Source organism: Shinella sp. GW835-FHT14H05 (genome assembly GCF_058793575.1).
Map to the genome: position 1 here is coordinate 54,849 of NZ_JBXAFY010000009.1, position 54,271 is coordinate 109,119.

55 protein-coding genes, 1 tRNA gene and 1 riboswitch (1 of these 57 running past the window's edge) are annotated in these 54,271 nt (G+C 63.9%); of the genes, 29 read left to right on the forward strand and 27 right to left on the reverse strand.

Features of this window, described 5'->3' with window-relative positions; all coding sequences use genetic code 11:
- A protein-coding gene (locus tag AC1Q6Z_RS23740; RefSeq protein WP_492649516.1) for a TonB-dependent receptor domain-containing protein crosses the window boundary here: on the forward strand, positions 1-404 show its 3' portion. 1,714 nt of this gene lie to the left of the window's left edge; only the last 404 of its 2,118 coding nucleotides appear in the window; its start codon lies off the left edge, out of view; the stop codon is at positions 402-404.
- On the opposite strand, the gene AC1Q6Z_RS23745 is transcribed toward AC1Q6Z_RS23740, so the two are convergent.
- From AC1Q6Z_RS23745 to AC1Q6Z_RS23765, 5 genes are all read right to left on the reverse strand, one after another.
- Positions 401-817: an NUDIX hydrolase gene (locus AC1Q6Z_RS23745; protein WP_492649517.1), complete on the reverse strand. Its 417-nt coding sequence runs from the start codon at positions 815-817 to the stop codon at positions 401-403. The genes AC1Q6Z_RS23740 and AC1Q6Z_RS23745 overlap by 4 nt on opposite strands.
- Before the next feature lie 9 nt (positions 818-826).
- Complete coding sequence (locus AC1Q6Z_RS23750) at positions 827-2,350, reverse strand: DEAD/DEAH box helicase (protein ID WP_492649518.1); 1,524 nt, start codon at positions 2,348-2,350, stop codon at positions 827-829.
- 193 nt (positions 2,351-2,543) lie between these two features.
- Positions 2,544-3,833, reverse strand: coding sequence for a M23 family metallopeptidase (locus tag AC1Q6Z_RS23755; RefSeq protein WP_492649519.1), 1,290 nt, complete (start codon positions 3,831-3,833; stop codon positions 2,544-2,546).
- Between the two features lie 97 nt (positions 3,834-3,930).
- Positions 3,931-4,758, reverse strand: a complete 828-nt coding sequence (locus tag AC1Q6Z_RS23760; protein ID WP_492649520.1) for a ferritin-like domain-containing protein — start codon at positions 4,756-4,758, stop codon at positions 3,931-3,933.
- A gap of 20 nt (positions 4,759-4,778) precedes the next feature.
- A complete protein-coding gene (locus AC1Q6Z_RS23765) occupies positions 4,779-5,246 on the reverse strand; it encodes a peroxiredoxin (RefSeq protein WP_492649521.1) in 468 nt (155 codons plus the stop codon).
- Positions 5,247-5,395: 149 nt separating this feature from the next.
- Between AC1Q6Z_RS23765 and AC1Q6Z_RS23770 the strand changes: the two genes are divergently transcribed.
- Positions 5,396-8,788 (forward strand): YhdP family protein, encoded by a 3,393-nt coding sequence (locus AC1Q6Z_RS23770; protein WP_492649522.1) that lies wholly within the window; start codon positions 5,396-5,398, stop codon positions 8,786-8,788.
- Positions 8,789-8,835: 47 nt separating this feature from the next.
- Here AC1Q6Z_RS23770 and tyrS read toward each other — a convergent pair whose 3' ends face one another.
- On the reverse strand, positions 8,836-10,089 hold the full coding sequence (tyrS, locus tag AC1Q6Z_RS23775; RefSeq protein ID WP_256115753.1) for a tyrosine--tRNA ligase: 1,254 nt from the start codon (positions 10,087-10,089) through the stop codon (positions 8,836-8,838).
- Positions 10,090-10,221: 132 nt separating this feature from the next.
- Here tyrS and AC1Q6Z_RS23780 point away from each other — a divergent pair, with 132 nt between their 5' ends.
- Positions 10,222-11,355, forward strand: a complete 1,134-nt coding sequence (locus tag AC1Q6Z_RS23780) for an anhydro-N-acetylmuramic acid kinase (protein ID WP_492649523.1) — start codon at positions 10,222-10,224, stop codon at positions 11,353-11,355.
- 94 nt (positions 11,356-11,449) lie between these two features.
- On the forward strand, positions 11,450-12,628 hold the full coding sequence (locus AC1Q6Z_RS23785; RefSeq protein ID WP_492649524.1) for a GGDEF domain-containing protein: 1,179 nt from the start codon (positions 11,450-11,452) through the stop codon (positions 12,626-12,628).
- Positions 12,629-12,686: 58 nt separating this feature from the next.
- Here AC1Q6Z_RS23785 and AC1Q6Z_RS23790 read toward each other — a convergent pair whose 3' ends face one another.
- Positions 12,687-13,364, reverse strand: coding sequence for an alpha/beta hydrolase (locus tag AC1Q6Z_RS23790; RefSeq protein ID WP_256115757.1), 678 nt, complete (start codon positions 13,362-13,364; stop codon positions 12,687-12,689).
- A 212-nt stretch (positions 13,365-13,576) separates the two neighbouring features.
- Here AC1Q6Z_RS23790 and AC1Q6Z_RS23795 point away from each other — a divergent pair, with 212 nt between their 5' ends.
- The 10 genes from AC1Q6Z_RS23795 to AC1Q6Z_RS23840 all read left to right on the forward strand — a co-directional run bounded on the left by AC1Q6Z_RS23795 (position 13,577) and on the right by AC1Q6Z_RS23840 (position 23,223).
- Complete coding sequence (locus AC1Q6Z_RS23795) at positions 13,577-14,734, forward strand: cysteine desulfurase family protein (RefSeq protein ID WP_492649525.1); 1,158 nt, start codon at positions 13,577-13,579, stop codon at positions 14,732-14,734.
- Between the two features lie 139 nt (positions 14,735-14,873).
- On the forward strand, positions 14,874-16,343 hold the full coding sequence (gene sufB / locus AC1Q6Z_RS23800; protein WP_256115759.1) for a Fe-S cluster assembly protein SufB: 1,470 nt from the start codon (positions 14,874-14,876) through the stop codon (positions 16,341-16,343).
- A gap of 113 nt (positions 16,344-16,456) precedes the next feature.
- Positions 16,457-16,618: a hypothetical protein gene (locus AC1Q6Z_RS23805; protein WP_256115760.1), complete on the forward strand. Its 162-nt coding sequence runs from the start codon at positions 16,457-16,459 to the stop codon at positions 16,616-16,618.
- Positions 16,619-16,666: 48 nt separating this feature from the next.
- Positions 16,667-17,422, forward strand: coding sequence for a Fe-S cluster assembly ATPase SufC (gene sufC, locus AC1Q6Z_RS23810; protein WP_256115762.1), 756 nt, complete (start codon positions 16,667-16,669; stop codon positions 17,420-17,422).
- A gap of 21 nt (positions 17,423-17,443) precedes the next feature.
- Entirely contained in the window at positions 17,444-18,718 is a 1,275-nt protein-coding gene (gene sufD / locus AC1Q6Z_RS23815; RefSeq protein ID WP_492649526.1) for a Fe-S cluster assembly protein SufD, read from the forward strand.
- Between the two features lie 15 nt (positions 18,719-18,733).
- A complete protein-coding gene (locus tag AC1Q6Z_RS23820; protein WP_435265493.1) occupies positions 18,734-19,975 on the forward strand; it encodes a cysteine desulfurase in 1,242 nt (413 codons plus the stop codon).
- Positions 19,976-19,987: 12 nt separating this feature from the next.
- Entirely contained in the window at positions 19,988-20,368 is a 381-nt protein-coding gene (locus AC1Q6Z_RS23825; protein ID WP_256115767.1) for an SUF system Fe-S cluster assembly protein, read from the forward strand.
- 78 nt (positions 20,369-20,446) lie between these two features.
- The gene (gene sufA / locus AC1Q6Z_RS23830; RefSeq protein WP_319321513.1) at positions 20,447-20,839 is read left to right on the forward strand and encodes a Fe-S cluster assembly scaffold SufA; all 393 of its coding nucleotides are present in this window, start codon (positions 20,447-20,449) and stop codon (positions 20,837-20,839) included.
- A gap of 127 nt (positions 20,840-20,966) precedes the next feature.
- Positions 20,967-22,832: a PAS domain-containing sensor histidine kinase gene (locus tag AC1Q6Z_RS23835; RefSeq protein ID WP_492649527.1), complete on the forward strand. Its 1,866-nt coding sequence runs from the start codon at positions 20,967-20,969 to the stop codon at positions 22,830-22,832.
- Complete coding sequence (locus AC1Q6Z_RS23840; protein ID WP_256115770.1) at positions 22,816-23,223, forward strand: response regulator; 408 nt, start codon at positions 22,816-22,818, stop codon at positions 23,221-23,223. The genes AC1Q6Z_RS23835 and AC1Q6Z_RS23840 overlap by 17 nt, the downstream gene beginning before the upstream one ends.
- A gap of 73 nt (positions 23,224-23,296) precedes the next feature.
- On the opposite strand, the gene gcvP is transcribed toward AC1Q6Z_RS23840, so the two are convergent.
- From gcvP to AC1Q6Z_RS23860, 4 genes are all read right to left on the reverse strand, one after another.
- Entirely contained in the window at positions 23,297-26,158 is a 2,862-nt protein-coding gene (gene gcvP, locus AC1Q6Z_RS23845; RefSeq protein ID WP_492649528.1) for an aminomethyl-transferring glycine dehydrogenase, read from the reverse strand.
- Positions 26,158-26,520 carry a glycine cleavage system protein GcvH gene (gene gcvH / locus AC1Q6Z_RS23850; protein WP_256115774.1) on the reverse strand — a complete coding sequence of 121 codons (363 nt, stop codon included), beginning with the start codon at positions 26,518-26,520 and terminating at the stop codon, positions 26,158-26,160. Before gcvH ends, gcvP begins: the two co-directional genes overlap by 1 nt.
- A gap of 16 nt (positions 26,521-26,536) precedes the next feature.
- On the reverse strand, positions 26,537-27,706 hold the full coding sequence (gcvT, locus tag AC1Q6Z_RS23855) for a glycine cleavage system aminomethyltransferase GcvT (protein ID WP_492649529.1): 1,170 nt from the start codon (positions 27,704-27,706) through the stop codon (positions 26,537-26,539).
- A 127-nt stretch (positions 27,707-27,833) separates the two neighbouring features.
- Positions 27,834-27,935, reverse strand: a riboswitch (glycine riboswitch).
- Positions 27,936-28,085: 150 nt separating this feature from the next.
- Positions 28,086-28,373, reverse strand: coding sequence for a hypothetical protein (locus AC1Q6Z_RS23860; protein ID WP_439616847.1), 288 nt, complete (start codon positions 28,371-28,373; stop codon positions 28,086-28,088).
- A 267-nt stretch (positions 28,374-28,640) separates the two neighbouring features.
- Between AC1Q6Z_RS23860 and AC1Q6Z_RS23865 the strand changes: the two genes are divergently transcribed.
- The 7 genes from AC1Q6Z_RS23865 to AC1Q6Z_RS23895 all read left to right on the forward strand — a co-directional run bounded on the left by AC1Q6Z_RS23865 (position 28,641) and on the right by AC1Q6Z_RS23895 (position 34,128).
- Positions 28,641-28,877 (forward strand): Lrp/AsnC ligand binding domain-containing protein, encoded by a 237-nt coding sequence (locus AC1Q6Z_RS23865; RefSeq protein ID WP_256115778.1) that lies wholly within the window; start codon positions 28,641-28,643, stop codon positions 28,875-28,877.
- A 57-nt stretch (positions 28,878-28,934) separates the two neighbouring features.
- A complete protein-coding gene (locus AC1Q6Z_RS23870; protein ID WP_492649530.1) occupies positions 28,935-29,927 on the forward strand; it encodes an RluA family pseudouridine synthase in 993 nt (330 codons plus the stop codon).
- On the forward strand, positions 29,927-30,592 hold the full coding sequence (locus AC1Q6Z_RS23875) for an HAD-IA family hydrolase (protein WP_492649531.1): 666 nt from the start codon (positions 29,927-29,929) through the stop codon (positions 30,590-30,592). The genes AC1Q6Z_RS23870 and AC1Q6Z_RS23875 overlap by 1 nt, the downstream gene beginning before the upstream one ends.
- Complete coding sequence (locus AC1Q6Z_RS23880) at positions 30,585-31,370, forward strand: ATP12 family chaperone protein (RefSeq protein WP_492649532.1); 786 nt, start codon at positions 30,585-30,587, stop codon at positions 31,368-31,370. The genes AC1Q6Z_RS23875 and AC1Q6Z_RS23880 overlap by 8 nt, the downstream gene beginning before the upstream one ends.
- Before the next feature lie 71 nt (positions 31,371-31,441).
- Positions 31,442-32,098 carry a hypothetical protein gene (locus tag AC1Q6Z_RS23885; protein ID WP_492649533.1) on the forward strand — a complete coding sequence of 219 codons (657 nt, stop codon included), beginning with the start codon at positions 31,442-31,444 and terminating at the stop codon, positions 32,096-32,098.
- Positions 32,099-32,187: 89 nt separating this feature from the next.
- Positions 32,188-33,720: an acyl-CoA carboxylase subunit beta gene (locus tag AC1Q6Z_RS23890; RefSeq protein ID WP_492649534.1), complete on the forward strand. Its 1,533-nt coding sequence runs from the start codon at positions 32,188-32,190 to the stop codon at positions 33,718-33,720.
- 24 nt (positions 33,721-33,744) lie between these two features.
- Positions 33,745-34,128 (forward strand): DoxX family protein, encoded by a 384-nt coding sequence (locus AC1Q6Z_RS23895; protein WP_492649535.1) that lies wholly within the window; start codon positions 33,745-33,747, stop codon positions 34,126-34,128.
- Here the strand turns inward: AC1Q6Z_RS23895 and AC1Q6Z_RS23900 are convergent.
- From AC1Q6Z_RS23900 to AC1Q6Z_RS23925, 6 genes are all read right to left on the reverse strand, one after another.
- Positions 34,125-34,439, reverse strand: a complete 315-nt coding sequence (locus AC1Q6Z_RS23900; protein WP_435265503.1) for a DMT family transporter — start codon at positions 34,437-34,439, stop codon at positions 34,125-34,127. The two genes, AC1Q6Z_RS23895 and AC1Q6Z_RS23900, sit on opposite strands and share 4 nt — an antisense overlap.
- A gap of 160 nt (positions 34,440-34,599) precedes the next feature.
- Positions 34,600-35,433, reverse strand: coding sequence for an S-formylglutathione hydrolase (fghA, locus tag AC1Q6Z_RS23905; protein ID WP_492649536.1), 834 nt, complete (start codon positions 35,431-35,433; stop codon positions 34,600-34,602).
- Between the two features lie 18 nt (positions 35,434-35,451).
- Positions 35,452-36,108 carry a DUF1345 domain-containing protein gene (locus AC1Q6Z_RS23910; RefSeq protein WP_492649537.1) on the reverse strand — a complete coding sequence of 219 codons (657 nt, stop codon included), beginning with the start codon at positions 36,106-36,108 and terminating at the stop codon, positions 35,452-35,454.
- Complete coding sequence (locus AC1Q6Z_RS23915; RefSeq protein ID WP_492649538.1) at positions 36,105-36,584, reverse strand: YaiI/YqxD family protein; 480 nt, start codon at positions 36,582-36,584, stop codon at positions 36,105-36,107. Before AC1Q6Z_RS23915 ends, AC1Q6Z_RS23910 begins: the two co-directional genes overlap by 4 nt.
- A gap of 109 nt (positions 36,585-36,693) precedes the next feature.
- Positions 36,694-37,821 (reverse strand): S-(hydroxymethyl)glutathione dehydrogenase/class III alcohol dehydrogenase, encoded by a 1,128-nt coding sequence (locus AC1Q6Z_RS23920; protein ID WP_439616839.1) that lies wholly within the window; start codon positions 37,819-37,821, stop codon positions 36,694-36,696.
- An 84-nt stretch (positions 37,822-37,905) separates the two neighbouring features.
- Positions 37,906-38,310, reverse strand: coding sequence for a helix-turn-helix domain-containing protein (locus AC1Q6Z_RS23925; protein WP_435268391.1), 405 nt, complete (start codon positions 38,308-38,310; stop codon positions 37,906-37,908).
- Positions 38,311-38,475: 165 nt separating this feature from the next.
- Between AC1Q6Z_RS23925 and AC1Q6Z_RS23930 the strand changes: the two genes are divergently transcribed.
- From AC1Q6Z_RS23930 to AC1Q6Z_RS23940, 3 genes are all read left to right on the forward strand, one after another.
- Entirely contained in the window at positions 38,476-39,426 is a 951-nt protein-coding gene (locus AC1Q6Z_RS23930; RefSeq protein ID WP_492649539.1) for a DMT family transporter, read from the forward strand.
- A 62-nt stretch (positions 39,427-39,488) separates the two neighbouring features.
- Positions 39,489-41,441: an acetyl-CoA carboxylase biotin carboxylase subunit gene (locus AC1Q6Z_RS23935; RefSeq protein ID WP_492649540.1), complete on the forward strand. Its 1,953-nt coding sequence runs from the start codon at positions 39,489-39,491 to the stop codon at positions 41,439-41,441.
- 75 nt (positions 41,442-41,516) lie between these two features.
- On the forward strand, positions 41,517-42,761 hold the full coding sequence (locus tag AC1Q6Z_RS23940; protein ID WP_492649541.1) for a zinc metalloprotease: 1,245 nt from the start codon (positions 41,517-41,519) through the stop codon (positions 42,759-42,761).
- Here the strand turns inward: AC1Q6Z_RS23940 and lipB are convergent.
- The gene (gene lipB, locus AC1Q6Z_RS23945; RefSeq protein ID WP_492649542.1) at positions 42,734-43,480 is read right to left on the reverse strand and encodes a lipoyl(octanoyl) transferase LipB; all 747 of its coding nucleotides are present in this window, start codon (positions 43,478-43,480) and stop codon (positions 42,734-42,736) included. The genes AC1Q6Z_RS23940 and lipB overlap by 28 nt on opposite strands.
- Before the next feature lie 195 nt (positions 43,481-43,675).
- Here lipB and AC1Q6Z_RS23950 point away from each other — a divergent pair.
- A tRNA-Leu gene (locus tag AC1Q6Z_RS23950) sits at positions 43,676-43,760 on the forward strand.
- A gap of 66 nt (positions 43,761-43,826) precedes the next feature.
- Here the strand turns inward: AC1Q6Z_RS23950 and AC1Q6Z_RS23955 are convergent.
- The 4 genes from AC1Q6Z_RS23955 to AC1Q6Z_RS23970 form a co-directional block, all read right to left on the reverse strand.
- The gene (locus AC1Q6Z_RS23955) at positions 43,827-44,114 is read right to left on the reverse strand and encodes a hypothetical protein (RefSeq protein ID WP_256115795.1); all 288 of its coding nucleotides are present in this window, start codon (positions 44,112-44,114) and stop codon (positions 43,827-43,829) included.
- Complete coding sequence (locus AC1Q6Z_RS23960; RefSeq protein WP_435268397.1) at positions 44,095-44,265, reverse strand: hypothetical protein; 171 nt, start codon at positions 44,263-44,265, stop codon at positions 44,095-44,097. The genes AC1Q6Z_RS23955 and AC1Q6Z_RS23960 overlap by 20 nt, the downstream gene beginning before the upstream one ends.
- A 2-nt stretch (positions 44,266-44,267) precedes the next feature.
- Entirely contained in the window at positions 44,268-44,645 is a 378-nt protein-coding gene (locus tag AC1Q6Z_RS23965; protein WP_492649543.1) for a hypothetical protein, read from the reverse strand.
- 172 nt (positions 44,646-44,817) lie between these two features.
- Positions 44,818-45,312, reverse strand: a complete 495-nt coding sequence (locus AC1Q6Z_RS23970; protein WP_492649544.1) for a peptide deformylase — start codon at positions 45,310-45,312, stop codon at positions 44,818-44,820.
- Between the two features lie 301 nt (positions 45,313-45,613).
- Between AC1Q6Z_RS23970 and mgtE the strand changes: the two genes are divergently transcribed.
- Complete coding sequence (gene mgtE / locus AC1Q6Z_RS23975) at positions 45,614-47,044, forward strand: magnesium transporter (protein ID WP_435268400.1); 1,431 nt, start codon at positions 45,614-45,616, stop codon at positions 47,042-47,044.
- Between the two features lie 63 nt (positions 47,045-47,107).
- The gene (locus AC1Q6Z_RS23980; protein WP_256115801.1) at positions 47,108-47,494 is read left to right on the forward strand and encodes a MerR family transcriptional regulator; all 387 of its coding nucleotides are present in this window, start codon (positions 47,108-47,110) and stop codon (positions 47,492-47,494) included.
- Between the two features lie 7 nt (positions 47,495-47,501).
- Here AC1Q6Z_RS23980 and AC1Q6Z_RS23985 read toward each other — a convergent pair whose 3' ends face one another.
- The 3 genes from AC1Q6Z_RS23985 to AC1Q6Z_RS23995 form a co-directional block, all read right to left on the reverse strand.
- Positions 47,502-47,975, reverse strand: a complete 474-nt coding sequence (locus tag AC1Q6Z_RS23985) for a methyltransferase family protein (protein WP_492649545.1) — start codon at positions 47,973-47,975, stop codon at positions 47,502-47,504.
- A 4-nt stretch (positions 47,976-47,979) separates the two neighbouring features.
- Entirely contained in the window at positions 47,980-49,017 is a 1,038-nt protein-coding gene (locus AC1Q6Z_RS23990; protein WP_492649546.1) for an acetyltransferase domain-containing protein, read from the reverse strand.
- Positions 49,018-49,095: 78 nt separating this feature from the next.
- Positions 49,096-49,785: a DUF599 domain-containing protein gene (locus tag AC1Q6Z_RS23995; protein WP_256115804.1), complete on the reverse strand. Its 690-nt coding sequence runs from the start codon at positions 49,783-49,785 to the stop codon at positions 49,096-49,098.
- Between the two features lie 564 nt (positions 49,786-50,349).
- On the opposite strand from AC1Q6Z_RS23995, the gene AC1Q6Z_RS24000 reads away from it, so the two are divergent.
- Both AC1Q6Z_RS24000 and AC1Q6Z_RS24005 read left to right on the forward strand, forming a co-directional pair.
- Positions 50,350-51,750: an L-serine ammonia-lyase gene (locus AC1Q6Z_RS24000; RefSeq protein WP_492649547.1), complete on the forward strand. Its 1,401-nt coding sequence runs from the start codon at positions 50,350-50,352 to the stop codon at positions 51,748-51,750.
- Between the two features lie 76 nt (positions 51,751-51,826).
- On the forward strand, positions 51,827-52,264 hold the full coding sequence (locus AC1Q6Z_RS24005; protein WP_492649548.1) for a DUF1489 family protein: 438 nt from the start codon (positions 51,827-51,829) through the stop codon (positions 52,262-52,264).
- Positions 52,265-52,277: 13 nt separating this feature from the next.
- On the opposite strand, the gene AC1Q6Z_RS24010 is transcribed toward AC1Q6Z_RS24005, so the two are convergent.
- On the reverse strand, positions 52,278-52,550 hold the full coding sequence (locus tag AC1Q6Z_RS24010) for a hypothetical protein (protein ID WP_256116179.1): 273 nt from the start codon (positions 52,548-52,550) through the stop codon (positions 52,278-52,280).
- 170 nt (positions 52,551-52,720) lie between these two features.
- Positions 52,721-54,187: a D-alanyl-D-alanine carboxypeptidase gene (locus AC1Q6Z_RS24015; RefSeq protein ID WP_256115807.1), complete on the reverse strand. Its 1,467-nt coding sequence runs from the start codon at positions 54,185-54,187 to the stop codon at positions 52,721-52,723.
- Between the last annotated feature and the right edge of the window lie 84 nt (positions 54,188-54,271).

Consider the following 54,271-nt stretch of genomic DNA (forward strand, 5'->3'; position numbering starts at 1 on the left):
ATTATGCCGGCTTCTCGTTGACGCTTGCCGATACCAACCAGCCGGAGGGTGCCGCTGCCGGCGTCGGCGGCGATACGGGCCGGCTGCCGGACGACTTTGCGACGATCGACCTCGGCGTGCGCTTCCTGGACGAAGCGCTCACCGTCGGCGGGCGCATGCGTTATGTCGGCAAGAGCAAGCAGGCCTATATCAACCAGGAGATGGCCTTCGATCTCGACGCCTATACGCTGTTCGACGCGCATGCCTCCTGGCAGATCAACGAGAACGCCAAGGTGTTCGTCAATATCGAGAACGTCTTTGACGAGAGTTACATGAAGGCGAATGCCGGCCTGATGGACAGCTACGGCGGCGTCAAGAACGGCCGCGGCCGCACCTTCATCATCGGCGCGACGGCGCGGTTCTAAATCTGGCTGCGTAGCGCCTTCACCGCATCTGCGGCGAAGCGCGAAAGCGGCGAGGGCAGGGCGTCGAGCGCGAACCAGCCGAATTCCGGCAGTTTCTCCGGCTCCATGATGCGCGGCTCGCCGGCAAAGTCCTCCGTCACATAGATGAGCGAAAGCCAGTGCTGGCGCTCTTCCGCGATGATTTGTTCGGAAATGCAGAGAAGCTCGACGGCGCCGATCGTCAGCCCCGATTCTTCCTCCGCCTCGCGCCGGGCGGAATCGACGGCGCGTTCCATATGGTCGACCTTGCCGCCGACGATGTTCCATGAGCCGGCTTCGGGCGCGCGCAGGCGCCGGTAGAGCAGGAGCTTGCCCTCACGCAAAATGGCCAGGCCGCAACCGAGGCCTGGCACATCGATGCCTGGAATGGACATGCTAGGAGATCAGGCCTTGCCGGCGATCAGCATGAAGGCGGGGATCTCGTCGCCGAAGCCGAGCGGCGTCGGGCCGTCATCGTCGTCACGGCGGTAGCGGTTGCGACGATCACGGTTGTCGTCGTTGGCCGGACGCGGGGCGGCATGGTTCGCGGCCCGCGGGTTGCTGCGAGCGGGAGTCTGCGGCCGCCCTTCAGTCTTGCGTTCAGCTTTCACGGCTTCCACCTTCTCTTCGGTCTCGCTGGTCTCAATGCCGGGCGCGGGGCGTGCCTCGGGGCGTGTCTCGGTCACGCGGGCTTCGCCCTTGCGGCCACGGGAGCGGTCGCGATCACGACCGCCACGTTCGCGGCCGCCACGCGAGCGCTGTTCACGCTCCTCGCCTTCGGCCTGCGGCGGCAGGGCATCGAGGCCGCCGTTCAGCCATTCGACCTTGCGGTCAATCAGCTTCTCGATGGCGTCGACGAACTTTCCGTCGCGCTTGGATACCAGGGTGAAAGCGGCGCCCGAGCGGCCGGCACGGCCGGTGCGGCCGATGCGATGGACATAGTCCTCGGCATGGATCGGGACGTCGAAGTTGAAGACGTGGCTCACATCCGGAATGTCGAGGCCGCGGGCCGCAACGTCGGATGCCACGAGGAGGGTAAGCTTGTTTTCCTTGAAATTGGCCAGCATCGTGGTGCGCGAGCGCTGGTCCATGTCGCCGTGCAGCGCGCCGACGGAGAAGCCGTGGCGGTCGAGCGAACGGAAGAGGTCGGCAACGTCGACCTTGCGATTGCAGAAGATGATGGCGTTCTTCAGGTCTTCCTGGGCGCGGATGAGGTCGCGCAGCGTCGCGCGCTTCTCGTAATCCTTGCTGTGCGTGGCGACGAGGCGCTGCGTCACGGTCGTTGCAGTCGAGGAGCGGACCGAGACTTCGACGCGCTCCGGGTTCTGCAGGAAGCGGTCGGCCAGCTTCTGGATTTCCGGCGGCATGGTGGCCGAGAAGAACAGCGTCTGGCGCGTGAAGGGGATCAGCTTGGCGATGCGCTCGATATCCGGGATGAAGCCCATGTCGAGCATGCGATCGGCTTCGTCGATGACGAGGATTTCGACGCCCGTCATCAGGAGCTTGCCGCGCTCGCAATGGTCGAGCAGGCGGCCGGGCGTGCAGATCAGGACGTCCGCGCCGCGTTCCAGCTTGCGGTCCTGTTCGTCGAAGGAGACACCGCCGATGAGCAGCGCGACGTTCAGCTTGTGGTTCTTGCCGTATTTCTCGAAGTTTTCCGCAACCTGGGCTGCGAGTTCGCGCGTCGGCTCCAGAATGAGCGTGCGGGGCATGCGTGCCCGGGCTCGGCCTTTTTCGAGAAGCGTCAGCATCGGCAGAACGAAAGAGGCAGTCTTGCCGGTGCCCGTCTGGGCGATGCCGAGGATGTCGCGCCGTGCCAGAGCCGGCGGAATGGCGCCCGCCTGGATGGGAGTCGGGATCGTATAGCCCGAATCCGTGACGGCAGACAGGACTTTCGGGCTCAGGCCAAGATCAGCAAAAGTGGTCAAAGGGAAAACTATTTCCGTTCCGGTTCTTGCGAACGCAATGGGTTTCAGCGGTCGACGCGCCGCTAGGATGCAGCGCAGATATGCCGAAAGTGCCGGAAAGTCAAGGAAATCAGCGAATTTGGTGAATCACCGAGCAATTTGAACTGTGTGGCGGATGCTTTTGCCGTCCGCAGGCCCTCGGCCTTGCGTTACGTCAATCCATATAGGTGGTCAACTTCATGCCCGCGGTGAGGAAGCGCATGGGGTCTATGGCCTTGCCGTCGCGGCGCACTTCATAGTGCAGGTGCGGGCCTGTGGAGCGGCCCGTCGTGCCGGAAAGGCCGACCGGATCGGCCTCGTCCACATGGTCGCCGACCTTGACGAGAACGCGGGAAAGGTGGGCGTAGCGGGTCGTCAGGCCGTCGCCATGGTCGATTTCCACCATGTTGCCGTAACCGCCGTTGCGGCCGGCGACGACGACCGTGCCGGCACCGGTGGCGTGGATTTCCGTGCCGGTGCGGGCACGAAAATCGATGCCGGCATGCAGCGCCAGCCGGCCAAGGAACGGATCGGTGCGGTTGCCGAAGCGGCTGGTGATGCTGCTTTGGGGCGAGGGGTTGCCGAAGGGCAGTTTCCGGGCGGTGCGGCGGGCGCTAGCGAGGCGTTCGAGCGCATCGTCGAGGTCGTTTATGGATTCTTCGAACGGATCCGTGAAGGCGACGGGCTCGACGAACGGGCCGCCGATCGCGAGATCCGAATCGGTAGCCGGCTTCTCGGCCGTTTCTTCTGCGACGTCGAAACCGGTGCGGCGCAGGATGGTCTGGATGGCGTCGGCGGTTTCAGAAGCCCCGGCGGTCAGGGACTGGATGCGGTTGATCTGCTCGTGTTCCAGATCCTTCAGCGAGAGCGTGACCTTGGAAAACAGGCGGTCGGCACGGTCGGCAACCGATTCGCTGGTAGCGGCATAGGCGAGCTGCGTCGTCTTCAGCGGTGAGGAGCCCGCGCCGCCCATGATCGCATCGATGGCGCCGGCGGCGTCCGCCCGGCGACCGTCGATCACCGGTGTGTCTTCGGTGAGGGGAGCGGTTGCCTCCACGCCGCTGCTTTCGGCGCGGTTCAAAAGCGCGTCGAGCTTGCCGTGACGGGCGGAAAGGGCCGATTGCTGCTGCATCAGCTTCTCCACCTTCTCCTCCACGACCTGCTGGTCGAGGAGCTGGCGGCTCGTGACGCGGTCGACCTGCGCACGAAGGGCGGAAATGCGGTCCTCGTAGTCATGCTGCATGCGGGCCTGGCGCGCCATGGTGGCGCCGATCAGGTCGTCGCGCAGTACGAGATAGGAGGTGGCGGCGAGGTAGCCGATGGTGAACATGCCGGCAAAACAGAACGTGACGGCGGCCATCCAGGGACGGATGGTCATGTGGCGGATCTTGTCGCCGCTCGCAAAGATCACGACATGCTGCTTCGCGCGCTTTCCGAAGATGCGGTTTTCAGGACGCTCCGCCACAGTTGATACCCCCGACCGGTTGTGCTGGTCTCGTGCGGGGAATTACACATTGTTAGGGTTAATAAAGCCTTTCCCGGCGGCGTTCTGGCGCCAAATATCAGCTCTGGCTGACAGAAACGAGCGAGCGGTAGAACGACGGCGTGAGGCCGGCCTCGGCACGCGCCACATCGTTGAACGGCGGCTTCAGCGGCCCGCGGAAATTGGTGCGCACCAGTTCCGTGAAGGTGGCCGACGGGTCCTTCTTCTCGCGGGCGCAGAGGAAGCGGAACCATTTCGCGCCGACCGCCACATGGCCCTTTTCGTCGTTGTAGATGATGTCGAGAATGTCGGCGCTCGCGTCGTCGCCGGTCTCGCGCATCTTGGCCTGGAGCGTCGGCGTCACATCGAGGCCGCGCGCTTCGAGGATCAGCGGCACCACGGCGAGGCGGGCCGTCAGGTCGTTGCGCGTGTCGTGCGCGGCCTGCCACAGCCCGTCATGCGCCGGCAGGTCGCCATAATCCGCGCCAAGATCGCGCAGGCGATCGCGGATGAGGCGGAAATGTTTCGCCTCCTCGAAGGCCACCTGCATCCAGCCGTCGAAGAAGGAATGCGGCACGCGCTCGGTGGTGAAGCGGGCGACGATGTCGAGCGCGAGATCCACGGCGTTGAGCTCGATATGGGCGAGCGCATGGAGCAGCGCGATGCGGCCCTTCTCGGTGTGCAGCGAGCGCTTCTTCATGTGCTTGGGCGGAATGAGCTCCGGCTTTTCCGGCCGGCCGGGTCGCGAAGGCAGCACCGGATCGCGCGGCGAGCGCATCGAAAGCGTGCGGGCGAACCAGCGGCGCGCCGTCTCCTGCGCGAGCTCCGTCTTCAGGTCTAGATCGGCGGCAGAGATTGCCGCCGTGGTGCCGCCGCGAAGACTTTCGATATGCGGAAGTTTTATCATTCCAATGCCTTATGCGGGGTTTAAAGTTTTCTGGCGGCGTCGAGCACGGCCGCGACATGATCCTTGACCTTCACCTTCGGCCAGATTTCCGCAATCCTGCCTTCGGCATCGACGAGCACGGTCGTGCGTTCGACGCCCATATAGGTGCGGCCATACATGCTCTTTTCCTTCCACACGCCATAGGCTTGCAGCGTCTCCAGGCCTTCGTCGGAGGCGAGCGGCACGTCGAGTTCGTGTTTCTTGACGAACTTGTCGTGCTTCTTCACAGGGTCCGGCGAAAGGCCGACGAGGGCGACGCCGGCGGCCTCGAAATCCGCCTTGGCGGCGGTAAAATCCTTCGCTTCCGTCGTGCAGGCTTCCGTGTCATCTTTCGGATAGAAGAACAGCACGACGGGCCGGCCGCGCAATGCGGAGAGCGAAATGCTGCCGCCGCCGTCACGCGGGAGGGTGAAGTCCGGGGCCGCAGCGCCTGGGACGAGTTCTGCCATGGGATTTCCTTTCTTTGGCCGGCTTTTTGAGTCAAGGACCCGGCCTCCCGCATATATAGTGGCAGACAGAATCGTCCAACGGCCACTGGACGATGCGCACCGATTCCGTGGGATAGGGTGCGCGCAGGGGCAAAGGAAACAAGCGCGAGATGGGAGATATCCGCGGCGAGAGAGTCGTGTTCCGCAAGCAGGACATCGTTCCGCTGCATGAATTGCCGTCCGCACAGGCGCACGAACCCATCGTCCTGCATGCGGCGCAGGCCAGCCGCACGGGCATCGCCTGCCGCATCGTCGCCGCGACCGTCGCCCTCGTCCTGTTTCTCGGCGCCGTGCTCATCGGCCTGGTCGAGACCGGTCTTTTCGACAGCACCTTGAATGCCCGCGCCGTCGCCGCCCTCAACCAGGCGCTCGGACCCCGTTACCGCGCGTCGGTCGATCACACCGTGTTGCGCCTTGCCGGCTTCAACGGGTTTGCGCTGAAGGCGGAAAACGTCCGCATCATCGAACTGCAATCGGACAAGGAACTGGCGACGACCGACTCGATCGGCATCGTGCTCGATCCGCTGGGGCTCGCCTCCGGCCGCCTTGCCGTCTCGCGGCTCGATGTCGACGGCGTCATGTTCAATGCGGCGCTGCTGCCGAAGAGCAAGCCGCTCGATCTCGCGGCGCTGCGCATTTCCGACGTGCCGGACTATCTCGAAACCACCTTCGAACGGCTCGACGGCGTCAACCGCCTGATCGACGCCAACGGCATGCAGACCGTCAGCATTTCCGACCTCGGTGCGACATTCCAGGGGCCGGACGGCAAGCCGATCACGCTCGCCATCGCCAGCCTGCAATTCACCCGCGACGGCGACGGCACCATGTCGATCGACGGTCATTTTTCGCTGGACGGTTCGGAAGGCGAGATCGACCTCACCGCCTCGGGCACGGAAGGGGCCATCCGCACGCTGGACGGCTCGATCCGCAATGTGGCGCTGGCAAAATTCCTGCTCGGCAACGACGTCAACGGCAATGTGCATGCCGGCATCGACACGACGGCGGATGTCTCGGTCAATTCCGTGCGCGAGATCGCCGGCACGAAACCGGTGCTCGGGCTGACCATCAACGTCGCCGCCGGTGCGGTCTATGGCGATGGCATTGCGGCGGAGCTGCGCCCTTCCACCCTCAAGGCCGTCTATAATTTCGACAAGGGATCGATCGAGCTTGCCTCGCCGGATGCAAGCGTCGGCCAGTCGCATTTCCCCTTCACCGGCGGCCTCATCGATCTCGACCGCGTCTCCGACCGGGCGGACAAGGGCTTTGCCATCGATCTCGTCTTCAGCAACGCGATCAGCCGCCCGGTCGATTCCACCGAGGCGCCGATCCGCTTCGACGCCAAGGTCAACGGCTACTATCTGCCGAAGACGAAGAACCTGCTGTTCGAGCAGATGGCCGTTTCCAGCGAGAAGGGCAATGTCGCGGGCTCCCTTGCCATGCGCTTCAGCGATCGTGCGCCGGAAGTCAGCTTCGTGATGATCGCCAGCGAGCTGGAATCGGCGGCCGTCAAGCAGTTCTGGCCGTTCTGGATGGCCAAGACCGCGCGCAGCTGGGTGATCAAGAACATCTTCGGCGGCACCGTCACCAATGGCCGCATCGAATTCTACCTCGCCGAAGGCCGCGAGCGTCTGCCGGGCGTGCCCATGCATCTCGGTCCGGACGAGCTGAAGATCGACTTCGACATCGAGGGCGCGCGCATGAACGTGGCGGGCGAGATCCCGCCCTTGCGCGATACGTCCGGGAAGTTCCGCCTGCGGGGCCCGCGCACCGAAATTCAGATCACTGGCGGTGCTGCCTATTTTCCGTCCGGCCGCTCGGTTGCGCTCAAGGGCGGCACCTTTGTGCTGCCGGACAACTATACCAAGCCGCTGATGGCCGATATGGACATCGACGTCGCCGGCAATGTCGATGCGATTGCGGAACTCGTGACCTACCGGCCGATCCGCGCGCTGCCGGCGACCGGTTTTGCGCCGGATGATTTCAGCGGGCAGGTCGAGGCGAAGGTGAAGGCGCATTTCGGCGTCATCTCCTCGCACAATCCGCCGCCGCCGGAATGGACGGCCGCACTCACGCTTAACGACGTGGATGTCGCCAAGCCGATTGCCGGGCGCGAGGTCACCGGCCTTCACGGCCTGCTGGCGATCGATCCCAAGCAGGCCGACCTGAAGGCCAAGGCCGATATCGACGGCGTGACGCTCGATCTCGAACTGCTCGAGCCCGTCGGCAAGACGAGCACCATCAAGCGCAAGACGATCCTGTCCGGCACGCTCGACAACAAGGACCGGCGCAAGCTGCTGCCCGGCCTGGAGGATGTGCTGGATGGCGCTATCGCCATGCGGATGGAGCAGGACGGCGACGGGCCGCGCCAGGTGGAGGCGGATGTGGGCGCTGCCGCGGTCTCCATTCCCTGGATCGGATGGACCAAGGGTGCGGGCATCGGCGGCAAGGTCACGCTGACGGCGGACACCAGGGAGGGCGTCACCCGGGTTTCCGATTTCCGCTTTGCCGGCGACGGTTTCAATGTCGCGGGCGATCTCACCTTTCGTGGGGCAAGACTGGACGCGGCAAACTTTTCAACTGTCCGCCTTTCGGCCGATGATCGGTTCCGGCTGAAGCTGGAGCGCGGCAAATCCGGCTATTCCGTCGTGGCGGATGGCGAGGCGGCCGATGTGCGCTCCGTGCTGGCGCGCCTGAAGAACGCCGGCAGCGGTGAAGGCGGCGGCGACAAGCAGGGCATCACCGTGCAGGCCAACCTGTCGCGGGCCGTCGGTTTCAACGGCGAAAGCCTCTCCAATGTCAGCCTGCGCTATGCCACGACCGGCAGCCGCATTTCCGGTGTCGACCTTTCGGCGGTGACGGCTGGCGGCGCGCCCGTGGTGGCGCAGCTTGCCCGCAACGGCGGCTCGGACGCCATCCAGCTCACCAGCGGCGATGCCGGCGCGGTGGCGCGCTTCGCCGATGTTTACAGCCACATGCGCGGCGGCCTGCTGAACGTCCGCCTGCGGGAAACCTCCAACAGCGGCTGGCGCGGCTCCGTCGACATCCGCAATTTCTCGCTCGTCGGCGAAGAGCGCCTGCGCTCGCTCGTGTCTACGCCGGCCGGCGAGGACGGGCGCAGCCTCAACCAGGCGGTGCGCCGCGAAATCGACGTCAGCGCCGTACGCTTCTCCCGCGGTTTTGCGCAGGTGCGCACCGGCGGCGGCTCGCTCAGCCTGGAAAACGGCGTGGTGCGCGGCGAGGCGGTGGGCGCGACCTTCCAGGGCACCGTGCGCGACGCCAACGGCCGCATCGACATGACCGGCACCTTCATGCCCGCCTATGGCCTCAACCGGCTCTTCGCCGAATTGCCGCTGATCGGCATCATCCTCGGCAACGGCAACGACCGCGGCCTGATCGGCATCACCTTCAAGCTGGCCGGTCCCTTCGACAAGCCGAAACTGACCATCAACCCGCTGTCGATCATCGCGCCCGGCGTCTTCCGCAACATCTTTGAGTTCCAATGAAAAAGGCCGCCCGAAGGCGGCCTTGATCTGGGGCGCTGCGCGGCCGATCAGGCCGGGCGGATGAGGATGTGCTTCTTCTTGCCAAGCGACAGTTTTACGACGCCATCGTCGGAGACGTCCGAAGTGCCGATCATGCGGCGCTCGTCGGACACTGCGGCATCGTTGATGCGCACCGCGCCGCCCTGGACGTGGCGGCGGGCTTCCCCGTTTGAGGTGGCGAGGCCGGCCTTGACGATGAGGTTCAGGAGGCCGATGCCGGCTGTGAGTTCACTCGCGGTGACGTCGATCGTCGGCAGGTTTTCGGCGATTGCGCCTTCCTCGAAAGTCTTGCGCGCGGTTTCGGCGGCCTGTTCGGCGGCCTCGCGGCCATGCAGCATCGCGGTGACTTCCGTGGCGAGGATCTTCTTCACCTCGTTGATTTCGGCACCGCCAAGGGCTGAAAGGCGGGCGATCTCGTCCATCGGCAGCGTCGTGTAGAGCTTAAGGAAGCGCGAGACGTCGGCGTCTTCCGTGTTGCGCCAGTATTGCCAGAAATCGTAGGCCGAGAGCATGTCCGGGTTGAGCCAGACGGCGCCGGAGAGCGACTTGCCCATCTTGGCGCCGGACGCGGTCGTCAGCAGCGGCGAGGTCATCGCGTAGAGCTGCGGCGTGCCCATGCGGTGGCCGAGGTCGATGCCGTTGATGATGTTGCCCCACTGGTCGGAGCCGCCCATCTGCAGGCGCACGTCGTAGCGCTTGTTCAGTTCGACGAAATCGTAGGCCTGCAGGATCATGTAGTTGAATTCGAGAAAGGACAGCGACTGTTCGCGGTCGAGGCGCGTCTTCACGCTGTCGAAGGAGAGCATGCGGTTGACGGAAAAATGGCGGCCGACGTCGCGCAGGAATTCCAGGTAGTTGATGCCGAGCAGCCAGTCGGCATTGTTGATCATCAGCGCGTCCTTCGGACCATCACCATAAGTCAGGTAGCTCGAAAAGACCTTCTTGATGCTGGCGATATTGCTGTTGATCGTTTCCGGCGTCATCAGCTGGCGCGCATCGTCCTTGAAGGACGGGTCGCCGACCATGCCGGTGCCGCCGCCCATCAGCGAGATCGGCCGGTGGCCGGTCTTCTGGAACCAGTGCAGCAGCATGATCTGGATGAGGCCGCCGGCATGCAGGCTCGGCGCCGTCGGGTCGAAGCCGATATAGGCGGTCACGGTTTCCTTGGCGAGAAGGTCGTCGAGGCCGGTTTCATCGGAGATCTGGTGGATGAAACCGCGCTCTTTCAGCGTGCGAAGGAAATCTGACTTGAATTCGGACATGGCCTGTCTCTCTCGGCGGGAATGCTATGGACGGGATGTTTTTTGGCCGGATGCAATTTTCCGGCAGACCGCCGGGCGTTTATCACTGTTTCACCGCATAATCACTCCAAAAGTGATTCTGGAGCGCACGAGATGACGGCACTGCGGACGGCAATCGGTCTGATGAGCGGCACGAGCCTGGACGGCATCGATGTCGCGCTGCTGCTCACGGATGGCGAGGCCGTCGTCGAGCGCGGGCCATCCATGGGGCGCCCCTACGATGCCGCCTTCCGCCGCCGCCTGCAAGGTGCCTTGGAGACCGCCAAGGCGATCGACAGACGCGAAGAGCGGCCGGGTGACCTTACGGAAATCGAGCGCGAGCTCACGCTGCGCCATGCCGAGGCCGTCAACGCCTTCCTCGCCGAAAACGACCTGAAGGCCGCCGATATCGACGTCATCGGCTTCCACGGCCAGACCGTGCTGCACCGGCCGGATGCGGGCGTGACGGTACAGCTCGGCGATGGCGGGCTTCTGGCACGCGAGACGGGCATCGCCGTGGTCTATGACATGCGGGCGAACGACATGGCGCATGGCGGGCAGGGCGCGCCGCTCATTCCCGTCTATCACGCAGCACTCGCCGCCGGCCTTTCCCGCTCCACCGGCCGGGCGGTCGTCTTCGTCAATATCGGCGGCATTTCCAACATCACCTTCATCGGCAGCGGCGGCGAGATCGTCGCCTTCGACAGCGGGCCCGGCAATACGCTGATCGACCAATGGGTCGAGGCCCATGCCGGCATTCCCTACGACCAGGGCGGCATGATCGCTTCAGAGGGCCGGGTCGATCCCGACCTCGCCAATCGCTACCTCAGCCACGCCTTCTTCACCGACCCGGTGCGTCGTTCCCTCGACCGCAACGATTTTCGCCCACCGGAGGGCGCGGATGCCAGCCTTGAAGACGGTGCGCGCACGCTGGCCCATGTCACGGCGGCGGCCATCCTGCGCTCCGCCCGCCACCTGCCGGAGCGGCCGAAACTCTACGTCGTCTGCGGCGGCGGCCGGCTGAACCGGGTGATCATGGGCGATCTCGCAGCCCTTGCCGAGGTCGAAGGGGCGGAGGTGGTCGTGGCCGAGGCGGTCAATCTCAACGGCGACAGCATGGAGGCGGAGGCCTGGGCCTATCTCGCCGTGCGCTCTCTCCGCGGCCTGCCGCTCACCTTCCCGGGCACGACCGGCGTCAAGGCCCCCGTCAGCGGCGGCGTATTGCAGAAACCGACCCTTGAAGATTAACGCTTTTTTGGCGGCGGCCTCTTAGCATCGTGGTGGACCATTCCGCGTTTTCCGCACGGGATGCCTATCCAATGTGTCTTGCGTAAGGTGACCGATGAGTGGCGCGGGCTTCCTGATGGCGGCGAACTTTTTCATCGCGCAATGTTTCTGCTTTTTCTTTCTCGCGGTTTCCGTCAGGAGCCGCAATCGCATTGCCGCGCGATGGTTTGCCGGCACCTTTGCCGTCTCGTCGCTTTCCATTGTTTTCGAGTTTCTTCTTGCCAATTTTCCCCCACCGAGGCTCTGGACGGTCCTGGCCTTCGCATCAATACTCGGCGGAGCGTTCATGCTTCGGGTCGGCATCGGTCATCTTTACGGCTTGCAGGCCAATCGTAGGCATCTGGCCGCGCTCTTTTCCGGCTTCGTGATTTTTAACTACGTGATCTACGATCTGCCGCGTGGAACGCTGGTCCATGCTTTCACGTATCAGGCACCGCTGGCTATCGCGGTCGCCTTGAGCGCCTGGGCCGTGTCGCGCGCACGCGCCAATGCCTTCGTTGACCGGATGCTCATCGTTCTGTTGGTCATGACAAGCGTACATTTTCCGCTGAAGGCCGCAATTGCGGTCCATGCCGGGTCCGGCAGCGTGGCCAGTGACTACCTTTCCAGCCGGTTCGCGCTGTACTCGCAAAGCATCGGAGCCGTTCTCATCGTCACCATCGGCCTCGTTCTGTTGTGTGTGCTGGTGCTGGAAATCATGGCGGACGAAAAGGCCAATGCGGAAGTCGATGTTCTCTCCGGCGTCCTGAACCGTCGCGGCTTCGACAATCGCGTCGATGCGTTGATCGTAAGGCAAGGGCCGCATAGCATCGTTCTTTGCGACCTCGACCGCTTCAAGTCGGTAAACGATACCTATGGGCACCAGGGCGGCGACGCCGTGATCCGCGCATTCGGGGAGATGCTCAAGGCGGCGGCACCGACGGGCGCCCTCGTCGCGCGCATCGGCGGAGAGGAGTTCGTGATTTTTCTGCCGCTCACCGGCAAGGATGCGGCCCTTCTCTTCGCGCATGCTCTCCGGGCCGCAAGGGCGGTGTCGCCGGTTCCCGGCCTGCCGGAGGCGCTTCGCGTCACTTCAAGCTTCGGTGTCGCGGAAATCGGCCCAAATGAGCCGCTGCGCTTCGCCATGCGCCGCGCCGACGACGCGCTCTACGCCGCCAAGAATGCCGGGCGCGATTGCGTGCGCGAGGCGGAGTCGCCGGCCGTGGTGCTCGAAGTTTTCAAGCTGGCAAATTGAAGGCAAGAAAAAAGCCCGGTGGCGGACCATCGGGCTTGGTATTCACGTTTTCGGCCGCTCAGCGGATGCGCTTGGCGGCCGGTTCCGGCGTCAGTTCGCCGGCGAGGCGGCGGTCGAGGTAATCCTCGCATTCCGCCATCAGGGTTTCCGTCTGGCTGTTGAAGAAGTGGTTGGCGCCCGGCACCAGGCGGTGCGTGATCAGGATGCCCTTCTGCGTCTTCAGCTTTTCGACGAGACCGTTGACGTCCTTTTCCGGTGCCACCTTGTCCGCATCACCGTTGATGATGAGGCCGGACGACGGGCAGGGGGCGAGGAACGAGAAGTCGTAGATGTTCGGCTGTGGGGCGATCGACATGAAACCTTCGATCTCCGGGCGTCGCATTAGGAGCTGCATGCCGATCCAGGCGCCAAAGGAATAGCCGGCAACCCAGCAGCTTTTCGAATCGGGATGCAGGCTCTGCACCCAGTCGAGCGCGGAAGCCGCATCCGACAGTTCGCCCGCGCCATGGTCGAATTCGCCCTGGCTGCGGCCGATGCCGCGAAAATTGAAGCGCAGCGTCGTAAAGCCGCGCTTCTGGAACATGTAGAAGAGCTGGTAGACGATCTGGTTGTTCATCGTGCCGCCGAACTGCGGGTGCGGATGCAACACGATGGCGATGGGGGCGTTCTTCTGCTTGGACGGCTGGTAACGGCCTTCGAGGCGACCGGCGGGTCCGTTGAAGATGATTTCGGGCATTCTCACTCCGGCAAGTTCGGATTCCAAAACGGATTCTTGTCAACTGAAGTCTTGACGAAACCAGTCAGCTTTTCTAGAACCTAGTTTAGAACCATTCGAAACTGTATGGGCGCATCGGGCGCCGTGAGATTGGTGTCATAAGGCAAGCCCGACGGAAATTTCAAGAAAAATGCACGCCGCTTTGTGAGATGCCCGGCGGGTACGGATAAAGAATGACGAAGACAGAGCGCACATATCTGGACTGGAACGCCACCGCGCCGCTTTCGGCTGCGGCGCGCGAGGCCGTTCTTGCCGCGCTTGATACGGTCGGCAATCCGTCCTCCGTGCACGGCGAGGGCCGGGCGCTACGCATGCTGGTGGAAGCCGCGCGCCGCGACGTCGCCGCCCTGGTCCATGCCGCCCCGGCGCATGTGATCTTCACGAGCGGTGCGACGGAGGCCGCGAACCTCGTCCTGACGCCCCATTACCGCATGGGTCGCACGCCGCTTGCCATCGGTCATCTCTACCATTCGGAGATCGAACATCCGGCGATCCGCGAAGGCGGACGGTTTTCGCGCGAGAAGCTGACATCCATTCCGGTGACGCCGGCCGGTCTGGTCGACCTCGCCGCGCTGGAAACGCTTCTTCAGGGCCACGACAAGGCAAAGGGCCTGCCGATGGTCGCCGTAATGCTCGTGAACAACGAGACGGGCATCGTTCAGCCGGTGAAATCGGCGGCCGAAATCGTGCACCGCCATGGCGGGCTGTTCGTCGTCGATGCAGTGCAGGCCGCCGGCCGTATCCCGGTCGATATCGAGGCGCTGGATGCGGACTTTTTGATCCTCTCCTCGCACAAGCTCGGCGGCCCGAAGGGCGCCGGCGCGCTCGTCTCGCGCGGTGAGGTGCTGATGCCGGTGCCGCTGATCCGCGGCGGCGGGCAGGAAAAGGGGCATCGCTCCGGCACGGAAAACCCGGCAGCCCTTGCCGGCTTTGCCGCGGCGGCGCGTGCTGCCGCTGCCGATTTTGCGGAGCGCAACGCCCGGATCGCCGGCCTGCGCGATGCGCTGGAGGCCGGCATGCGCATGGCGACCAACGACGTCATCATCCACGGCGCGGATATCGAGCGTGTCGCCAACACCTCGTTCTTCAGCCTGCCGGGCCTGAAGTCGGAAACGGGGCAGATCGCCTTCGATCTCGAAGGCATTGCGCTTTCCGCCGGTTCCGCCTGCTCCTCCGGCAAAGTCGGGCAGAGCCATGTGCTGACGGCCATGGGTTTCGATGCGGCCCTTGGCGCCTTGCGTGTGTCGCTGGGGTCAGGCTCTACGCAGGCGGATGTGGACCGCTTTCTTGCGGCCTTCTCGCGTGTCGTCTCACGACGGCGCGCGGCCTGAGGGGAATCTTGCGGAAACTCAAGTTTTCGCTTGCCAAAAGGTGGGAAAGTCCGCCTTTGGCGCCTACATAAGCGGCGGGAGGTCCCGCCAGACGTTGACAAACTGCCGGACCTTGTATCCGGCAAGATTGGAGAACGATATGCCTGCGGTGCAGGAAACGATCGATCAGGTCCGTCAGATAGACGTAGACCAGTACAAATACGGTTTCGAGACGACGATCGAAATGGAGAAGGCTCCGAAGGGGCTTTCCGAGGAGATCATCCGCTTCATCTCGGCCAAGAAGGGCGAGCCCGACTGGATGCTTGAATGGCGTCTTGCGGCCTATCAGCGCTGGCTGACGCTCGAAGAGCCGACCTGGGCGCGCGTCGAATATCCCAAGATCGACTTCAACGACCTCTATTATTATGCCGCTCCGAAGAACCAGAGCGGCCCGAAGTCCATCGACGAAGTCGATCCCGAACTTCTGAAAATGTACGAGAAGCTTGGCATTCCGCTGCGCGAGCAGGAAATCCTGGCCGGCGTGCAGACCTCGAAGATCGCCGTCGATGCCGTGTTCGATTCGGTCTCGGTCGTCACCACCTTCAAGGAAGAGCTGAAGAAGGCCGGCGTGATCTTCATGTCGATCTCGGAAGCCATCCGCGAATATCCCGATCTCGTGAAGAAGTATCTCGGCACCGTCGTGCCGACGTCCGACAATTTCTACGCGACGCTGAACTCGGCCGTCTTCACCGACGGCTCCTTCGTCTTCGTGCCGAAGGGCGTCCGTTGCCCGATGGAACTGTCGACCTACTTCCGCATCAACGAGAAGAACACGGGCCAGTTCGAGCGCACGCTGATCATCGCGGAAGAGGGCGCCTACGTCTCCTACCTCGAAGGCTGCACCGCGCCGCAGCGCGACGAAAACCAGCTGCATGCTGCCGTCGTCGAGCTCGTTGCGCTGGATGATGCCGAGATCAAATATTCCACCGTCCAGAACTGGTATCCGGGCGACAAGGACGGCAAGGGCGGCATCTACAACTTCGTCACCAAGCGCGGCGATTGCCGGGGCAAGAATTCCAAGATTTCGTGGACGCAGGTCGAGACCGGCTCCGCCATCACCTGGAAGTACCCGTCCTGCATCCTGCGCGGCGATGGTTCGCGCGGCGAGTTCTACTCGATCGCGGTGTCGAACGGCCACCAGCAGATCGACAGCGGCACCAAGATGATCCATCTCGGCAAGAACACGTCGAGCCGCATCGTCTCGAAGGGCATTTCGGCCGGCTTCTCCAACAACACCTATCGCGGCCAGGTTTCGGCCCACCGCAAGGCGGAGAACGCGCGCAACTTCACCCAGTGCGATTCGCTCCTGATCGGCGACAAGTGCGGCGCGCATACGGTGCCCTATATCGAGGCGAAGAACGCGACCGCGCAGTTCGAGCACGAGGCGACCACCTCGAAGATCTCCGAAGACCAGCTGTTCTATTGCCTCCAGCGCGGCATCCCGACCGAGGCGGCGATCGCGCTGATCGTCAACGGCTTCGTCAAGGAAGTCATCCAGGAACTGCCGATGGAATTCGCCGTCGAGGCGCAGAAGCTGATCGGGATCTCGCTGGAAGGCTCGGTCGGCTGACCGGGTAAGGAATATCCCGGCGGATTTCCGCCGGGCGGCCGGACAGGTCTTCGATGAAGTTCCCGCGTGATCCGTTATATTAGACGGTGCGGTTCTCATCGGGAGAAGACGACATGGATCCGGTCAATCTGACGTATTATGCCGTGGTTTGCGGTGGACTGGCAGCGTATGCGCCCAATGTTCGGAATTTGGCGGTGCGCACGGTAGTGGGGCTTGGCCTCGGCGGTTTTTCCGCCATGATGCTTCCGGTGGTCCATTTTTTCCTCGGCTTCTGAAACCAAGACGGGAGCGTTTGAGCGCTCCGAACGCAGGACCGAGAAACCATGCTTGAAATCAAGAATCTGCACGCCCGCATCGCCGAAGACGGCACCGAGATCATCCGCGGCCTGAACCTCACCGTGAAGGCCGGCGAAGTCGCCGCCATCATGGGTCCGAACGGCTCCGGCAAGTCGACGCTCTCCTATATCCTCGCCGGCCGCGAAGACTACGAAGTCACCGAGGGCGAGATCCTCTACAATGGCGAGAGCATCCTGGAACTCGACCCGTCCGAGCGCGCCGCCAAGGGCATCTTCCTGGCCTTCCAGTACCCGGTCGAAATCCCGGGCGTCGCCACCATGCAGTTCCTCAAGGTCGCGATGAACGAGCAGCGCAAGGCGCGCGGCGAGGCGGAACTGACGACGCCGGACTTCATGCGCCGCGTCAAGGAATCGGCCGCCGAGCTGAAGATCGCGCCGGAAATGCTGCGCCGTCCGCTGAATGTCGGTTTCTCCGGCGGTGAGAAGAAGCGCGCGGAAATCCTGCAGATGTCGCTGCTGGAACCGAAGCTGTGCATCCTCGACGAGACGGATTCCGGCCTCGACATCGACGCGCTGAAGATCGTCGCAGACGGCGTCAACGCGCTGCGTTCGCCCGACCGCGCCGTCGTCGTCATCACGCATTACCAGCGCCTGCTCGACTACATCGTGCCGGATACGGTCCACGTCCTCTACAAGGGCCAGGTCATCAAGTCCGGCGACAAGACGCTGGCGCATGAGCTGGAAGCAAACGGCTATGCCGACATCATCGATGCTGCTGCCTGAGCACGGTGAAGGAGTGATCTCATGAACATGCAGACAGGCATGAAGCTGTCCGTCGCCGAAACGGCGCTCTGCGAAGCCTACGACCACGCGATCGGCGAACTGCCGGGCGATGGCGCCGTGCTCGCGGCCCGCGACGTGCTGATCAGCGACTTCAAGGACGCCGGCCTTCCGACGCGCCGCGTCGAGGCCTGGCACTATACGGACCTCAAGGCGCTGCTGCGCGCCGTACCGGCCTTCGATCCCGCGGCATCTGCCGCCAGGGTTGGCCCGCTGGTCGAGGGCTCGACGGTGCTTTCGGTCGTCAACGGCGTTGCCGATAGCCGCGCTTCGGCCGACGGCGTGACGCTGCGCACCTTCGCCGATGCGCTCGCCGACGGCACCGCCGCGGAGGGCCTCACCGCCCGCGACAGCGACGACACGATCGGCCGCATCAACGGCGCCTTCGTGCGCGATGGTTTCGTGCTCGATTTCCCGGCCGGGACCGAGCTTGAGGCGCCGCTCGAAATCCAGGCGATCCAGAATGCCGGCCAGACGCACACGCGCTTCCCGGCAACCTTCGGCGCCAACACCAAGGCGACCGTCATCGAGCGCTACCTGGCCGTCAGCGACAACGCGGCCCTGGTGACCTCGGTCAGCGACATTTCGCTTGCCGACGGCGCGGAAATCACCTGGATCATCTTCCAGGGCCAGGGTCTTGCCGATACCCATCTTGGTCAGATCCGCATCACGCTCGGCACCGATGCCAAGCTGCGCCTCTATGTGATCAATGCCGGCGGCAAGCTCGTTCGGCAGGAAATCCACGTCGTGGTGGCGGGTGAGGGCTCGGACCTCATCCTGCGCGGCATCAACCTGCTCGGCGGCGAGACGCACAATGACGTGACCTTCACGGTCGGGCATAACGTGCCGAACACCACGTCGACGGAAGTCATCCGCAACGTGATCTTCGATCGCGCCCGCGGCGTCTTCCAGGGTCAGATCCGCGTGGCGCCCGATGCGCAGAAGACCGACGCGAAGATGTCGTGCAACACGCTGCTCCTGTCGGATGAAGCGGATTTCTCGGCCAAGCCGGAGCTCGAAATCTTCGCCGACGACGTGCAGTGCGGCCATGGCGCGACCGTCATCGATATCGACCACGTTCAGCTCTTCTACCTGATGGCCCGCGGCATTCCGGAGAACAAGGCGCGCGCCATGCTGGTCAACGCCTTCGTCGCCGAGATCGTCGAGGAGCTGGAAGACGAGCCGCTGGTCGAGGCGCTGGAAGGCGTCATCGCCGCCTGGCTCGAGAAGCACGCCTAGTAAAGGACGGACGAGATGGAACACGCTTTGCCCACTGCAGGCTATGACGTCGAGGCGATCCGCAAGGATTTCCCGATCCTGTCGAAGACGGTCTATGGCAAGCCGCTGGTCTATCTCGACAACGGCGCCTCGGCGCAGAAGCCGCAGTCGGTGATCGACGCGATTTCGCATGCCTATTCGAACGAATATGCAAACGTGCATCGCGGCCTGCATTTCCTGTCCAACGCGGCGACGGACGCCTACGAGGCGGCGCGCGAAAAGGTGCGCCGTTTCCTGAATGCTTCCTCGGTCGACGAGATCATCTTCACGAAATCCTCGACCGAGGCGATCAACACGGTCGCCTACGGCTACGGCATGCCGAAGATCGGCGAGGGCGACGAGATCGTGCTGTCGATCATGGAGCACCACTCCAACATCGTGCCGTGGCATTTCATCCGCGAACGGCAGGGCGCCAAGCTGGTCTGGGCGCCGGTGGACGATGCGGGTGCGTTCCACATCGAAGATTTCGAAAAATGCCTGACGGAGCGCACCAAGCTCATCGCCATCACGCATATGTCGAATGCGCTCGGCACCATCGTACCCGTCAAGGAAATCTGCCGCATCGCCCGCGAACGCGGCATTCCGGTGCTGGTCGATGGCTCGCAGGGCGCCGTGCACATGCCGGTGGACGTTCGCGACATCGATTGCGACTGGTACGTGATGACCGGCCACAAGCTCTACGGCCCCTCCGGCATCGGCGTGCTCTATGGCAAGATGGATCGCCTCAAGGAGATGCGTCCCTTCCAGGGCGGCGGCGAGATGATCGTCGACGTGACGGAAGACATCGTCACCTACAACGACCCGCCGCACCGTTTCGAGGCCGGCACGCCGCCGATCGTGCAGGCGATCGGCCTCGGCCATGCGCTCGACTATATGGAAAAGATCGGCCGCGCCGCCATTTCGACCCATGAGGCGGATCTGCGTGACTATGCCCATGAGCGGCTCTCGGCGATCAACTCGCTCAAGATCTTCGGCACGGCGCCCGGCAAGGGCTCGATCTTCTCCTTCGAGCTGGAAGGCATCCACGCGCATGACGTCTCGATGGTCATCGACCGGGCGGGTGTGGCGGTGCGTGCCGGCACCCATTGTGCGCAGCCGCTCTTGAAACGCTTCGGCGTCACCTCCACATGCCGTGCATCGTTCGGCCTGTACAATACGCGCGCCGAGGTGGATGCTCTCGCCGATGCGCTTGATCATGCCCGCAAGTTTTTTGCCTGAGGAGGTGGACCCATGTCCCTCGACGCAACGGAAGACAAGATCGACGTCCGCGACGGCATCGTGCATTCGGCAATCCCCGCCGACGAACTGGCGCGCCTCAGCGACGACGTCATTTCCGCGCTGAAGACGGTCTATGACCCGGAAATCCCGGCCGATATCTTCGAACTCGGCCTGATCTACAAGATCGACATCGAAGACGACCGCATGGTCAAGATCGACATGACGCTGACGGCGCCCGGCTGCCCCGTGGCCGGTGAGATGCCCGGCTGGGTCGAGAATGCCGTCGGCGCGGTCGAGGGCGTGTCCGGCGTCGAGGTCCGAATGACCTTCGATCCGCCGTGGACGCCGGACCGCATGTCGGAAGAGGCTCAGGTCGCTGTGGGTTGGTATTGATCCTTTAATGCGGGGTCACTAGATTTAGATTCGGAAACCGCCGGGCCTTGAACCCGGTCGGCGAAGGAGAAGCGGCCCATGGCCTTTGCAGTTATGAAGCTCACCGATGCGGCGGCAGACCGCGTCAAGGCGATCGTCGACAATGCCGGCGCTGACGCCAGGGGCATCCGCGTCGGTATCAAGAAGGGCGGTTGCGCGGGCATGGAATATTCCATCGACCTCGTGACCGAAGCAAACGCCAAGGACGACCTGATCGAGCGCAACGGTGCGCGCGTCTGGGTCGCGCCGGAAGCCGTGCTCTATCTGCTCGGCACCGAGATGGATTTCGAGGTGACGACGCTGCGCTCCGGCTTCACCTTCCACAACCCGAACCAGACGTCCGCCTGCGGCTGCGGCGAATCGGTCGAGTTGAAGCCCGCCGATCTTGCGGCCCTTGCTGCCGCCGGCCAGCCCACGGTGCGCGCCGGCTGAACCCGGAATGCCGGGGTCGCAGGACTGCAAAACCTCACGACTTTCCTTCGCCGCCGGATTTGCCTAGTCTCCGACGCGCGGCACCCGGATCGGGTGCCGGCGGATCGCCAGGGAGGGGACGCGCGCGATGACCGGCTTTGCCGCGGCACTTTACCAGAACCTGCCCTTTCCGGCCCTGATCGTCGATGCAGAGGCGCGCGTCGTCTCGTTCAATGAGGCGGCTGCGCGCACTTTCGGCTGGAATCGCGATGGCCGGAAGCCCGCTGAATCGGCCGTCATCGACGGACCGGCTCCGGCCGCGATCCTCGCCCGCTACGCGTCTGCCGGGCGCGAGAATGCACACGCCTTTTCCTTCCGTCACGACAACGGCTCGCTCTTCGATGCGACCGCGCATGTGATCGCCGTGCCGGACGAGGGCACCGGCGCCTGTTACGCGCTTCTCCTTCGCAGCCTGCTCTCCGGCGGCAGCCATGGCGAACAGATCCTGCTCGGCCAGCGCTTCGATGCGGCGCTCGACACCATGCCGGAAGGTTTTGCCGTCTTCGACCAGGAGGAGCGGCTGATGATGTTCAACCGGACCTTCAAGGAGCGCTGCGGCCCCGCCAAGGAGAATGTGCGGGTGGGCGCGAGCCTCGAAAGCATCATTCGCGCCAATATCAGGGCAGGCGTCTATACGAATATCGAGGAGGGCACGCCCGAGGCTGAGATGCTGGTGGAAGAACGTCTGCTCGATCACCGCACGCCCGATTCGGGCGGCGCGGTCTTCGCCTATGGCGGCGACCGGTGGATGCGCTCGGAAAGCCACGTCACGGAAACCGGCGATATCGTCGCGCTGCGCGTCGACGTCACGGACCTCAAGCGCGCCGAGGCGGCGCTGGAGGAGAAGCGCCGCGACTATCTCTCGCTGTTGCAGATCCTGCCGGACATGATCCTGCGCTTCGACAAGAAGCTCATGGTGCGTTTTGCCAATGACAAATATGCCAGCCATGTCGGCTCGACGACCGATGCCCTGATCGGCCGCTATCTGCCGGACGTCGCCTGCGCGCCGGAGCAGACGGCCGAGCTGATGAACATCGCGAACTATACGCCCGAGCAACCCATCAAGACGCTGGAAATCTGCATCGACAACCATGACGGCCACGAGATGTGGATGCACTGGACGGCGGTCGCGAGTTTCGACGGGGAAAGCGTCAGCGAGGTCGTCAGCGTCGGCCGCGACATTACCGAGGCGAAGCGCCAGCAGCAGCAGGTGGAGGCGCAGACGAACGAGCTGCGCCGCAAGAACGAGGCGCTGGACCAGTTCACCGCCACGGTCTCGCATGACCTGAAGGCGCCGCTGCGCCACCTCTCCATGTTCGCCGAGATGATTTCGGAAGACCTGCACCGCGGCGAATTTGCCGAACTGCAGCACTATGCCGATCATGTGCGCAAGAGCGCCGTGCGCATGCGCCGCATCATCGACAGCCTGCTCGAATTCTCGCAGATCGCCTATCGCATTACCGCGCCCAAGCCAGTTGCGCTCTCCGATGTGGTGCGCGATGCGCTGGTGCTGCTGGAAGGCCATGTGCAGGAAAGCGGCGGCAGGATCGAGGTCGCGGCCCTGCCGGACATCCAGGGCGATCCGGAGCTTCTGAAGCGGCTGGCGCAGAACCTCATCGGCAATGCGCTGAAATATTGCCGGCCCGGCGAGGCGCCCGTCGTTCGCGTCTATAGCCGGGACAATGACGGCGCCATCGATTTCGTCGTGGAGGATGACGGCATCGGCATCGATCCGCAGCATGTGGGGCGGATTTTTGAGGTTTTTCAACGGCTTCACCGCGATGAATCGGTCTACCAGGGCACCGGCGTCGGTCTCGCGCTGGCGCGCCGGATCGTCGAGAGCCACAATGGCGTGATAGCGCTTGACACGAGCTATGCTCCGGGCGCACGCTTCATCGTGACGTTTCCACATCCGGTGAAATCAAGGGGGAACGATCGTGGCAAGCCTGCTTAGGAAGCTGATCGTCGTCGATGACGACCCCGTGGATGTGCGCTTCGTGATGCGCGCCTTCAGCGATGCCGGCAGCCCCATCGAGATCACCCATGTCGCCGATGCGGAAGTCGCCAGCGACCGGCTTGCGACGGAAGCCTTCGATTATATCCTGCTCGACATCAACATGCCCGGCACCAACGGCATGGACCTGCTCAAGCGGCTGCGCGGGCGCACGCGCACGGCGGTGACGCCGGTGATCATGCTGTCCTCCTCCTCGAACACCTCCGACGTCAACAGCGCCTACGAAAACGGCGCCAATGCCTATGCGGTCAAACCCTCGACGCTCAGCGGCTACCGCGATTTCGCGGAAGGTTTTACCCGCTTCTGGGTGGACGTCGCCGTCTCGCCCTGAGCCTTTCCCTCCCTGCCCGAAATGAAAAAGCCCCGGCCGATGGATCGGCCGGGGCTCAAAATTCGTGCCGTGATTACTCGGCCGCCTGTGCGTAGTCCTCAAGCGGCGGGCAGGAGCAGACGAGGTTGCGGTCGCCGTAGACATTGTCGACGCGGTTGACCGGCGACCAGTATTTGTCGACGCGGAAGGCGCCCGGCGGGTAGCAGGCCTGTTCGCGCGAATAGGGGCGGTCCCATTCGCCGACGAGGTCTTCCACCGTGTGCGGGGCGTTCTTCAGCGGGTTGTTGACCCGGTCCATCTTGCCTTCCTCGATGGCGCGGGCTTCCTCGCGGATCGACAGCATCGCATCACAGAAGCGGTCAATCTCGGCCTTGGTCTCCGACTCGGTCGGCTCGATCATCAGCGTGCCTGCGACCGGCCAGCTCATGGTCGGCGCGTGGAAGCCGCTGTCGATGAGGCGCTTGGCGACGTCGTCGACGGTGATGCCCGCACTGTCGACGAGCGGGCGCGTGTCGATGATGCATTCATGCGCCACGCGGCCCTTGGCGGACTTGTAGAGCACGTCATAGGCGCCTTTCAGGCGCGCTGCGATGTAGTTGGCGTTGAGGATCGCCACCTTCGTCGCCTGCGTTAGGCCGGCACCACCCATCATCAGGCAGTAGCTCCAGGAGATCGGCAGGATGGAGGCCGAGCCGAAGGGCGCCGCCGACACCGCACCGGCCTCGCCGGTCGTCGGGTTCGCCGGCAGGTAGGGCGCCAGATGCGCCTTGACGCCGATCGGCCCCATGCCGGGACCGCCGCCGCCATGCGGGATGCAGAAGGTCTTGTGCAGGTTGAGGTGGCTGACGTCGCCGCCGATGTCGCCGGGACGGGCCAGCCCCACCATGGCGTTCATGTTGGCACCATCGATATAGACCTGGCCGCCGTGCTTGTGCACGATCTCGCAGATCTCGCGCACGTTCTCTTCAAAGACGCCGTGCGTGGAGGGGTACGTGATCATGCAGCAGGACAGGTTGTCCGCATGCTGCTCGGCCTTCGCGCGAAAATCCTCCATGTCGATGTCGCCATTGTCGGACACTTTCACGACGACGACCTTCATGCCGACCATCTGGGCCGACGCCGGGTTGGTGCCGTGCGCGGACGTCGGGATGAGGCACACATCGCGGTGCGTGTCACCATTGGCGAGGTGATAGGCGCGGATCGTCAGGAGGCCCGCATATTCGCCTTGCGCGCCGGAATTCGGCTGCATGGAAACGGCGTCGTAGCCGGTAATGTCGCAGAGTTTCTGCGACAGGTCCTCGATCAGGTAGCGGTAGCCCTGCGCCTGGTCGGCGGGCACGAAGGGATGGATCTCCGCAAATTCCGGCCAGGTGATCGGCAGCATTTCCGCCGTCGCGTTCAGCTTCATCGTGCAGGAGCCGAGCGGGATCATCGAACGGTCGAGCGCGAGGTCACGGTCTGAAAGCCGGCGGATGTAGCGGGTCATCTCGCTTTCGGCCCGGTTCATGTGGAAGATCGGGTGCGTCAGGTATTCGCTGGTGCGCAGCAGGTCTTCCGGCAGGCGATAATCCGGCTCGAACTCCGCCACCTCGAAATCACCGCCGAAGGCGCGCCAGACGGCTTCCAGCGTGACGGGGCGCGAGCGCTCGTCGAGGCTGATGCCGATGCGGTCGTCACCGATCTTGCGAAGGTTCACCTCCTCGGCGACGGCGGTCTTCAGGATGATGCCCTGGAGTTTGCCGACATGCACGGTGATCGTGTCGAAGAAGACTTCCGGTTCAACGGTATAGCCGAGTTTTTCCAGGCCCATGGCGAGGCGCACGGTCTTCTGGTGCACGTTCTGCGAGATCGCCTTCAGGCCCTGCGGACCATGGAAGACGGCATACATCGAGGCCATGACGGCGAGCAGCACCTGCGCGGTGCAGATGTTCGACGTCGCCTTTTCGCGGCGGATGTGCTGCTCGCGGGTCTGGAGCGACAGGCGGTAGGCGCGGTTGCCGCGCGCATCGATGGAGACGCCAACGAGGCGGCCGGGCATGGAGCGCTTGTAGGCGTCCTTGACGGCCATATAGGCCGCATGCGGCCCGCCATAGCCGACCGGCACGCCGAAACGCTGGGTGCAGCCGATGGCGATATCCGCGTCCATGTCGCCGGGCGACTTCAGGAGCGCCAGCGCCAGCGGATCGGCCGCCATGACGGCGATCGCGCCGGTCTGGTGCAGGCGGGCGATCAGGCCGGTGAAATCGCGCACATGGCCGTAGGTGCCGGGATACTGGAAGATCGCGCCGAAGACGTTGACGGGATCGAGATCGGTGAAGGGATCGCCGACGATGATCTGCCAGCCGAGCGGCTCGGAGCGGGTCTTCAAAAGCGCGATCGTCTGCGGGTGGCAGTTCTCGTCGACGAAGAAGGCGTTCGCCTTGGATTTCGCCACGCGCTGCGCCATGGCCATGGCTTCGGCGGCGGCCGTCGCCTCATCGAGCAGCGAGGCGTTCGCCACGTCGAGGCCGGTCAGGTCGCAGACCATGGTCTGGTAGTTGATCAGCGCTTCCAGGCGCCCCTGGCTGATTTCTGGCTGGTAGGGCGTATAGGCCGTGTACCAGGCCGGGTTTTCCAGGATGTTGCGCTGGATGACCGGCGGCGTGATCGTGCCGTAATAACCCTGGCCGATCAGCGAGACGAGCTTCTTGTTGCGGTTGGCGGTCTCGCGCAGCTTGTCGAGTGCCTCGCGCTCGGTCATCGCCGCGCCCCATTCGAGCGGCTTTTCCTGGCGGATCGATTTCGGCACGGTGTCGTCGATCAACGCATCGAGGGTGGGATAGCCGATGGCCGCCAGCATCGCTTCCATCTCCTTCGGCGAGGGGCCGATATGGCGACGGTTGGCGAAGTCGTAGGGCTGGTAATCGGTAAAGGCGAAATCCTTGGGAAGAGACATCAGCCGACAAGCTCCTTGTAGGCGGCTTCGTCCAGCAGGCCGTCGGCATCTGCCGCATTGGCGAGTTTCAGCTTGAAGAACCAGCCGGCGCCCTGCGGGTCGCTGTTGACGAGGGAGGGGTCGGCAACGATCGCCTCGTTGACTTCGACGATTTCCCCGTCAAGTGGACAATAGACGTCGGAGGCCGCCTTGACGCTCTCGACGGTGGCCGCATCGCCGCCCTTTTCGAAGGTGGAGCCGACCTCGGGCAGTTCGACGAAGACGAGGTCGCCGAGCTGTTCGGCGGCATGCGTGGTGATGCCCACGGTCGCAACGCCGGCTTCGATCTTCAGCCACTCGTGTTCTTCGGTAAATTTCAGCATGGACGAACCTTTCTGGTCAGCGTTTGAAGGTGTTCTTGACGAAGGGCAGGGCCGATACGGTGATCGGCAGAAATTTTCCGCGCACACCGGCATAAAGCTGGGTGCCGGGGGCGGACGCGGCCTTGGTGACGTAGCCCATGGCAACGGGGCCATCGGCGTTCGGGCCGAAGCCGCCGGAGGTGACGGTGCCCACGACGTCTTCGCCCTCGGCATCGGTGGCAAGCACGGCGCCGCCGCGCACGGGCGCACGACCTTCCGGCTTGAGGCCGACGCGACGGCGGTCCGTGCCGTTTTCGAGCTGGTCGAGGATGACATCGGCACCCGGGAAACCGCCGGCACGCTCGCCGCCCTTGCGGCGGACCTTCTGCATGGCCCATTCGAGTGCCGCTTCCACCGGCGTCGTCCCGGTGTCGATATCGTTGCCGTAGAGGCAGAGCCCGGCTTCGAGGCGAAGAGAATCGCGCGCTCCAAGGCCGATCGGCAGCACGTCCGGATGGTCGAGCAGGCGGCGACAGACGGCTTCGGCGAGGTTTGCCGGAATGGAGATTTCGAACCCGTCCTCGCCGGTATAGCCGGAGCGCGAGACGATGCAGTCGGCGTCGTGCAGGTCGCAGGCGCGCACGTCCATGAAGCGCATCGAGGAGATATCGGCCCAGAGCTCGGCGAGCACGGACTCGGCATGCGGCCCTTGGAGCGCCACCAGCGCGCGGTCGTCATGCAGCGTCAGCTCGCAGGTATCGCCGATCTTCGCCTGCATATGGGCGAAATCCGCCTCCTTGCAGGCCGCGTTGACGACGACGTAGAAATGGTCGCCGCGGTTGGCGATCATCAGGTCATCGAGAATGCCGCCATCGTCATTGGTGAAAAGCGCATAGCGCTGGCGGCCTTCGCCGAGGCCGAGCACATCGACCGGCACCAGCGTTTCGAGCGCGCGCGCGGCATCCGCATTGTCGCCCGAGCGGGCGCGCACCGTGACCTGACCCATATGGGAAACGTCGAAAAGGCCGGCCGCCGCGCGGGTGTGGAGATGTTCCTTCATCACGCCCGCCGCATATTGCACCGGCATTTCATAGCCGGCGAACGGCACCATGCGGGCGCCGAGCGACAGGTTCAGCGCATGAAGCGGGGTTTTCTTGAGGTCTGACGATACGTCCAAAAGGCGCCCTCCCAGTCTTTGGGCGCCCATGATTCTTCCGGGCGCCGGCTCACAATCCAGGCGCACCTGCGCCGTTCTCCTGAGCCCCCTCTGTCCCTTCGCCTGAGATTGTTATCCCTTCGGCGAGCGTTTTCACGCTTCTCTCCAGAGTTCCGACGGCACCTTGCTGGTCCTTTTGCCTGAGAGTTTCCGGGGCGGTTGCTCCTTCGGCACCGGTCTTACCTAGTAAAAGGCGACCGGTTTCTCCCAGCGAGGTCGGCCCCAGATAACGACCTTGCCTGCGCTTTGGCAAGAGCGCTGCGTCGCTGCCGAGCAATTTTTTGTCGTAGGGGGAAAGGAGCAAAGAAAAGGCCCCCGGGGCGGGGGCCTTCAAGACGATTGGAGGACGGCTGATTTTTCTTAGGGAGGATCAGACGGTTTCCGGCAGCGGGGGCGATCCGTTTTCGCCATAGAGGCGCTGCGCCTCGGCGACGGTCACCTGCGGCGTGCTGCCGGGCGCAGTGATGAGCGCCAGCGCGAGCGCCGGCGGATGAATGACGTTGAGCACGGCGAGCACACGGGCATCGCCGCGGATCTTGGCGTCTTCGCTCCAATGGTGGATGCGCTCCTCGAACAGCGTGTTCGCACGCACCTGCGGTCGCATTCCCTGCGAGGCATAGGCGGCGGTGGCGGGCGAGACTGTCACGATCTGAGTCATGGCGTTCAACGGGGTTGGTTTGAGTTGGTGCAATTTATCAGTTGCGCCTTTCCTGCATGTAAAACTTCATGGTTGTATTTTCATCGAATTTTAACAGTCTGTGCGACTTTCGGTCGGCCTTGCCATCGGCGGGGCAATTCCGCCATAACAGGCGCAGAATGCCGCCGGAATCGGGCGGACAAAGCGGTTTCAGCAAAAGTGTGAAGCGGTTTTGCGTCCCGAACTGCGTCAAGACAAAATCATGCCGCCAATGGCGCGGGAGGACCGATGAAGCCGATTTTCGTGCAATTGCAATGCGCTCCGGGCAAGACCTACGAGGTCGCGGATGCGCTTTACGCTACGGAACTTATCTCGGAGCTTTATTCCACCAGCGGCGAGTACGATCTGCTCCTGAAGATCTATGTCGACAGCGAGGAAGAGATCGGCAAGTTCATCAACGACCACGTCGCCTCCATTCCCGGCATCGTGCGCTCGCTGACCACGCTGACTTTCCGCGCTTTCTAAGCTGTTCCCCTGCGCCCGTTCTTGCGCTAAAGCACGGCGCAACGAAAGAAGGCGAAGATGGCAGGCATCGAACACAGGCAGGTGGACAACGACGAGGCGGGCATGCGCCTCGACCGGTGGTTCAAGGTCCACTATCCGGGCCTCGGCTTCGGCCAGCTCCAGAAATTGCTGCGCTCCGGCCAGGTGCGCGTCGATGGCGGGCGCGTGAAGAGCGACACCCGCATTCAGCCGGGGCAGGTGGTCCGCGTGCCCCCGATGGAAGTCGATGCCAAGATGAAGTCCGGGCCGATCGCCGGTCGCGACCTCAGGCATTCGCCGGATGGCGAGCTCCTGTCGCGCATGCTGCTGCATGAGGACGACAAGGTCATCGTGCTGAACAAGCCGGCCGGCATTGCCGTGCAGGGCGGTTCCGGCGTCAACCGGCATATCGACCAGATGCTGGAAGCCTGGACGAGCCAGAAGGGCGAGAAGCCGCGCCTCGTGCACCGCCTCGACCGCGACACCTCCGGCGTGCTCGTCGTCGCCCGCACGCGCGGCGCCGCGCAAAAACTCACCGCCGCCTTCCGCGAGCGCGACACCAAGAAGACCTACTGGTCGCTGGTGATGGGTGTGCCGAAGAAGCGCGAGGACAAGATTTCCACCTGGCTCGTCAAGGAGCAGACGCCCGACGGCGACCGCATGCGCATCGCCAAGCACGGTGAGGATGGTGCCGACCACGCGGTGTCCTTCTACCGCATCATCGAGCAGGCCGCGCAGAACTTCGCCTGGCTGGAGATGGAGCCCTATACCGGCCGCACGCACCAGCTGCGCGTGCACGCCGCCCATATCGGCCATCCGATCCTGGGTGACCCGAAATATTTCGATGCGGACGTCAATTGGAACTTCCCGGGCGGCGTGCAGAACAAGCTGCACCTGCACGCCCGCCAGATCGACATCCCGCATCCCTCCGGCGGGCGCCTCAAGATCACCGCGCCGCTGCCGCCGCACATGGTGCAGACCTGGAACCTCTTCGGCTTCGACCTGAGTGCTGCGGAAGGGGACGACGACTGATGCGCCTCGTACTTTTCGATTGCGACGGCACGCTGGTCGACAGCGTCGGGCTGATCCATGAGGTCATGGCGCGCACCTTCGCCGATTTCGGTTATGCGCGGCCGGATGTTGCCGAGACCAAGGCGATCATCGGGCTGACGCTCGACATCGCGATCGCCCGCATGCAGGGCAAGCCGCATGTCGACGACGAGGCGCTGGCGATGACCGCGCATTACAAGGCTATCTATGGCGGCGTGCGCAATGAGGCCGGCTTCCAGGAGCCGCTTTTCCCCGGCATCGCCGACCTGATGGCGCGGCTGGAGCGGCAGGACGACCTGATCCTCGGCGCCGTAACCGGCAAGTCGCGCCGCGGCCTCGATCTCATCCGCGCCTCGCATGGCTTCGAAAAGACCTTCTTCGTCTCGCGCACGGCGGATGATTGCCCCTCCAAGCCGCATCCGGGCATGGTGACGGAATGCTGCAGCGAAGCGGGCATCGATGCGGCCCAGACCATTGTGGTCGGCGATGCGATCTACGATATGCAGATGGCCAAGGCGGCGGGCGCCAAGGCCGTGGGCGTCGCCTGGGGTTATGCCAGCGTGCCCGAACTGGTGGAGGCGGGGGCGGACCACATCCTGCGCACGCCCGCCGACCTCCTCGACTGGTTGGAGATTTCCGATGCGTGACATCCTGAGCGACCTTTCCGACGCGATGAGCGACCCCGATCCGGTGCGCCGCGCGCAGATCCAGATGAAGCGCCCGCTGCCGAAGCGTTTCTACAAGGACGTTTCCACCGATTTGGCGGAAGAAGGCTTCCGCATCCTGCTCGACGGCCGCCCCGTTCGCACGCCGACCAAGAAACTGCTCGCGGTGCCGGCGCAGCCGATCGCCGATCGCCTGAAGGCGGAGTGGGACGGGCAGGGCGAGGAAATCGATCCGGCGAAGATGCCGGTGACCCGCCTCGTCAACACCGCCGTCGATGGCGTTGCCGACAATTTCGACGCCGTCTTCGAGGAGATCGTGCGCTTCGCCGGCACGGACCTTCTCTGCTATCGCGCCGATTCGCCCGAAGGCCTCGTCGAGCGTCAGCGCGACGGCTGGGATCCGGTCATCCGTTGGGCGGCCGATGCCAAGGGCGCACGCTTCATCCTCGTCGAGGGCGTCATCCACCAGGAACAGCCGGCGCCGGCGATCGCGGCTTTTTCTGCGGCGCTTTCCGCCTGGCGCCATCCGCTGGCGCTGGCCTGCCTGCACACGGTCACCACGCTCACCGGCTCGGCGCTGCTGGCGTTGGCGCTGGCCGAAGGCGTGATCGATGTCGACAAGGCCTGGTCGCTCGCCCATGTCGACGAGGACTGGCAGATCGAACATTGGGGCATGGACGACGAAGCCTTCCGCCGTCGCGAACTGCGCCGCGAGGAGATGGACGTGGCGGCGTCCGTGCTTGTGGAAATCCCGCGCTGAAAAGACTTTGTTAAGACTTCCGCACCATTTTGGCACGCCGCCGAAATCCGACATCGCATACCGGTAGTTTCATGCAGTTCCTTGTCCGCGCTCTCCTCTCCGCCTGCCTCTTCGTTTCCACCGCCGCTGCCGCAAATGCCGATAGCGGCTATCCGGTCCGCGATATCCGCAAGGTCGTCGTCAGCGGTGACGACAGCGTGCCCAACACGGTGCTGAAGCGCACCGGCGAACACCTGAAGCGCGCGGCAAAGGCGACCCGCCGCCCGGTGCAGATCGACCGCGCCGCCATGGATATCCGCGTTTCGGGCGTGAAGCAGGCGGGCGATGGGCACAGTTCCGCAAAGGTCACGGTGACGCTCGCCGATCTCGGCGGCGGCGCCTCGTCGCGCAAGACGCTGACGGTCAACAGCTTCATGCCAGCCCGCCGGGGCCGCGAGGCGGCACTTGGCGACGCGATCGCCAAGCGCGTGGCGCTCGCCTACCATCTGGCACCGGTCGCCGCAGGCAAGGCCTCCTATGGCAAGCGGCCCGGCAAGGGCCGCAAATATGCCGGCGGCAAGCGTCGCACGGCGACGGTGCGCTCCGTCCAGGCCTATTCCGGCGCGCCGAAGCGCGCGCTCGTCATTCCGTCCGAGGCGGCGCTGACGGTGCGGTCGCGCGCGCTGGCCGAAGGCTCGACGAAGAAGGTCGCGCCCTGCGTGGTGACGCAGTCGATCAGCTGCGATTGACCGTCTAGTCATCGATCTGGCGAACGCCTCTTCAAAGCCCCCGGTTCCGCGTGCTAAGTCCTTGGTGACACGGGAGGAACCGAGGCATCATGAAGGAAATTCTCCACGAGCTCGAAGTCCGGCGCGAGCGCGCCCGCATGGGCGGCGGTGCGGCGCGCATCGATGCGCAGCACAAGCGCGGCAAGCTGACGGCGCGCGAGCGCATCGAAGTGTTTCTCGATGAGGGCTCGTTCGAGGAGTTCGACATGTTCGTCGAGCACCGCTCGACCGATTTCGGCATGGAGAAGACGAAGATCGCCGGCGACGGCGTCGTCACCGGCTGGGGCACGGTCAACGGCCGCACCGTCTTCGTCTTCGCCAAGGATTTCACGGTCTTCGGCGGTTCGCTCTCCGAAACCCATGCCCAGAAGATCATGAAGGTCCAGGATATGGCGCTGAAGAACCGCGCGCCGATCATCGGCCTCTACGATGCGGGTGGCGCGCGCATCCAGGAGGGCGTGGCCGCACTCGGCGGTTATGCGGAGGTGTTCCAGCGCAACGTGCTCGCCTCCGGCGTCATCCCGCAGATTTCCGTGATCATGGGGCCATGTGCGGGCGGCGACGTCTATTCGCCGGCCATGACCGACTTCATCTTCATGGTGCGCGACACGTCCTACATGTTCGTGACCGGCCCGGACGTCGTTAAGACCGTGACGAACGAGACGGTGACGTCCGAACAGCTCGGCGGCGCGTCGGTGCACACGACGAAATCCTCGATCGCCGACGGCGCCTATGACAACGACGTCGATACGCTGTTGCAGGTCCGCCGCCTCATCGATTTCCTGCCGCAGTCCAACACGTCGCCCGTGCCGGCGATCGAGTGTTTCCAGTCGGTCGAGGAGATCGACGAATCGCTCGACACGCTCATCCCGGCCAATGCCAACAAGCCCTATGACATCAAGGAGCTGATCCTCAAGACCATCGACGAGGGCGATTTTTTCGAGATCCAGGAGAGCTTTGCCAAGAACATCGTCTGCGGTTTCGGCCGCATCGAAGGCTCGACGGTCGGGTTCGTCGCCAACCAGCCGATGGTGCTGGCCGGCGTGCTCGATTCGGACGCCAGCCGCAAGGCAGCGCGCTTCGTACGCTTCTGCGACTGCTTCGGTATCCCGGTCGTCACCTTCGTCGATGTGCCGGGCTTCCTGCCGGGCACGGCGCAGGAATATGGCGGGCTCATCAAGCACGGCGCGAAGTTGTTGTTCGCATTCGCCGAGGCGACCGTGCCGAAGGTGACGCTTATCACGCGAAAAGCCTATGGCGGCGCTTACGACGTCATGTCCTCAAAACACCTGCGCGGCGACTTCAACTATGCTTGGCCGACGGCGCAGATCGCGGTGATGGGCGCCAAGGGCGCGGTCGAGATCATCTTCCGCAAGGATATCGCCGATCCGGAAAAGATCGCGGCGCACACCAAGATGTATGAGGACCGGTTCCTGTCACCCTTCGTGGCGGCCGAGCGCGGTTACATCGACGAGGTGATCATGCCGCATTCGACGCGCAAGCGCATCGCGCGCGCGCTCCGTTTGCTGCGCAATAAGGATCTGGAAAATCCCTGGAAGAAACACGATAACATTCCGCTCTGACTAAAACGGAAGGGACGTCCACGCATGTTCGATCGGTTCTCCGCTTACCAGCCGCAGGCGCTTGCAGCACTCAGGATCATGGCAGCATTGCTTTTCATCGAGCATGGCACGCAAAAATTCTTCAATTTTCCGCCCGCGGAGCAGCCTTTCGGCGACCTGATGAATCTCATCGGCGCTGCGGGTCTGTTGGAGTTCGTCGGCGGTCTGCTGATCCTCGTCGGGCTCTTCACGCGGCCGGTGGCCTTCGTGCTCTGCGGCTTCATGGCTGTCGCCTATTTCATGGCGCATGCGCCGCAGAGCTTCTTCCCGATCAACAACCGCGGTGACGCCGCGGTGCTGTTCTGCTTCGTCTTCCTTTATTTGACGACCGCAGGCCCGGGGGCTTTCGCCCTCGACAACCGGCGTTAGGCGGCAAACTTAAGCCCGAGAATGCCGGTGACGATGAGCGCGATGCAGCCCATGCGGATCGCCGTCACCGGTTCGGCAAAGAGGAAGATGCCGAGCATCACCGTGCCGACCGTGCCGATGCCGGTCCAGATGGCATAGGCCGTGCCGATCGGCAGCGTCTTCACGGCAAGGCCGAGCAGCACGATGGAAATGACCATCGAGCCGGCGGTGAGCGCCGTGGGCAGGGGTTTGGTGAAGCCGTCGGTATATTTGAGGCCGATCGCCCAGCCGATTTCAAAAAGGCCGGCAAGTGTCAGAAGAATCCAGGGCATGGTGCCACTCCGTTTCAAAGGAGCGAGGCCGTCCCCGCGATCGTGACCGGACGAAACATCCGGCGGTAGCCGTCTACCGGGCGGAATATTGCCGATCCGCGCGGCAAGGACAAGGGCAGGGGTGGCATGTCAGCCATGCACCCCCGCCATACCAAGCCTTTTAGCCGAGGCGTTCGGCATGCCACTTCAGGTGATCGTCCATGAAGGTCGAGATGAAGTAGTAGGAGTGTTCGTAACGCTCCTGCAAACGCAGCGTCAGGCCAATGTTGGTGCCCTTGATCGCCTCTTCGAACAGCCAGGGGCGCAGGCCGTTTTCCAGGAAACCGTCCGCCTTGCCCTGGTCGATCAGGAATTCCGGGAAACGGGCGCCGTCCTCGACGAGTGCGCAGGCATCGTACTGGCGCCAGGTGGCCTTGTCGGCGCCGAGGTATTTTTCGAAGGCGGGGGCCGACCAGTCGGCGGTCGACGGTCCGACGATTGGCGCGAAGGCCGAGCAGCTCTTGAAGCGCTCCGGGTTGCGGAGCGCGATCGTCATGGCGCCATGGCCGCCCATGGAATGGCCGAAGATGCCCTGGCGCGACATGTCCATGCGGAAGTGCTGGCTTGCGAAGTTCGGCAGTTCCTCCGTGATGTAGCTGTACATCTGGTAGTGTTCTGCCCACGGCGCTTCCGTGGCGTCGAGGTAGAAGCCGGCCCCCTTGCCCATCTGCCAGTTGGTCATCTCGTCGGGCACGTCGTTGCCGCGCGGGCTGGTATCCGGGCAGACGATGATGAGGCCGAGTTCGGCGGCCATGCGGCGGTATTCGCCCTTTTCCATCACATTGGCATGGCTGCAAGTCAGGCCGGAGAGATACCAGAGCACCGGGCGCGGCTCGCGGATCGCCTGCGGCGGCACGAAGACCGCGAAGGTCATCTCGCAATTGCAGGCTTCGGAATCATGGGCGAACACGCCCTGCATGCCGCCGAAGGCGGTGTTCTGGGAAAGCACTTTCATCAAGAAACTCCGGTTGTATCAGGAGGCGAGCGCCACGGCCGCGTTGACGGCGGCGGCGACCAGCACGGTGTTGAAGAAGAAGGAGACGATTGCGTGCAGCAGGTTGACCTTGCGCATCGGCGTGGAGGTGATCGCGACGTCCGAGGTCTGCGCCGTCATGCCGATCACGAAGGCGAAATAGAGGAAGTCATAGGCGCCGGGCGCGGCATCGCCCGGGAAATCCAGGCTTTTCCCGACATCGGGGCTGGTTTCCGTGCTGCCCGGCCGCCAGTAGAGATGGGCATAGTGCATGGCCGCCATCGTGTGGATGGTGAGCCAGCCGAGCGCCACCGAGGCGAAGGCAAGGACGAATTCGGCTCCCGAAGCAGCCGGCCGGTTCAGCACGACAAAGAGCGAGCCCATCGAGACGGCAACGGCCGCGAAGGTTACGGCGAAGATGATCGCCACCGGCTCGTCGCTGTCCGTCGCGTAATGTTCGAGATGGGCGGCCGTCAGGCGCGGCACGCGCCAGCCCGTCAGCAGAAGGTAGCAGAGGAAGAAGGCGACGGCCCCGATATCGATGGCGAAATCCGGCTTCAGCCAGAGTGCCGCGACAAGGCTGAAGGCGGCGGCGCCGATGCCGACATAGAAGGGCACATGGCGTCCGTAGATCCTGGGTCCAGGCCCTTCCTTCATGCCGCAGGCCCCGCCTTGGCATTTTTCGCCCGGCGGCAGAGACGGTCGAGCGTTTCGAGGAAGGCGGAGCGGTCGCGCGGCGAAAAAGCGGCATTGTAACCCTTGCTTTCGCCGGTCTCGCGCAGGTGCGCGCCAAGATCGCGCATCGCGCTCGCCATGCCGATATTCGCCTTGTCGAAGAGCCGGCCGGTCGGCCCGGTCACATGCGCGCCCTTCTCGACGCAACGCACCGCCAGCGGCACATCGGCCGTCACCACGATGTCGTCCGCGCCGACATTATCGGCGATCCAGTTGTCCGCGGCATCGAAGGCACCGGAGACAATGACGTTCCTCACCATCGGGTCACGGGAGGGCCGCAGGCCGGAATTGGCGACGAAGGTCACCGGCATGCCATGGCGCTCGGCAACCTTCAGGATTTCCGGCTTTACCGGGCACGCATCGGCGTCGACATAGATGGTGGGCATGGTGTCAGTCATCAAAGGTCAGCGATACGGCAATGCCCTGCGACATGGTGGCTTCCTGAAACGATGCTGCCGGAAGTCTAGCAACTCCCGGCAGGCAAGAACAGCAAAAGCGGCGCTCTTGTCAGTAAACGACAACGCTGCGGATCGACTTGCCCTCATGCATCAGATCAAAACCCTTGTTGATGTCTTCGAGCGGCATGGTGTGGGTGATCATCGGGTCGATCTGGATCTTGCCCTCCATGTACCACTCGACGATCTTCGGCACGTCGGTGCGGCCGCGCGCGCCGCCGAAGGCGGTGCCCATCCAGTTGCGGCCGGTGACGAGCTGGAACGGACGGGTGGAGATCTCCTGGCCGGCACCGGCAACGCCGATGATGACCGACTTGCCCCAGCCGCGATGCGAGGATTCCAGCGCCTGGCGCATCACCTTGGTGTTGCCCGTGCAGTCGAACGTGTAGTCCGCGCCGCCGATCGTATCGCCGTTGCGCTTGGTCAGGTTGACGAGATAGGGCACGATGTCGTCGCCGACCTCTTTCGGATTGACGAAATGCGTCATGCCGAACTTCTCGCCCCAGGCCTTGCGGTCGTTGTTGATGTCGACGCCGATGATCATGTCCGCACCGGCAAGGCGCAGGCCCTGCAGCACGTTGAGGCCGATGCCGCCGAGGCCGAAGACGATGGCCGTCGATCCGACCTCAACCTTCGCCGTGTTGATGACCGCGCCGATGCCGGTCGTCACGCCGCAGCCGATATAGCAGATCTTGTCGAAGGGCGCGTCCGGATTGACCTTGGCGAGCGCGATCTCCGGCAGCACCGTATAGTTCGCGAAGGTCGAGCAGCCCATGTAGTGAAAAATCTTGTCCTTGCCGATCGAGAAGCGCGAGGTGCCGTCGGGCATCAGGCCCTGGCCCTGGGTGGCGCGGATCGAGGTGCAGAGATTGGTCTTGCGCGACAGGCAGGAATAACATTCGCGGCATTCCGGCGTGTAGAGCGGAATGACGTGGTCGCCCTTCTTGAGCGAGGTGACGCCCGGGCCGACATCGACGACGATGCCGGCACCCTCATGGCCGAGGATCGCCGGAAAGAGGCCTTCCGGGTCGGCGCCCGACAGGGTGAATTCGTCCGTGTGGCAGATGCCGGTGGCCTTCACCTCGACCAGCACTTCGCCGGCCTTCGGGCCGTCGAGCTGCACGGTCATGACTTCCAGCGGTTTTCCGGCCTGAACGGCAACGGCGGCGCGTACGTCCATCTTCGTCTCTCCTCATGCGGATTCTTTTCGGGCGGACCATTGCAGAGCCGGCCCGAGGCCTCAAGTGCGGCAAATGGAAAAAAGTCAGCCCTGATCTTTTTTGATCAAATTGGCGATCTCGGCCTCCAGCGCGGCGATGGCTTTGCCGGTCTGGTCGTGAAGCCGGTGGACCTCGTTGAGCTGGCGCAACAGCGGATGCAGGTGCTCGTCGCCGGACGGGTCCGCCGGCGCCTCGCCGATGCCCGCGATCAGCCAGGACGGCGAGACGGACAGCACGCCGGCCAGCATGAACATCGCCTTGGTGTCGGGCTCGGCATGGTCGCGTTCCCAGCCGCTGACCGTGTCTTCCGGCAGGCCGAGGCGGGAGGCGAGGCCTTCGAGCGACAGAGCCAGCGCATCGCGCGCGCGCCAGATCCGCCCGCCGAGCGTATCGCCGTCGGCGCGGCCCGAGGGGAAGGGGATGGTGTTGTTTTCGCCGGGAAAGGTCATCACGGCCTCCATTTCTTATCAGGCGAGTTTACAGGCAATGCGGGATTGCATTCTACCTCAAATGCGCCGCTTCGCGCCGCCCGCACGTCGGCATCCCGGGCAGGATTTCCGGCATTGCCTGCCGGTGGAAAAGAGCTATGCAGGGGAGAACGAGGGAGTCGCATCATGAACGCTGCAACCGGCACCAACCAGCAGGCGGGCGCAGGCACCATGCAGGGCGTGATGCTCATGGCGGTCGCCATGCTGCTGCTTCCCTGCATGGATGCGATCGCCAAATACATGGCGACCTTCGCCGACATGTCGCCGGGGCAGGTGACCTTCTATCGCTTCTTCTTCCAGGTTGTCTGCACGATCCCTTTGATCTTCACGGCCGCCGGCAGCGCCACGCTTCGTCCGAAACGCCCGTGGATGAACCTGCTGCGCGGCGCTATCCATGGCGCTGCGAGCCTGCTGTTCTTCGCGGCGGTCAAATACATGCCGCTTGCCGATGTATTCGCGATCTATTTCGTCGAGCCCTTCATCCTCACCGCCATGTCCGCGGCCTTCCTGGGCGACAAGGTCGGCTGGCGGCGCTGGCTGGCCATCGTCGTCGGCTTCGGCGGCGCGCTCATCGTCATCCAGCCGAGTTTCGTGCTCTTCGGCTGGACCGCGCTGCTGCCGGTCGCCTGCGCCTTCCTCTACTCGATCTACCTCTTTATGAACCGCGCCATCGGCGACGCCGATTCACCGCTGACCATGCAGACGATCGCGGGCTTCGGCGGCACGATCTTCATGGGCGTGGCGCTGTTCGCCGGTCACTCGGCCGGTATCGCCGATTTCGCGCCGTCGCTGCCGGCATCCGCCTTCGCGCTGGTGCTGCTCGTCATCCTCGGCGCGCTGTCGGGTTATGCACATATGCTGGTCGTGCGCGCCTTCCGCATGGCGCCGCTCTCGCTGCTCGCACCCTTCCAGTATTTCGAGATCATCTCCGCGACCGTGCTCGGCTATGCGATCTTCGGCGATTTCCCGACGCCGTCGAAATGGCTCGGCATCGCGGTCATCGTCGCTTCCGGCCTCTTCATCATCTGGCGCGAGCACCGGACCCGCAAGGTCACCGCGGACATCGCCTTCGACTGAGGTGCCTTGAGCGCTTCCTGTTGAGTGGCTAAGACTCGCTTTAGAGACTGCCGGAGGAAAGCATGTTCAAGAAAATCCTGATTGCCAATCGCGGCGAGATCGCCTGCCGCGTGATCAAGACGGCACGCAGGATGGGCATCGCCACCGTCGCGGTCTATTCCGATGCCGACCGCGACGCGCTGCATGTCGAGATGGCGGACGAGGCCGTGCATATCGGCCCGGCGCCGGCCGCGGAAAGCTATCTCGTCGCGGAAAAGATCATCGCCGCCTGCAAGGAGACGGGTGCGCAGGCCGTGCATCCCGGCTACGGCTTCCTCTCCGAGCGTTCAAGCTTCTGCGAGGCGCTGGAGGCAGAGGACATCATCTTCATCGGCCCCAAGCCGAAGGCGATCCGCGCCATGGGCGACAAGATCGAATCGAAGAAATTCGCCAATGCGGCAAAGGTCTCGACCGTGCCGGGCTTCCTCGGCGTCATCGAGGATGGCGCACATGCCGAGCGTATCGCCGGCGAGATCGGCTATCCGGTGATGATCAAGGCGTCCGCCGGCGGCGGCGGCAAGGGCATGCGCATCGCCTGGGATGAGACGGAGGTGCGCGACGGCTTCGAGCGGGCGCGCTCCGAGGCGAAAAATTCCTTCGGCGACGACCGGGTCTTCATCGAAAAATACATCGTCGATCCGCGCCATATCGAAATCCAGGTTCTGGCCGATGCCCATGGGACGACGCTCTATCTCGGTGAGCGCGAATGCTCCATCCAGCGGCGAAACCAGAAGGTCGTGGAAGAGGCGCCGTCGCCCTTCCTCGACGCGGCGACGCGGCGCGCGATGGGCGAGCAGTCGGTGGCGCTCGCCAGGGCCGTGGACTACCAGAGCGCCGGCACGGTGGAGTTCATCGTCGATCGCGAGCGCAATTTCTACTTCCTCGAAATGAACACGCGCCTGCAGGTCGAGCATCCGGTGACCGAACTCGTCACCGGCATCGATCTCGTCGAACAGATGATCCGCATCGCCGCCGGTGAAAAGCTGGCGCTGGCGCAGGCCGACATCAAGCTGAACGGCTGGGCGGTGGAAAGCCGGCTCTACGCCGAGGACCCCTATCGCAACTTCCTGCCCTCGATCGGCCGGCTCACCCGCTACCGCCCGCCCGTTGAAGGCAAGAGCGGCGAGGCGATCGCGCGCAACGACACGGGCGTCTACGAAGGCGCCGAGATTTCGATGTATTACGACCCGATGGTCGCCAAGCTCTGCACCTGGGCGCCGACGCGGCTCCAGGCGATCGACGCGATGAGCGACGCGCTGGATGGTTTCACGGTCGACGGCATCGAGCACAACGTGCCCTTCCTCGCCGCCCTGATGCGCCATCCGCGCTGGCGGGAAGGCCGGCTTTCCACAGGCTTCATCGCCGAGGAATATCCGGACGGTTTTGCGCCCATGGCGCCGGACGCGGAGGAAGCCGCCATCCTCGCCCACGTCGCGCTGTCCGCCCATCTCGTCGACGCCGAGCGCCGCGCAAACCATCTCGACCGGCTGCGCCCGACCATGCCGGCGCGCAGGGACTGGGTGGTGAAGATCGGCGACGCCTATCATGCGCTCACCGCCGACGATGCCGTGGCCACCGACTGGCGTCCCGGCGCGTCGGTCTGGCGCGGCACGATCGACGGACGTCGCGTGACGGCGCAGCTCCGGCCTTTCGCGAACGGCCTGCGCATCGACTGGCAGGGGCTTTCCGTGCGCACCCGCGTCTTCACGCCGCGCCTTGCCGAACTCGATGCGCTGATGCCAAAAAAACTGCCGCCGGATACGTCGAAGATGCTGCTCTGCCCGATGCCGGGTCTCGTCGTATCGATCGCCGTCAGCGAGGGGCAGGAGGTGAAGGCGGGTGAGACGCTGGCCGTCGTCGAGGCGATGAAGATGGAAAACGTGCTGCGGGCCGAGCGCGACCTGACGGTCGGGTCGATCCATGCCAAGCCGGGCGAGAGCCTCGCAGTCGACGCGGTCATCATGGATTTTGCGTGAGACCGATTCTTAACATTTGTTAGGACTTTGCCGTTAGCGTCGTTTCTGCCTGCCATGACGGTCGGGGAGGACGGCATGTCGACATCGTTTTCGGTGATCCTGCTTCTGACGATCAATCTGGGGCTGATCTGGCTGTTGATCGCCGCACCGGTCGGCAGGCGGACCCTTCAACTCACCCGCGTCTTCCACGCACCGCCGGGCCGCATCGCCGCCCTCGTCAGCCCGCTTGGGGCTGAAGCGGACTGGCATCCCTCGGTCGTGTCCAGCGAGCGGCTGGCCGGTGACCGCGTCAAGCAGACCTTTTCCTATCCCGACCGCCGCGGCGATCCGATCACGCGCACGCTCTCGGTCAGCGAAGCGACGGATGCCTATGGCATTGCCTGCGAGACGCGGGTGGTCGAGGACAGCGCGCTCGATGCCTCCTTCTGGCGGAATTATGTGGAGCGGCGTTTTCTGCGCGCGGTTCCGGGCGGCACGGCCCTCACCGTCGAGCAGACCGACCGCTATCGCGGCATTGCCTTCCTGCTGTTCCGCTACATCCAGCTGCGCCGGGAAATGAAGGCGCTCGACCGGTGGCTGGCGACGGGCAAGGGCGAGGTGCATGGCATTCTCGAACACCCGCTGACGCAGGTGGGCCTTGCCGTGCTTTCGACGCTGCTGCTCTGGCCATTCTTCGGGCTTGGCCCGCGTGGATTGGTGCTTTCCACTATGCTCACGTTGGTTATCGTGCTGCACGAACTCGGCCACATGGCGGCCTATCGGGCCTTCGGGCACCAACGGGTGCGCATGATCTTCGTGCCGCTACTCGGCGGCATCGCCGTTGGCGGGAGACCTTATAATTCGACTTTCGAGGTGGCGGTCTGCGCCCTGATGGGCGCCGGTATGTCGGCCTTTCTGGTGCCGCCGCTCATTGCGTTGCTTGACGCCTCAGGACGCGGCATTGGTGGTCTGCTGCTGATCTTCCTGCTGATTCTCGGGTCATTCAACCTGTTGAATCTCTTGCCCATGCATCGGTTCGATGGCGGACAAGTATTGCGGCAGATCTTTGGCGCTCGTCTAAGCCTTCTGGCAGCAAGCTTCGTCGTGACGCTTGCCATCCTGTGGGTCGGATGGAGGATCGGCTTGCCGCTCCAGCTCCTGATCGCCGGCCTCGCCGTCTTCACTGCGCTGAGCCTAATCGGCGCCGGCGGCGTCAAACCGCGCCGGGCGCTCGATCCGATGACGGCGCCGCAGCGCCTGCTGGCCGGCTTCGGGCTCTACGCGGCCATCGTGCTGCACGGCTATGCGATCATTTATGCCTGCGAGAGGCTGCTCGGCTGACAGTCCGCTTCCGAAACGGTGTCTCCGAACACCCGCTCGAACGAATCGCGGATGCGCATGTCGACGTCGCTCATCATGACCGGCAGGCCGAGATCGACGAGGCTCGTCACGCCATAGCCGCGGATGCCGCAGGGCACGATGCCGGAGAAATGTTCGAGCTCCGGATCGACGTTGAGCGAAAAGCCGTGAAAGCTCACCCAGCGGCGCAGCCGGATGCCGATCGCCGCGATCTTGTCCTCTGCGGGTGAACCGTCGGCCAAGGCCGGGCGCTCCGGCCGGCGCACCCAGACCCCGACGCGATCCTCGCGCCGCTCGCCGCGCACGTTCATCGAATCGAGCGCATCGATCACCACCGCCTCCAGCGCCGCCACGAAAGCGCGCACGTCCTGGCGGCGGCGTTTCAGATCCAGCATGACATAGACGACCCGCTGGCCGGGGCCGTGATAGGTGTATTCGCCGCCGCGGCCTGTGGAAAACACCGGGAACCGATCCGGCGCCATGAGGTCGGCGGCATTCGCGCTCGTACCGGCGGTATAGAGGGGCGGGTGTTCGACCAGCCAGACGAGTTCGTCGGCCTCGCCATTGGCGATCGCAGCAGCCTCTTTTTCCATGGTTTCGACGGCGACATCGTAGGGAACGAGGTCCGGCGCGATGCGCCAGCGCACCGGCGGCGAGCCGGAAACCGCGAGAAGGGAAATGGAGATGTCCTGCCGCTGCATGAGGCCCGTCCTTTTCGTTCCGTTCTGCCAGATATAGGGGCGATCATGCAAGGATTTCAGAGGTTTCCGGGGCTTTGCACAGGACCTGTTGAAATTGTTTCGCTTTCCGCCATTTTTCTTGTCACACAGCCTTGTGCACCCCAAATGCTTTTGCTACATGCACCTCCGTCGCCGCAAGACGACGCCTACCACGATGCGGTCGTGGCGGAATTGGTAGACGCGCAGCGTTGAGGTCGCTGTGGGGCAACCCGTGGAAGTTCGAGTCTTCTCGACCGCACCAAAAAAAGAGACCCGCTTCGGCGGGTCTTTTTTGTTTCGGGCCTTTGCTGCTGATTGACGCTTCCCATCAGGGAACGAAGCGCGGCCCATCCGGCGGTCGTCCCGCGTCCGCGGCGAGCGCCTCGTCGATCTCCTTCGACGTGACTTGCAGGAACTGGCGCTTTCCCGTGGCGATGGCGATCGCGGGAATTTCCAGATGCGTGGCGACCCGCCTGTAGGCCGGGAAGCTGAGGCCTTCGATCAGTTCTTCGTCGACGACGAGGCGATAGGTTCCCGCCTGCAACGCCTCCACGAGGGAATCCAGCGAGAAGGCGTGGGCGAAGGTGATTTCGGTTTCAGTCGTTCGTTCCGTCATTTCCGTCATCGCTTTCCTGTTGCGCGGAAATCGGCTGGCGAAGCGCCGCGGGGTTCAGTCGTTCATATCTGCTTTGGTCCGGGCGATAGGACCAGATGAGGCCGATCGAGAACACGACGAGCAGGATCGACATCGTCAAACGGGAAGACATGTCTATGCTCCGCTGGTCGACCCGCCCTCGTTCTCCCAGCTTTTCAGCTCCTTGAGATTGGTGCGGCGGCGCTTTTCGATCGGACGCATCAGCGCCTTGGCGACCGCTGGCAAGCCCTGGATCGCGTAGCGCGGGAGGAGCGGCGCAAAGAGCACCTTGTATTTGGTGGAGCGGCCGAACCGGTCGTCGAGATAGGCTTCGAGCGCCACCGCCGATGTCTCTTCGGTGCGAACCTTCTGCATCAAGAGAAGTGCGGCCGCGCTAAATTTGTAGTCGTCACCGATTCCGGAGCCGAGGTCGTAACCGGCGCGGAAGAGGACCGACTGGATCGTCTGCATGTCTGTTTCGGAAATAGCGGCAAGTTTGGCATCGGAAGACATGACGTCCTCCTTCCTTTTGGGGCCAGGGTAACCAACCCTCAAACAACAGCGCCCGTGGCAATGGCTGCTGGAGCCACCACACTGGGCTTGTTGTCGTGCATTGACAAGGAATCAATTGGGGCCGTTTCAAGGCCCGCCCGAACTCCGTTGGCGCCGGTTTCCCGTGTCCGCGTCAGCCCTTGTTTTTGTTGTATTTCTTGACGAGGCGGTCGCGTTTCAGGCGGGAGAGGCGGTCGATCCAGAAAATGCCGTCGAGCTGGTCGATCTCGTGCTGCAGGCAGACGGAGAGAAGGCCGTCGGCTTCCTCGCTGTGCGTGCCGCCCGAAAGGTCCTGGTAGGTGAGGCGGATGCGGGAAGGGCGCTCCACCTCGTCCGTCATGCCGGGCATGGAGACGCTGCCCTCGGTGTGGCGTTGCAGCTCCGGCGAAAACCAGTCGATTTCCGGGTTCACATAGACGCGGAGCGAGCCCGGCCCTTCAAGCTCGATCACCGTCAGCCGTTCAAGCACGCCGGCATGGGCGGCGGTGATGCCGATGCCGGGGGCGGCACGCATCGTGGCGGCGAGATCGTCGGCGAGCGTCTCCAGCCGTGCATCGAACAGCTCCACCTTGCGGCAGGGCGAACGCAGGCGCGGATCGGGGTAGCGCAGGATGGGAAGGATCGCCATGGTTTCTCCGGCTGTCTCTGGGCTCCCATCCCTAGCCTGTTTGCGGCAGGCGGGAAATCCCGGGTGCTTCCGGGCACCGCGAATCGTGTGATTTTCATGAAATTGCAACAGCTTGCGAAATTTTTGTCCCACGCCGGCTTTTGCCGCTTTCGGTGATGGACCGGCCGCGCGCTTTGCTTTAGCACGATGGTGAGCGGCGCGCCCGGCGAGGGGCGCTTCGAGGAAACCCTGCACGTAATCCCTGTCGTTTCTGCTCGGCCGGCGCGCTAGGTGGGACGATCCCGACGCAAGGAGCGGCCCGATGGAAAACACCGGCGACGACCACCGCATCCATAAGGGGCAGGCAGAACACAGTACCTTCGACGGCGAGGACATCTACGCCGAGGACGGTTCGATCCGCTCGGATTTCCTGATGTATGTCGGCGCGGCGATCGCCGATCGCGACCTGCTCTTTCTGCGCCGCCACGTGGCAAGGCTGCATGAATCGGAAATGGGCGACCTCTTGGAGGCGATCCAGCCCGAACAACGCCGCCAGCTCGTCTCGCTGCTCGGCGACGATTTCGACCTTGCGGCCCTGACCGAGGTCGACGAGGCGATCCGCCTCGACATCGTCGAGCATATGCCGAACGACCAGATCGCCGCGGCACTTGGCGAGATGGATTCGGACGACGCCGTCTACATCCTGGAAGACCTCGACCAGGAGGACCAGGAAGAAATCCTCTCCAAGCTGCCGTTCACCGAACGGATTCGCCTGCGCCGCTCGCTCGACTATCCCGAAAGCACGGCCGGCCGGCGCATGCAGACGGAATTCGTCGCCGTGCCGCCGTTCTGGACGATCGGCCAGACGATCGACTACCTGCGCGAGGATGCCGACCTTCCGGAGAGCTTTTCGCAGATCTTCGTCATCGACCCGACCTTCCGCCTGCTCGGCGCGATCGATCTCGACCGCGTCCTGCGCACCTCGCGCAACACGAAGATCGAAGCGATCATGCGCGAGACGAACCACCCGATCCCGGCCGAGATGGACCAGGAAGAGGCCGCCCAGCTCTTCGAGCAGTATGATCTTCTCTCCGCCGCCGTCGTCGACGAGAACGGCCGCCTCGTCGGCGTGCTGACCATCGACGACGTGGTGGATGTTATCCAGGAAGAGGCCGAGGAAGACCTGATGCGCCTCGGCGGCGTCGGCGACGAAGAACTGTCGGACAAGACCATCGAGACCGTGCGCTCCCGCGCACCGTGGCTGCTGGTCAACCTGCTGACGGCCTTCCTCGCGGCCTCCGTCATTTCGCTCTTCGAGGCGACCATCGAGGAAATCGTGGCGCTTGCCGTGCTGATGCCGATCGTCGCCGGCATGGGCGGCAATGCCGGCTCGCAGACCATGACCGTGACGGTGCGCGCGCTCGCGACCCGCGACCTCGACATCCACAACGCCTGGCGCGTCGTGCGACGCGAGGCCGGCGTCGGCCTGCTGCATGGCGTCGCCTTCGGTATCGTGATCGGCTGCGTCGCGGCACTCTGGTTCCACGATATCAATATCGGCGGAGTCATCGCAGTCGCCATGCTGATCAACATGTGCGCCGCAGCGCTCGCCGGCATCACGATCCCCATGCTGCTCGACCGGGCAGGCGCCGACCCGGCGGTTTCCTCCAGCGTCTTCGTGACCGCGGTCACTGACATTGTCGGGTTCTTTGCGTTTCTCGGGCTTGCGACGTGGTGGTTTGCGATAAGATAGGCAAAAAATTGACTTATACGTAAAAGTCAATAAAATACCCGCTCAGACGAGATCGGAGCAGGCGTGGACAAGTTTTATACCATAACCGAGCTGACGCGCGAATTCGGGGTTTCCACCCGTACCCTGCGCTTCTACGAGGACGAGGGGCTGATCCATCCCGAGCGCCGCGGCCGCACGCGTCTGTTCCGTCCGGCCGACCGTCGTCTGATCCAGGAAATCCTGCGTGGGCGCCGCATCGGCTTCACAATTGCGGAAATCCGCGACATCATCCGTGTCTACAAGGACCCGCCGGGTGAAGTCGGGCAGCTCGAATTGCTGATGGCGAAGGTCAGTGAAAAGCGCGAGGAGTTGCGCCAGAAGCGGCGTGACATCGAGGAAACGCTGACCGAACTCGACAATGTCGAGGAAGCGTGTCTGACGCGCCTGGCCGAGATCGGCGTCGGCACTTAATCCCCATTCAGATCCAGCGCGACGTGCCGGTGCAATAGCGCTCGAAATCGATGCCGAAGCGCGAGAGCAGGTGCAGTTCCTCACGCTTGATCGCCACGATGCTGGTGATGACGGCGGCAACGGTCGCCGTGACGAGGCACCAGGGATTGAGCATGGCAAGGCCCATGCCGGCCGTCGCCAGCGTATAGCCGAGATAGATCGGATTGCGGGTGAAGCGGTAGGGGCCGGAGGTCACGAGATGGGTCGAACAGCGGTTCGGCATGATCGTCGTGTGGCTGTCGAGCAGCGTGCGCATGGCCCAGACATCCAGCACGATCGCCGTGACGATCAACGCGCCGCCGGCCGCGCGCGCAATCCAGATATTCGTGTCGGACACCGCCAGCGGAAACCACGCCTGCAGCAGGAAGGCCGCCGCTATGGCCGCGCCGTAGATCAGCGGCGGCCAGGGAAAGGCGAGAGGCTTCATGCGATAGGCATTCATGATCCTATTCCTTCAGCTCGGTTTCCGTTTCGGCATTTGCCGTGCATTGCGACGAGATCGCACCGATGCGCTCGTCCTTCGTCACGTCGATCGCGCCGCGGTTCAGGTCGGCGAAGAGGTTCTGCTCCATCAGCCGGGTGAGCGTGCAGCCGCAAAAACTCTGGCAGAAGCCGGCGCCGCGTTCGTTGACGCAGGCGCTGACGCAGCTCTTGGTGTAGCTCTCGACGGGGTCGGCCGCAGGCGCCGGCACCACGAGGGAAAAGCCGTAGACGAGCGCGATCAGCACGGGCTGGTGAATAAGATAGATGGCGAGACTGTGGCGGCCCGCTTTTTCCAGCAAGCTTTTCCACCAGACTTTCGTCGTAGCGCCGTAGCTCGCAAGCCGTTCCGGCAGCGGGCTGGCGATGAAAAGCCGGGCCATCGCGATGCCGAGCAAAACCGGCGCCAGCCACGGCAGCAGCGGCACATAGTCGTTCGAGCGCGGCACGTTGACGGAAAGCCCGACCCACCAGAGCGCCGGATGGTCGAACAGCGGTGCGCGCAGATAGAAGGGAGCGGCAACGGCGGCTGCGGCAACCAGCAGCGTGACGACGACCGGCAGGCGTACGAAGAGAAGGCCGATGAGGCTTGCGGCCGCGATCGCGTGCAGGATGCCGAAGAAGATGAACGTGTCGGGGAAGGCGAACCAGGTGGCGACGCTGATCACCGCTGCCGCCAGCCCGATCTTGCCGAACCGGATGAAGAACGCCCGCGGGCGAAAACCCTGCGCGTGGCCAAGCACGAGGCTGAAACCGGCGAGGAAGAGGAAGCTGCCGGCGATCACCCGCGCAAAAATCTTCCAGCCGCCGGTCGTGGCGGTCTCCGGCGCGATATAGCCGAAAAAGCCGAGGTCCCAGGTGAAATGGTAGATCGCCATGGCGATCAGCGCGATAGCGCGGAGCTGGTCGATCAACGGGATACGTGGCAAGCGGCGCGTTGCGGCGCTTCCTTCTGCCAAATTGCCGTCAATCACCGTCGTCGTCATGGTTCGGGGTCGCTGCATTGCTTTGGTCCATGGGAGAATGTCACGCCAAGCTTGCGCCGGGCGGATGGCCGAAAGGTGGCCGGTGGAAGGTCCTTGTCAGTCCAGGCGTTCCAGAACGGCGAGGCGCGCTTCCGAATAGAACTGCCGGCGGACGAGCACGATGATGATGCCGAAGGTCGTCGCGATGAACAGATAGGGGCTGATGAACCAGCCGAGATAGCCGATCGACAGGAAGATGGCGCGCAGGCCCATGTTGAAATGTTTCGCCGCAAGGATGTTCATGCGGATCACCTTGTCGGCGGCGAGGTCCGCGCCGGCCGGGTCCTTGTGCACGTCGCCGCTCATCGGGATGGCGCCGAGCAGGATCGTGCAATAGTTGAACAGCCGGTAGGACCAGCCGAACTTGAAGAAGGCGTAGCCGAAGATCACCGCGAGCCCGCCGACCTTGAGCTCGAAGCCGGCGCGGCTGCCCTGGAAGACCAGCGGCAGATCGCTGAAGATCGCAAAGACCTGCTCCGTGGCGCCGAGCAGAGCAAAACAGCCGCCGAGCGCGAAGATCGAGGTGGAGGCGAAGAAGGCCGTGCCGTTCTGCAGGCCGGCCATGATCTGCGTGTCGATCATGCGCAGGTCGCGGTGCATGGCGTTGCGGATCCACACCGCGCGCTGCGAACTCATCGCCCTTGTGAGGCTGACGCGGTCGAACAGCTTTGCCCGCTCCGTGATCCAGGAATATCCGGTCCACAGGAGGATGAAGATGGCGAGGGCGACGAGATCGGGTGTGCTCATGGCTCAGCGTTTTGCCATGGATCGCGCATTTTGCAAGCGCCGCCGCAGGCTTGTTTAGACCTTGGGCGGAATGACGGCGGCCTCAAAAGCCGGCACGAAACGATAACTGTCTGATTTTGCGACAGGTCATGCATTTTGCGCGGGGCTCCTATGTGCCCGGAGCCTTGGTTTCGCCATTTTTCGCGATTGCGGTTTCATGAAATCTTCATTAAACAGGGCGCCATGCGGGGCCGGATACGCCATCGCGACATTCTTCCAATCGGGGAAATCATGGAAAGCACTGTTCAGAAATCCTGCTGGGGCGTCACCGCCCGTGCAGTCCTTGGTTTTGGCGCAGTCCTGGTTATCGCCTATCTCTTCGGCGGCATCTGAAAACACCGGGCCATCGTCCTTACATAAACAGCGCGCTCTCCCAGGCGCGCTGTTTTTGTTTTTATCGTCCGATCCTGAAGGCAATGTCGCGCACGTAAAACCCGATGTCGGGAGATCGCCTTATGCGCGGCGCATGATAACGTAGCTTCAAGGATCAAAGCGTGGCCTGCCGCGGCAAGGAGAAGTCCGGGAATGTTTCTTTCGGTATTTGATGTCTTCAAGATTGGGATCGGGCCATCGAGCTCCCACACGATGGGGCCGATGTCGGCGGCGAACCGCTTTCTCGACCTCATCCTCTCGTCCGACTGGCCGCGCCCGGCCGGCGCGCAGGTCGCGACCATCCGCATGAGCCTGCACGGCTCGCTCGCCTATACCGGCGTCGGCCATGGGTCCGACCGCGCGGTGGTGCTCGGCCTGATGGGCGAGCGGCCCGATTCGGTCGATCCGGACCGGATGGACGCCATCATCGGCGAGGTGGAGCGCACCGGCCGCATCACACCGCCTGGCCATCCCGGCTACGCCTTCCAGCTGAAGACCGACCTGATCTTCGACAAGAAGAACCCGCTGCCGGGCCATGCCAACGGCATGACCTTCTCCGCCTACGACCGCGACGACCGGCTGCTCCTGAAGCGCATCTATTATTCCGTCGGCGGCGGCTTCGTCGTTACCGACACGGAACTCGAACAGATGCGCGCCAGCAAGGCGCGGGCGGGCGACAAGAAAGTGCCGTTCCCCTTCGCCTCCGCCAAGCAGATGCTGGAAATGGCCGGGCGCTCCGGCATGACCATCGCCCAGATGAAGCGGGCGAACGAAGAAGCGACCATGTCGCGCATGGAGCTGGATTCCGGCCTCGACCGCATCTGGGGCGCCATGAAGAGCTGCATCGACCGTGGCCTGAAGAACGAGGGCATCATGCCGGGCGGCCTGAAGGTTCGCCGTCGTGCCCGCTCCATCCACGACAAGCTGCAGGAGGAGTGGCGCTCCAACAAGGCCAACCCGCTGCTCGCCAACGACTGGCTTTCCGTTTACGCCATGGCCGTCAACGAGGAGAATGCGGCCGGCGGCCGCGTTGTCACCTCGCCGACCAATGGTGCGGCCGGCGTCGTGCCCGCCACCATCCGCTACTACCTGCATTTCCATGAGGATGCCGACCAGGACGGCATTCGCGACTACCTGCTGACGGCGGCGGCCGTCGGCGGCATCATCAAGCACAATGCCTCGATCTCGGGCGCCGAAGTCGGCTGTCAGGGGGAGGTGGGTTCCGCCTCCGCCATGGCCGCCGCCGGCCTTGCCGCCGTCATGGGCGGCACCCCGGAACAGGTGGAGAATGCCGCGGAAATCGCGCTGGAACACCATCTCGGCATGACCTGCGATCCCATTGCCGGCCTCGTGCAGGTGCCCTGCATCGAGCGCAATGCGCTGGGCGCCGTCAAGGCCGTGACCGCGGCGTCGCTGGCGCTGAAGGGCGATGGCGTGCATTTCGTGCCGCTCGATGCCTGTATCGAGACGATGCGCCAGACCGGCGTCGACATGAACGAGAAGTACAAGGAGACCTCCACCGGCGGCCTCGCCGTCAACGTGGTGGAGTGCTGAGGCTTCCCGCTTCTTCCCTGTGGAGTGCGACGCGGCGGCCCCTTGACCCGGCCGCCGCAAGAGCGTTCAAAGAGCCATGGCCCTGCATCTCATCAAACTCTGTGTCGGCGCGGACTCGATCGAGGACCTGCGCGAATGGGTGTCCGAACGCTCGCTGATCGCGATCGCGGCGGGCATGGAGCCGCATTCCAGCCATATCACGCGCATGATCCCCAAGCGCGACCAGGAGCTGCTCGACGGCGGTTCGCTCTATTGGGTGATCAAGGGCCAGGTACAGGCACGCCAACCATTGCTGGGCCTGAAGAGTTTTACCGATGTCGATGGCATTTCGCGCTGCGAACTGGTGCTGGGGCCGGGGGTCATCGAGACCGAATACCAGCCGCGCCGCGCCTTCCAGGGCTGGCGCTACCTCACCGACGACGATGCGCCGCGTGATCTGAAGAACATGGGCGACGGCACCGCCGACCTGCCGCTGGAGCTTCGGCGCGAACTCGCCGAACTCGGACTTCTCTAAGGAATTTGGGCGCTCAGCGTATGCGCAGGCGCACAGGATGGCGACGTCCGCTGACGCCGACGTGAAGATGGATCCCGGCGGCGGGCTGGCCAGAGCGCCAGGCACGGGCGCCGTGCGCGAGCAGCATGCCGACGAGATCCTTCGTCTTGTTGCGTGAACGGCCGAGCCCGATATCCGCGATCCGCATCGCCGCCTCGTGCAGCGGGTGAAGCGTTCCCTTCAGCGACTTGCGCTTTTCGTCGCGCGCTTCCGGGGGGACATCGAACTGGTTTTCGTTCATCGCCATGATCTGCCTCGTACGCAATACCAAATCGAGGATGGCAGAACCGTCTTCACGGTATCCGCCTGCCTTCGCCCCGCAGCCTCCGGTATGCAAAACCTGTCCGGTGGCCGTTGCGGGCGCAAGGCGGTAGTCTTTTGAAAGCGCGCCGAACACGCTGGCGCGCTCGATCGTCTTTACTGCTGGCTGGCCCAGCAGGCGAAACCCTTGCGCTTCAGCACTTTGCAGGCTGCGGCAGCGCGATCCTGGCCGTCGAAACCGCCGAAGCGGGCGCGGTAGAGCTGCTGGCTGCCGCTGTTGACGGCGACCGTGAAGGGCTGCGCGCTGGAGAGCGCCTTGCCGCCCTGGTCCTTCGCCTTGGAAAGCAGGTCCTGCGCCTGGCCGCGGTCCGGCGTTGCGCCGATCTGGATCACCCAGCCCGAAGGCACGGATTCCGATGCAACGGCGGCAACGGTGGAGGAGGTGGTGAGCTTGTCGACGTCGCCGCCGGTGTCGCCCTGTTCCGTGAGGTCTTCCGGCGGAACGGCGCTGTCGCGCTGGATCTTCAGCGTGGCGGCGAGCGCCCGCTTGCCGACCACTTCCGAGCCTTCGTCCGCCGTTGCGGCATAGGCTGTCTCGATGCGGGCTTCGTTGTAGCGATATGTCGGGATCGGGCCGTTTTCCGGCAGGTCGAGGCCGCCGGCGAGCGACGCGGTCGCCGTTTTTTTCGTCACGGCTTCGGCGGTCAGCGTCGGCGCATCCTTGGTTTCGGCGATCAGGTCGCCACCGCCGCGGCGCGAGGCCTTCGGCATGTAGGTGGCGATGAGTTTGCGCATCTGCTGGTCGCGGGCCGCACCCGAACGGCCGCCGATGACGACGCCGACGACGCTGCGGCCATCGGCGACGGCCGAGGTCACGAGATTGTAGCCGGAGGCGCGGGTATAACCGGTCTTGATACCGTCCACGCCGCGCACGCTGCCGAGCAGGCGATTATGGCCGTTGATGGTCTGCTTGCCGAAGCGGAAGCTGCGCACCGAGAAATAGGAATAGTATTGCGGAAAATGCTGGCGCAGCGCGATGCCGAGACGGGCCTGGTCGCGCGCGGTCGTCACCTGTGCCGTATTGGGAAGGCCGTTCGCATTGCGGTAGACAGTGCGGGTCATGCCGAGCGCACGCGCCTTCTGCGTCATGATTCGGGCAAAACGCTCTTCCGAGCCACCCAGAAATTCTGCAAGCGCCGTGGAAGCGTCATTCGCCGAACGGGTAATGAGGCCGAGCATGGCCTGCTCGACGGTGATGGAATTGCCGGTGCCCACGCCAAGTTTGGTCGGCGGCTCGCTTGAAGCATTCTTCGAGAAGGGAACGCGGGTGTTGAGACGGATCTTACCGGCCTCCAGCGCCTCGAAGGTAAGGTACAGCGTCATCATCTTGGTGAGCGAAGCGGGATAACGCAGCGCATCGGCGTCTTCGCTGTAGAGTACCTTGCCGGTTTTCGCGTCGATGACGATGCCGGAATATTTCGGATTGGCCTCGGCCGGGGTCGCGACCGCTACGGTGGCGACCATCCCCACGATCACCAGACCTTTCGCCGCAGTGGCAATTGCCTGACAAGAGCGGGGGAGAAAATCGAGGAATACGGAACGGGACACTAGGCTACTCTTCATGCTTGGATTGCACATGTGATCCGGAGGTGGACTTCCCGGAACGACCGTTCCCAGCACAGTAGTGGGATAGCGTTACCAATCGGT

What these genes read in the sequence shown, in the direction of transcription:
- lipB (WP_492649542.1), bottom strand. Translation starts at nt 43,480, where the DNA reads ATGCAGCGGCAGGACATCTCCATTTCCCTTCTCGCGGTTTCCGGCTCG.
- AC1Q6Z_RS23865 (WP_256115778.1), top strand. Translation starts at nt 28,641, where the DNA reads ATGAAGCCGATTTTCGTGCAATTGCAATGCGCTCCGGGCAAGACCTAC.
- fghA (WP_492649536.1), bottom strand. Translation starts at nt 35,433, where the DNA reads ATGAAAGTGCTTTCCCAGAACACCGCCTTCGGCGGCATGCAGGGCGTG.
- sufB (WP_256115759.1), top strand. Translation starts at nt 14,874, where the DNA reads ATGCCTGCGGTGCAGGAAACGATCGATCAGGTCCGTCAGATAGACGTA.
- AC1Q6Z_RS23820 (WP_435265493.1), top strand. Translation starts at nt 18,734, where the DNA reads ATGGAACACGCTTTGCCCACTGCAGGCTATGACGTCGAGGCGATCCGC.
- AC1Q6Z_RS23900 (WP_435265503.1), bottom strand. Translation starts at nt 34,439, where the DNA reads ATGCCCTGGATTCTTCTGACACTTGCCGGCCTTTTTGAAATCGGCTGG.
- AC1Q6Z_RS23805 (WP_256115760.1), top strand. Translation starts at nt 16,457, where the DNA reads ATGGATCCGGTCAATCTGACGTATTATGCCGTGGTTTGCGGTGGACTG.
- AC1Q6Z_RS24005 (WP_492649548.1), top strand. Translation starts at nt 51,827, where the DNA reads ATGGCCCTGCATCTCATCAAACTCTGTGTCGGCGCGGACTCGATCGAG.
- AC1Q6Z_RS24000 (WP_492649547.1), top strand. Translation starts at nt 50,350, where the DNA reads ATGTTTCTTTCGGTATTTGATGTCTTCAAGATTGGGATCGGGCCATCG.
- AC1Q6Z_RS23940 (WP_492649541.1), top strand. Translation starts at nt 41,517, where the DNA reads ATGTCGACATCGTTTTCGGTGATCCTGCTTCTGACGATCAATCTGGGG.
- AC1Q6Z_RS23955 (WP_256115795.1), bottom strand. Translation starts at nt 44,114, where the DNA reads ATGACGGAACGAACGACTGAAACCGAAATCACCTTCGCCCACGCCTTC.
- AC1Q6Z_RS23915 (WP_492649538.1), bottom strand. Translation starts at nt 36,584, where the DNA reads ATGACTGACACCATGCCCACCATCTATGTCGACGCCGATGCGTGCCCG.
- gcvP (WP_492649528.1), bottom strand. Translation starts at nt 26,158, where the DNA reads ATGTCTCTTCCCAAGGATTTCGCCTTTACCGATTACCAGCCCTACGAC.
- AC1Q6Z_RS23825 (WP_256115767.1), top strand. Translation starts at nt 19,988, where the DNA reads ATGTCCCTCGACGCAACGGAAGACAAGATCGACGTCCGCGACGGCATC.
- AC1Q6Z_RS23795 (WP_492649525.1), top strand. Translation starts at nt 13,577, where the DNA reads ATGACGAAGACAGAGCGCACATATCTGGACTGGAACGCCACCGCGCCG.
- AC1Q6Z_RS23925 (WP_435268391.1), bottom strand. Translation starts at nt 38,310, where the DNA reads ATGACCTTTCCCGGCGAAAACAACACCATCCCCTTCCCCTCGGGCCGC.
- gcvT (WP_492649529.1), bottom strand. Translation starts at nt 27,706, where the DNA reads ATGGGCGCCCAAAGACTGGGAGGGCGCCTTTTGGACGTATCGTCAGAC.
- AC1Q6Z_RS23890 (WP_492649534.1), top strand. Translation starts at nt 32,188, where the DNA reads ATGAAGGAAATTCTCCACGAGCTCGAAGTCCGGCGCGAGCGCGCCCGC.
- AC1Q6Z_RS23935 (WP_492649540.1), top strand. Translation starts at nt 39,489, where the DNA reads ATGTTCAAGAAAATCCTGATTGCCAATCGCGGCGAGATCGCCTGCCGC.
- AC1Q6Z_RS23785 (WP_492649524.1), top strand. Translation starts at nt 11,450, where the DNA reads ATGAGTGGCGCGGGCTTCCTGATGGCGGCGAACTTTTTCATCGCGCAA.
- AC1Q6Z_RS23995 (WP_256115804.1), bottom strand. Translation starts at nt 49,785, where the DNA reads ATGAGCACACCCGATCTCGTCGCCCTCGCCATCTTCATCCTCCTGTGG.
- AC1Q6Z_RS24015 (WP_256115807.1), bottom strand. Translation starts at nt 54,187, where the DNA reads ATGAAGAGTAGCCTAGTGTCCCGTTCCGTATTCCTCGATTTTCTCCCC.
- AC1Q6Z_RS23835 (WP_492649527.1), top strand. Translation starts at nt 20,967, where the DNA reads ATGACCGGCTTTGCCGCGGCACTTTACCAGAACCTGCCCTTTCCGGCC.
- AC1Q6Z_RS23770 (WP_492649522.1), top strand. Translation starts at nt 5,396, where the DNA reads ATGGGAGATATCCGCGGCGAGAGAGTCGTGTTCCGCAAGCAGGACATC.
- AC1Q6Z_RS23790 (WP_256115757.1), bottom strand. Translation starts at nt 13,364, where the DNA reads ATGCCCGAAATCATCTTCAACGGACCCGCCGGTCGCCTCGAAGGCCGT.
- tyrS (WP_256115753.1), bottom strand. Translation starts at nt 10,089, where the DNA reads ATGTCCGAATTCAAGTCAGATTTCCTTCGCACGCTGAAAGAGCGCGGT.
- AC1Q6Z_RS23880 (WP_492649532.1), top strand. Translation starts at nt 30,585, where the DNA reads ATGCGTGACATCCTGAGCGACCTTTCCGACGCGATGAGCGACCCCGAT.
- AC1Q6Z_RS23965 (WP_492649543.1), bottom strand. Translation starts at nt 44,645, where the DNA reads ATGTCTTCCGATGCCAAACTTGCCGCTATTTCCGAAACAGACATGCAG.
- gcvH (WP_256115774.1), bottom strand. Translation starts at nt 26,520, where the DNA reads ATGCTGAAATTTACCGAAGAACACGAGTGGCTGAAGATCGAAGCCGGC.
- AC1Q6Z_RS23870 (WP_492649530.1), top strand. Translation starts at nt 28,935, where the DNA reads ATGGCAGGCATCGAACACAGGCAGGTGGACAACGACGAGGCGGGCATG.
- AC1Q6Z_RS23860 (WP_439616847.1), bottom strand. Translation starts at nt 28,373, where the DNA reads ATGACTCAGATCGTGACAGTCTCGCCCGCCACCGCCGCCTATGCCTCG.
- AC1Q6Z_RS23760 (WP_492649520.1), bottom strand. Translation starts at nt 4,758, where the DNA reads ATGATAAAACTTCCGCATATCGAAAGTCTTCGCGGCGGCACCACGGCG.
- AC1Q6Z_RS23960 (WP_435268397.1), bottom strand. Translation starts at nt 44,265, where the DNA reads ATGTCTTCCCGTTTGACGATGTCGATCCTGCTCGTCGTGTTCTCGATC.
- sufC (WP_256115762.1), top strand. Translation starts at nt 16,667, where the DNA reads ATGCTTGAAATCAAGAATCTGCACGCCCGCATCGCCGAAGACGGCACC.
- AC1Q6Z_RS23970 (WP_492649544.1), bottom strand. Translation starts at nt 45,312, where the DNA reads ATGGCGATCCTTCCCATCCTGCGCTACCCCGATCCGCGCCTGCGTTCG.
- AC1Q6Z_RS23885 (WP_492649533.1), top strand. Translation starts at nt 31,442, where the DNA reads ATGCAGTTCCTTGTCCGCGCTCTCCTCTCCGCCTGCCTCTTCGTTTCC.
- sufD (WP_492649526.1), top strand. Translation starts at nt 17,444, where the DNA reads ATGAACATGCAGACAGGCATGAAGCTGTCCGTCGCCGAAACGGCGCTC.
- AC1Q6Z_RS24010 (WP_256116179.1), bottom strand. Translation starts at nt 52,550, where the DNA reads ATGGCGATGAACGAAAACCAGTTCGATGTCCCCCCGGAAGCGCGCGAC.
- sufA (WP_319321513.1), top strand. Translation starts at nt 20,447, where the DNA reads ATGGCCTTTGCAGTTATGAAGCTCACCGATGCGGCGGCAGACCGCGTC.
- AC1Q6Z_RS23920 (WP_439616839.1), bottom strand. Translation starts at nt 37,821, where the DNA reads ATGGACGTACGCGCCGCCGTTGCCGTTCAGGCCGGAAAACCGCTGGAA.
- AC1Q6Z_RS23985 (WP_492649545.1), bottom strand. Translation starts at nt 47,975, where the DNA reads ATGAATGCCTATCGCATGAAGCCTCTCGCCTTTCCCTGGCCGCCGCTG.
- mgtE (WP_435268400.1), top strand. Translation starts at nt 45,614, where the DNA reads ATGGAAAACACCGGCGACGACCACCGCATCCATAAGGGGCAGGCAGAA.
- AC1Q6Z_RS23990 (WP_492649546.1), bottom strand. Translation starts at nt 49,017, where the DNA reads ATGCAGCGACCCCGAACCATGACGACGACGGTGATTGACGGCAATTTG.
- AC1Q6Z_RS23780 (WP_492649523.1), top strand. Translation starts at nt 10,222, where the DNA reads ATGACGGCACTGCGGACGGCAATCGGTCTGATGAGCGGCACGAGCCTG.
- AC1Q6Z_RS23765 (WP_492649521.1), bottom strand. Translation starts at nt 5,246, where the DNA reads ATGGCAGAACTCGTCCCAGGCGCTGCGGCCCCGGACTTCACCCTCCCG.
- AC1Q6Z_RS23895 (WP_492649535.1), top strand. Translation starts at nt 33,745, where the DNA reads ATGTTCGATCGGTTCTCCGCTTACCAGCCGCAGGCGCTTGCAGCACTC.
- AC1Q6Z_RS23875 (WP_492649531.1), top strand. Translation starts at nt 29,927, where the DNA reads ATGCGCCTCGTACTTTTCGATTGCGACGGCACGCTGGTCGACAGCGTC.
- AC1Q6Z_RS23930 (WP_492649539.1), top strand. Translation starts at nt 38,476, where the DNA reads ATGAACGCTGCAACCGGCACCAACCAGCAGGCGGGCGCAGGCACCATG.
- AC1Q6Z_RS23910 (WP_492649537.1), bottom strand. Translation starts at nt 36,108, where the DNA reads ATGAAGGAAGGGCCTGGACCCAGGATCTACGGACGCCATGTGCCCTTC.
- AC1Q6Z_RS23745 (WP_492649517.1), bottom strand. Translation starts at nt 817, where the DNA reads ATGTCCATTCCAGGCATCGATGTGCCAGGCCTCGGTTGCGGCCTGGCC.